Genomic DNA, 57,671 nt, shown 5'->3' on the forward strand with positions numbered 1-57,671 from the left:
AAGAGATACTGAACACCGACCTGGGCGGTAACTTTACCCGCGAACAGGTTAAGCAAAACATGTATGGAAAAAACCACGAGTTGCTGGTGCGCATGTTTGGCGAAGGCCGTTTTACAACCGAGGAGATGGACAAACTTTCCCTCGAAAAAGAAAAGCGCTATCAAAAAGCATTTTTACCTGAATTAAAACTGCTGCCCGGCTTGCAGGTATTTTTAGAAAAGGCGTATGCAAAAGGCGTAGTAATGGCTATAGGTTCGGCGGCTATACCTTTTAACATTGATTTTGTGCTTGATGGTTTAAACATACGTAAGTACATACCGGTGGTTGTTAGCGCTGACGATGTAAGCATCAGCAAACCTCACCCCGAAACATTTTTAAAGGCAGCGCAACTTTTGAACGTTGAACCGAAGGATTGCCTGGTATTTGAAGATGTACCTAAAGGGGCGGAGGCCGCGGCAAATGCAGGCATGAAAACGGTTATACTAACCACTACACATCAAGTTGAAGAATTTAGCTACCTGGATAACATACTGCATTTTGCGCCTGATTTTACCGATCCGTATATTAACGGGTTGATTGAATAATTAATCGTAACAAAAATCTAACGCTCCTGTTAAACATTCAGTAACGTAATCTAAATAAACATTTTAATATGGAATTTACCTATTATGGCCACTCCTGCTTTTCCGTTAACATAGGCGGTAAGCATATTTTATTCGACCCGTTCATTACACCCAATGAATTGGCAAAAGCAATTGATGTGAATACCGTACCGGCTGACTACATTTTTGTATCGCACGGACATTATGATCATATGAATGATACCGAAACAATTGCTAACCGTACCGGTGCAAAGGTTATTGCCAGCTTTGAGGTGCACAGTTGGTTCAATAACAACGGCGTTGCCAACACACATCCGCTAAATCCGGGTGGGCAACTGGCGCTTGATTTTGGCAAGGTTAAATGCTTTACTGCCGTGCATTCAAGCAGTATGCCTGATGGCAGCTATGGTGGTGTGGCCACCGGGTTTGCTATAAAAAGCAACGAAGGCAACTTTTACTACAGCGGCGATACAGCCTTAACACTGGATATGCAACTGGTACCACGCTGGGCGGAGCTAAACTATGCTGTACTACCAATAGGCGACGACCTTACCATGGGTATTGACGACGCTATTGAAGCCGCTAAAATGGTAGGCGTAAAAACCGTTATTGGGGTACATTACAATACATTCGGCTTTATCATGATTGATACCGAAGATGCCAAACAGCGTTTTGAGCAAGCGGGCATTACCCTGCTTTTACCGGCCATTGGCGAAACCATTACGGTTTAAACAGTAACTAATTTTTTCGGATATAAGAGCTGCCTGATAGGGCGGCTCTTTATTTTTAACGCGTGTTTGACCGAACAAAATTTCCAGGTTAACCATTGTTATAAATTAGTTAACATTGTATATGGCCAAATATTCACCTCTTTTGTTGCTGTTGTTTTTTACGATAACTCTTGCTGCCGCACAGCCAGCGGATACAGTTTTAATTAAAAATGATACCATACATAATGATAAGGTTAATAACCAACTCAACAGTGTAAAGCAATTATCTGCAGAAAGGGTGGCGGATTCTTTAAAACGGAATGAGCTTGAATTAAAAGTAGCGCGACTTTCCGGTAATGATGATGAACGCCTTGGATTAGTAAAACAGCTTAATGCCTTAAAGCAAAAAGATTCCTTACGCATAATCAGGCAAAAGCAACAGGTTGATTCGCTCAGAAGGTATGTAAAGGGCTTTGCGGTACAACCATTTCGTGATACCTTATTTTCTATATATTTAAAACAGGGGAGCTTTACCGCTAAAGACCGCGCCGAAGCCGTGCAACACAGGTTGATACTGCTTGCCGACAATTACCGATTTAGTGCTGATTCCTTAAAAATTAGTGAAGCGGAGCAAACTACCGATATTGTTTATGGAGATGAACTGATCATGTCGGTTTCAGACATGGATGCCCTTTGGCAAAATACATCAAGATCAAAACTTGCTCAAAAGCTGCGTGCTACAATCGGCCATGCTGTAGTTATTAATCGTGATGAAACAAGTATTCAAACTCTGGTGAAAGAGGGTTTACTGGCCTTACTGGTTATTGCCGTGCTAAGTTTGCTCATCTATTTTATAAACCGGCTGTTCAGGTGGTTTACAGGTAAACTGGCATTGAATGAGCGGGTATCAAAAAAAGGTGTACACATACGCAACTATCAGTTACTTACACCGGCCAGGCAACTCGGGTTAATTAATACAGCAATCGGCCTTGTACGCTGGGTTGTTATATTGATAACAGTATATTTTGCGCTTACTATATTGTTCAGCATCTTTCCGTTTACCCGCGACATATCAGCAGCCTTGCTTGGTTACATACTTAGTCCGTTACGCAAAATTGGAGAAGCTATATGGAATTACATACCTAACCTGATAACGATTATTATCCTTGTAGTAGTATTCAGATACGTTTTAAGATTTTTCAATTTTATAAAGCTTGAAATAGAGCGCGGTCAATTAACTATTCCGGGTTTTTATGCTGACTGGGCAAATCCAACTTATCAAATCATCCGTGTTTTGGTTTTGGCATTCATGATTGTGGTTATATTTCCATACCTGCCGGGTAACGAGTCGCCTATATTTAAAGGGGTATCGGTATTTGTGGGTGTACTCTTTACTTTCGGATCAGCAGGCGCGTTAGGTAATGTTGTTGCGGGTTTGGTACTTACCTATATGCGTGCCTTTAAAATTGGCGACAGGGTAAAAATAGGAGAGGTAACCGGTGATATTATTGAGAAAAATTTACTGGTAACCCGCATTCGTACTATTCAAAATGAAATAATATCTATTCCTAATTCTACTGTAATGAGCAATCATACAGTAAACTACAGTAGCGACGCTACCCATAAGGGATTGATAGTGCATACTACTGTTACCTGCGGATATGATGTTGCATGGCGGGAGGTACACAAATTATTGATCGAAGCCGCGTCACGAACACCGTTACTCGAAAAGGAGCCCTTGCCGTATGTATTTCAAACCAGCCTTGATGATTTTTATGTAAGCTACAGGATTAATGCCTTCACAAAATCTCCAAATAAACAAGCCTTGATCTATTCTGATCTGCATGCTAACATTCAGGATGTATTTAATGAAGCCGGAATAGAATTAATGTCGCCAAGATATAATGCTGTGCGCGATGGCAATACAACCGCAATTCCTGCCGAATACTTGCCTAAAGATTATCAGCCGGGCGGTATCAGGATTAAAAAAGATGATTTATAATTACATAGTATTATATTTTTACAATACTTATTCTATAAAGTATAATTTTAGCATTTTGCATTTAACGGATAGATGATAAAAAAAAGTCATACCAAAAAATTGCTGATTATCTGTGTATTAACAGCCATGTGCAGCTTATCGTTCGCGCAATCGCCTGTAAAGCTGTCAAACAAAAAAGCATCCCGTGAAGCCAGGGCACTTTACAGTTACCTGCTGGATATCAACGGCAAAAAAACATTGTCCGGCCAGATGGATGTAAAATGGGGCGAGGACGAGCTAAAATATTTGCAGGAGGTTACCGGCAAACAACCGGCCATACGTGGTATGGATTTTATTGATAGTGCCGAAAACGAGAACGAAATAACCCATGCTATTGAATGGTGGCGGGAGGGCGGTATCCCGACTATTATGTGGCATTGGGGTGCTCCAACAACGGGGCAGGGGTATGATAATTCAAAAAAGGAGATTGACATTGAAAAATGCTTTGAGGAAGGTACACCCGAAAATATAGCTATGTGGGCAGAATTGAAAGAAAAGGCCCGCCTGCTAAAAAAACTCAAAAATGCTAAAGTGCCGGTACTGTGGCGACCTTTTCATGAAATGAATGGCACCTGGTTTTGGTGGGGCAAGCAGGGCCCGGAGCAATTTAAAAAGCTGTGGATAACCATGTACAATTATTTTGTTAAGGAAGAAAAACTTAACAATTTAATATGGGTATTAGGATATACCTCAAAACCTGATGCGGCATGGTACCCCGGTGATGAATATGTTGATATTACAGGTGCTGATGATTATGGCGATGATAGCCCGCATAAAACAATGTACGAGCAAACCAAACAGATCAGCAGCCGGAGTATACCAATCGCTTACCATGAATGCGGCATACCGCCCGATCCGGATAAATGCCTGGCTGAGGGTGTTGTTTGGTCGTGGTGGATGGAATGGCACACCGGGCATTTAACAGCACTTGACAAAGAGTATTTGAAACGGGTTTATAATCACGACCTTATTATAACACTTGATGAAGTGCCCAACATCATGAAAAAGTATGGCAAATAACTGCCTTTTAAAGCAAGTGTAACTTATACACAATCAGTAAAACTTAACATTGCCTTTACCTTGCAAATGTACATTTGGACATGCGTACAGGTACCCATGTTTATAGTGAAACAGAGTTATTGCAACTGCTGAAACTTGGCAACACATCCGCCTTTGACCGTATTTATGATCTGTATTGGAAAAGCCTCTATTTATCAGCCCTCAGCAGGATTAATGATGAGGACGCCGCCAAAGATATTGTACAAAATGTTTTTATTGATATATGGCAAAAGCATAATGCCCTTGAAATTAACAGTACGCTAAAGCAATACCTTCACGGCGCTGTAAAAATGAAAGTGCTGCATCACTATCGTACCGAAAATATTAAACAACAGGTACTTGATAACGCTTTAGAGCGCATAACCCAGCTATTACATTCAAACCAGAATCTGTCGGCCTACTTTGATCTTGAACGCATAGTTAGCGAGGAGGTTGAAGGGATGCCGGTAAACATGAAGAATAGCTTTTTACTCCGTAGCGACAGCTACTCAGTGAAAGAAATAGCAAGCAGCCTTAACCTGGCCGAGCAAACGGTATCAAACAATATTACCGAAGCGCTTAAACGTTTAAAGAAACGCATTAGGGTAGAATATCCTGAACGCTACATCGGCTGCGTTAGCCTGATCATGATGCTGTTTACAAAAAGTTAACCTAACCTTCACCTAAAATTGAGGTAGTAAAGCGGTAGTTGTGCAACTTGATAATAAAAGCACAAATACTGAATGACACCAGCCGAATTAAAAGATCTGTTTAACCGATACATCAACGGTGATGTTACCGATGATGAGAAACAACTGGTTGACGACTGGTATGCATCGTACAGTGATAACTACGCCGAATTTAATACTGTCGGCGACGAGCAACTAAAAACTGAGATATACGCCGGCATAAAAGATAGCATACATAAACCTGCTGCTAAAGTGCGTAGTATAAAGTTTATCCGGTATGCGGCCGCTGTTACCATATTATTAGTTTCAGTCACCATATTCACACGTAAAAAAAGTATCCCTCTAAACTTAATAAGCGAAAGCCGTGAAAGCTTTACCTCAATTAAAACCCAAACCGGCGAGGTAAAAAAAATCAGTTTGCCCGATGGATCATCAGTATGGCTTAATGCTAAAAGCGAGATACGTATCAGCGATCATTTCCAGAACAAACAGCAACGTTATGTTTACCTTGACGAGGGGGAAGCCTTTTTTGAAGTTACCAAAAATCCACAGAGGCCATTCCTGGTAAAAACACCGCATGTTACTACGCGTGTACTGGGTACATCATTCAACGTTAGGGCGTACACAAACTTAAAGCAAGCCAGCGTAACGGTACGTACCGGCAAGGTGCAGGTAAACGCTGATAAAAAACTATTGGCTACGCTTACACCAAACATGCAGGTAAAGTATGATCCGGCTAAAGCAGAAGCAACGGTAAGCCTGGCAGATGCCGGCGCTGCAACATCATGGACAGAGGGCAGGCTGGTATTTACCAAAGCAACCTTTAATGAGCTGGCATTTGCTATGGCCAATACATACGGCATAAAATTAATAAGCAAAAATAAGGCTGCAACAAACTATCGCTACAATATCCATATCAATACATCGCGCACGCTTGATGAAACACTGCGCATTATTTGCTCAGTACATCAAAACCATTACAGGAGGAATAACAATGAGGTAATTATTTACTGACAGAACAATATAAAAAGGCCGGAACTGAAGCAGTACCGGCCGGTGCTTGCATAGCTGACAGATTGAGCCCTAACAGCTTTGCCCTTAGATTATTATTTAAAATTCACTAAAGCAATCAAATGTATGAAAAAAAACTTACGACGCTTAAACAAAGCTATGCGTATTACTTTTCTGATTTACACCGCATTGATAACCTGCTCGGGAGTGCTAAGCGCCTCACCGTCAGCCGGACAGATATTTGAAAAGCGTATCAGCGTTTCGTTAAAAAATGAAACCCTTGCCGCGTCATTAAAAAAGGTTGAACAAGCCGGAAAGGTAGATTTTGCCTACGATCCGCAAATGGTCGATCTGAACAATATTAAAATCAAGAACCGTGATTTTAGTAACGAACGGCTTTATAACGTACTTAAAAAGCTATTGAGCAACACGCCTATAGGCTTTAAAGAAGAAGTGCAGGGTACCATTACCCTGTATAAAAAGCAGGAAAAGCCAATGGCCTCACCAGGCAAGATATCCGGCAGGGTGGTTGATGAAAAAGGCGAGCCTTTACCGGGTGCTACCATTACGCTTGTTGAAGCTAATAAAGGTGTACAGGCACAGGTTGACGGTTCTTTTACTATTGATGCTGAAGAAGGTGTTTATACCGTTGTGATAAGCTTTATTTCATACGAGTCAAAACGTATACCGGGCATTCGTATAAAAGGGGGCGAAACCACTACACTTAATACTATTGCGCTTACTGGGCAAACAGGTACTTTGAACGAGGTACTGGTAGTAGGTTATGGCACGCAAAAAAAGGAGAACCTTACCGGCTCGGTAGATCAGGTTACCTCTAAAGTATTGGAGAACCGCTCGCTGCCAAACCTGGCCCAGGGCTTGCAGGGTACTATCCCTAACCTTAACATAGTACCGCTTGATGGTAAACCCATACAATCCCCAACATTTAACATCAGGGGTATTACATCAATTGGTCAGGGTGGTAACGCGCTGGTTTTAGTTGATGGTGTTGAAGGCGACCCAAGCCGCATTAACCCCGCCGATGTTGCCAGTGTATCAGTATTGAAAGATGCATCATCAGCCGCTATATATGGTGCCCGCGGTGCTTTTGGTGTGGTGCTTATCACTACCAAAAACCCATCGAAAGATAAAACCAGCATTACTTACTCGTTCAACCAGTCATTAAAAAGCCCAACCACGGTACCTGAATTTGTTACCGATGGCTACACTTTTGCAAAAATGTTTAATGATGCCTGGAGTGCCTGGAATGATTATTCGCAAACGCCTCAGAACATCAACAAGACGGTGAAATTTTCACAAGCTTATTTAGCTGAGCTTGAAAAACGCAATAACGACCCATCCCTGCCAACTACTATAGTAAACGCTGCCGGCGAATATGAATACTATGGTGATACCGATTGGTACAAGTTGCTTTATAAAGATCATAACAGCGCTCGTGAGCATAATCTTTCTGTTTCAGGCAACAGCGGTAAAGCTGATTTCCTGATCACCGGCCGTTATTTCTCTCAGGATGGCTTGTTCCGTTATAACAGTGATGATTATAACATATACAACCTGCGGGCAAAGGGCTCATTACAGGTGTATCCGTGGTTAACCATCAGCAACAATGCCGATTACTCGAACATGAAATACCACAACCCTCTTAACGTAGGCGAGGGCGGCAGTATATGGCGTAACATAGCCGATGAGGGGCATACCATGGTGCCAATGTTTAATCCTGATGGTACCTTAACATTTTCTGCTGCTTATTCAGTAGGCGATTTGTATTACGGCAAAAATGGTATCGATCTGGATAACCGCGTATTTCGCAACACAACCAGCTTCAATGCGCATTTTTTTGATAATGTATTCCGCGTAAAGGGCGATTTTACTTTCCAGAATACTGATAATAACCAGGATCGTAAACGTGTGCAGGTGCCTTACAGCCGTAAACCGGGGGTTATTGAATATGTGGGCACAGCTTATAACGATCTGCAAAAGCTTGATCAAACAACACAATATATAGCTACCAACGTATACGGTGAGTATGAGCCTAAGTTAAAAGGTGGCCATTACTTTAAAGCCCTGGCCGGTTTTAACTATGAGCAATCAACCTTTGAGCGCCTGGAAGCTGTACGTAACGGTTTAGTGTTTGAAGATGCTACCGATATTAACCTGGCACTCGGCCAATCTATCACTACCGCGGGCGGATGGGAGCGTTGGGCTATCGTAGGTGGTTTTTATAGGTTGAATTACTCGTATAAGGAAAGATACCTGATCGAAGCTAACGGTCGTTATGATGGTTCATCAAAATTCCCGGCAAACCAGCGTTATGCTTTCTTCCCGTCGGTGTCAGGTGGCTGGAGGGTGTCAGAAGAGCCTTTCTTCAACGTATCAAAAAACCTGATCAGCAATTTAAAGCTTCGTGGTTCATATGGTTCATTGGGTAATGGTAGCATTGCCTCATACGCTTTTCAGGAAACTTTTGGCATTTCACGTTCAGGCCGTATCATCAATGGTGTTTTACCACAGCGTACCAGCATACCTGTTGTGTTGCCTGATGGCCTTACCTGGGAAACCTCACGTACTAAAAACCTTGGTTTAGACCTTGGAATGCTGAATGACAGGCTGAACATAAGTGCTGACGCATATATACGCGACACTAAAAATATGTATACCGTTGGCCCAACATTGCCGGCTGTTTTTGGTGCTGATCCGCCAAAAGGTAATTATGCCGATCTGCAAACAAAGGGTTGGGAAATAACCGTTAACTGGCATGATCGTTTTGACCTGGGTAGCAAACCGTTTAACTATGGTGTAAGGCTTACCCTGTCAGACTACCTGGCCAAGGTTACCCAGTACAACAACATTGATAAAAGGCTGAGCGACTACTACACCGGCCAAACCCTTGGTGAAATATGGGGCTATACTACTTTAGGCTATTTTACCTCTGCTGAAGATATTGCGAATTCGCCAAAGCAAATACTTACCAAGGCATCAACCACCGGCCAGCTATTGCCGGGCGACATCAAATTTGCCGACCTTGATGGTAATGGTGTGATTGATTACGGCGCGCAAACAGCCAACAATCCGGGCGACCGCAGGGTGATAGGTAACTCAACCCCACGTTATACTTATGGCATCGGTTTAAATGCCGACTGGAATAACTTTTCGTTCTCAGCTTTCTTGCAAGGTGTAGGTAAACGCGATTGGTACCCCGGTTCAGAAGCCAGCGTTTTCTGGGGGCAATATAACAGGCCTTACAACAAAATTCCGGTATCTATGATAGGTAATATCTGGTCAGAAGATAACCCGGATGCTTACTTCCCTCGCTATCGCGGATACTCGGCGCAAAACGGTTCGGGCGAATTAACCCAGGCTCAAACCAAATATCTGCAAAACGCGGCATATTTGCGCCTCAAAAACATTCAGTTAGGTTACAATTTACCATTGCAGCTTATACAAAAAATTAAGCTGAGCAACCTGCGTGTATTCGTTTCAGGAGAGAACCTGTTAACATGGTCGCCATTGTATAAGGTCACTAAAGATATTGACCCGGAGAGCATCAATGGTTCTGACAGGGTTCTTACCGATGGTGGTAGTGGTAACGGTAACAATTACCCTATACTCAAGAGTGTAACCCTTGGCGTAACAGCAACCTTTTAATTAATAACACAAACAATTTAATCAGCTTAAATATGTTTTCAATAAAATTTAAATATACTAAGTTACTGCTGGCCATAACCATAGCAGGCCTTATAGCTACAGGCTGTAAAAAGCTTGACCAGGAGCCAAAGTCTGCTGCTACAAATGCTGCTGTATTTGGCAGTGTTAACGGCTTGCAGTTATACGCTAACTCTTTTTACGAAAACCTGCCAGATGCCGGCGCTTTGGTACGTGGCGATGCCATGGCTGATTACGCTGCCCGCACATCGGTACCTGATTTTTTGAGGCCCGGTGCTTACAGCGCTCAGCAAAGTACAGGCTGGAGCTGGGGAGCCTTGCGTAACATCAATTATTTTTTAGCTAATAATGTAAGGCCAACTGTAGCCGAAGATCAGCGTAAGCACTTTAACGGCCTTGCCCGATTTTTTAGGGCATGGTTTTATTTTGACAAGCTTAAACGCTTTGGTGATGTGCCATGGATAAACACGCCAATGAGTGTGGATGATCCTAAATTGTACGGCGGCCGCGATTCACGCACGCTTGTGGTTGATTCTATTATAGCCGACCTGGACTATGCCGCGCAAAACATCACTACAACCACTGATGCATCGCGTACGCAAATAACCAAGAATATAGTTTATGCTTTTAAATCGCGCGTATGCCTGTTTGAAGGTACATTCCGTAAATATCATACTGAATATGATCTGGCATCATCAGCCAGCGGTTTATTACAGCAGGCCGCTGATGCCGCCAAAGTGATAATGGATGCTAACGCGTTCAGTATAAACACAGCCGGTGGTACCGATAAGGCTTACCGCCAACTATTTACCAGTACTACCCCCGTTACTAACGAAGTAATGCTGGCCGCTGTTGTTGACCCTGCTTTAGGTGTGTTTAATGATGCCAACTGGTACTGGACAAGCGCAACCTACGGCGACCGCCTGAGCCTAATACGTACCTTTGTTAATACTTATTTGAATGTTGACGGTACGCCGTTCACTAACAAAGCAGGTTACAAAACCATGCCCTTTGTTGAAGAAGTTAAAGGCCGCGACCTCCGCTTACAGCAAACCATACGCATGGGTAATTATACCCGCTTAAATGGCGCCACACAGCAAGCAGCCCCACCGGTATTTTCATACACCTATACAGGTTATCAGCCTATAAAGCTTACACAGGATGATGCCTCAATGGATGGCGGATCACGCAATACCAACTCTATACCATCAATACGTTATGCCGAGGTATTACTGAATTACGCTGAAGCCAAAGCCGAGTTAGGTACACTTACCGATGCCGATTGGAACGTTACCATTGGCGCATTGCGCCGCCGTGCCGGTATTACAGGCAATACAGCAACCAAAGCAACCCTTGTTGATACGTATTTGCAAAGCAACTACTTCCCGGCTATTACTGATGCTTCACTTTTAGAGATCAGGCGCGAACGCGGCATTGAACTGGTGTTTGAGGGCTTCCGTTTTTACGACATCGTTCGCTGGAAACGAGGTCCGCTAATGGATCAAACCTGGAATGGCTTTTACGTGCCCGAGCTTAATACACCGCTTGACCTGAATGGCGATGGTGTACTTGATGTAGCTTTTTACCGTACAATGCCTGCCAACCCGGTAGCCGGTGTAACTTATGTAAGCGTTGCCGAGAACCTTTCAACCGGTTCAGTAAATCCTCAGCGCCTTAATAATGATAATGAACTTACCTGGCTCACAAATGTGCAACGCCAGTGGAATGATAAATACTATCTTTACCCGATACCTGAGTCAGACAGGCTGATCAACCCAAAACTGGGTCAAAACCCTGGCTGGTAATACTAATTATAACACATAGCACTATGAAAATTAAACACTTATTTGTTTCGGCGCTGCTTTTAATGGCAAGCGGTGCAACGCAGGCACAGCACCTTATAGCTGGCTCGTTCAACTTACGCTTTGATAATTCAGGAGATACCGGTAACCTTTGGGTTAACCGTGCACCGGTAGCCGCGGCGCTGATACGCTTTCATGATTTTGACGTATTGGGTACACAGGAGGGCCGCGAAAATCAGCTTCAGGACCTTAGTAAAGCCCTGCCTGAATATGAACGTTATGGCCTTGGCCGTGATGATGGTAAAGAAGGAGGGGAGCATTCAGCCATCTTCTTTAAAAAAGATCGTTTCCAGGTTTTAAAGAAAGGCGATTTCTGGCTGTCAGAAACACCAGACAAGCCGGGTTTAGGCTGGGATGCCACCTGCTGTAACCGTATATGCTCATGGGTTTACCTGCTTGATAAGCAAAGCAAAAAGAAGTTCTACTTCTTTAATGCACACTTTGATCATCAGGGAAAGGTTGCCCGCGAGGAGAGCAGCAAGCTGATCCTGAAAAAGATAAAAGAGATTGCAGGCAACGAGAAAGCCATTTTTACCGGCGACTTAAACGGCGACCATGAAAGCACCTGGTACCAGCGCCTGGCTACCTCGGGTTACTTAAAGGATACGTATTCACTGGCCAAACATCCATATATCTTTAATGCCTCTTTCAACAACTTCGGCAAAGCGCTTGACAAGGATGGTATCATCGACCATATTTTTACTACAGGCACCGCTGACGTTAAACGCTGGGGTATATTAACTGATAGCTACCGCGGCAAATTCCCGTCAGACCATTTCCCGGTACTGGCCGAGTTTACATTTTAATTGTTTCGTTTCTGATTTTTTTTCAAGGCCTCCTCAAAAGGGAGGCTTTGTTGTTAAGCCGTAATTTTATTTTCAACACATAGGTGAGCTAATAAATTAATTATATTTTTGCTGCATAACATACAGGTCGCGTTAGTAGGCGATCTTTTTTAAAAACATATTTTATAAACTGGCCGTATCAATTTATGAAAAGGCCGAATCATAGTTGTAGATGATTAATATTACACTCCCTGATGGTTCCGTTCGTCAGTACGACAAAGGGATCACTTCCATGCAGATCGCGCAGTCGATCTCCGAAGGTTTAGCACGAAACGTATTAGCGGCCGAAGTAAATGGCCAGGTTTGGGATGCCAGTCGGCCTATTGAGGAAGATAGCAGCATTAAATTATTAACCTGGAATGATGCCAACGGTAAATCAACCTTCTGGCATTCATCAGCCCACTTAATGGCCGAGGCACTTGAAGCGTTATATCCGGGTACAAAATTCGGTATCGGCCCGGCTATTGAAACCGGCTTTTACTATGATGTTGACTTTGGCGACCGCGAATTTTCATCCGAAGAATTTAAAAAGATAGAAGACAAGATAATCGAGCTGGCCAAGGCAAAGTCGGAATACATACGCAAGCCTGTTAGCAAAGCCGATGCTATTGAATATTTTACCGAGAAAGGGGATGAGTACAAGCTCGACCTGATCAAGGATCTGCCTGATGGCGCTATCACTTTTTATACCCAAGGTAACTTTACTGACCTTTGCCGTGGGCCGCATATACCGAATACCGGTTTTGTAAAAGCGGTTAAACTGATGAGTGTTGCCGGTGCCTACTGGCGTGGCGATGAAAGCCGAAAGCAGCTTACACGCATCTACGGTGTAACTTTTACCAAGCAAAGCGAGCTTACTGAATATTTACACATGCTTGAGGAAGCCAAAAAGCGCGATCACCGTAAGCTGGGTAAAGAACTGGAGCTGTTTACATTCTCCGAAAAAGTGGGCATGGGTTTACCATTATGGTTACCTAAAGGTACCGCCCTGCGCGAACGCCTGACCAATTTTTTGCAAAAAGCGCAAACCAAAGCCGGTTACGAGCAGGTTATTACCCCTCACATAGGCCATAAAAACCTGTATGTAACATCAGGTCACTATGAAAAGTATGGTGCTGATTCATTCCAGCCGATAAAAACGCCGCAGGAAGGAGAGGAGTTCTTGCTAAAACCAATGAACTGCCCGCATCATTGCGAGATATATAAATCAAAACCACGTTCGTATAAGGATCTTCCGGTACGCTACGCGGAGTTTGGTACCGTTTACCGTTATGAGCAAAGCGGTGAGCTGCATGGCTTAACCCGCGTACGTGGCTTTACTCAGGATGATGCTCACCTGTTTTGCCGCCCGGACCAGGTTAAGGAAGAATTCAAGAAAGTAATTGACCTGGTACTATACGTATTCGGCGCGCTTGGATTTGAGGACTACACAGCACAAGTATCACTACGCGATCCGGAAAATAAAACCAAATACATTGGTACCGATGAAAATTGGGCGCTTGCCGAATCTGCCATTAAAGAAGCGGCTGAAGAGAAAGGCCTGAAAACCGTTGTTGAGCTTGGCGAAGCGGCATTTTATGGCCCTAAGCTCGACTTTATGGTGAAAGATGCGCTTGGCCGTAAATGGCAATTGGGCACTATTCAGGTTGATTATAACCTGCCTGAACGTTTTGAGCTGGAATATACCGGCAGCGATAACCAAAAGCATCGCCCAGTGATGATCCACCGTGCACCATTTGGTTCAATGGAACGCTTTGTGGCTGTGCTGATTGAACATTGTGCGGGTAACTTCCCGTTGTGGCTTTCACCGGAGCAATATATAATTCTTCCTATATCTGAAAAATATGAAGAATATGCAAAAAAACTTTCGGATGTGTTAAAAGATTCCGATATTTGCGGGCTAATTGACTTCAGAGATGAAAAGATCGGTAGAAAAATACGCGATGCTGAAGTTAAAAAGATCCCCTATATGCTGATAGTTGGCGAAAAAGAAGCTGCTGAGAATGTAGTTTCCATTCGTAAACATGGTCAAGGTGACCTGGGAAGTATGAGCGTAGAGGAGTTTATAAAACAGATAACTAAAGAAATAACAGTATAACTTGGCTTTAAACAGACCGTTCAACAGAGGACCAAGGCCCCCTTTCAAGAAAAAAGAGGCCGAACATAACATCAATCAATTCATCAAGGCACCAGAGGTTCGTCTTGTTGGTGATAATGTGGAAACAGGCGTGTATTCACTACGTGACGCACTTGCCATTGCCAACGAGCAGGAGCTCGACCTTGTTGAAATATCGCCTAACGCTAATCCGCCTGTTTGTAAGGTAACAGACTATAATAAGTTTATCTACGAGCAGAAGAAAAAGCTGAAGGAGATAAAAAGCAACGCCAAACAAACCGTTATCAAGGAGATCCGTTTCGGCCCTAATACTGATGACCATGACTTTGAGTTTAAATTGAAGCATGCTATCAAGTTCCTGGAATCGAACGAGAAGGTACGCGCTTATGTGCACTTTAAAGGCCGTTCAATTGTTTACAAAGAGCAGGGTGAAATACTTTTGCTGAAATTTGCACAGGCGCTTGAAGAGGTAGGTAAGGTAGAGCAATTACCTAAGCTTGAAGGTAAACGTATGTTTTTGACCGTTGCTCCAAAAGGCGCTAAAAAATAGTGATTTTTTAAGGTGCAGATGCGTTGATATGCAGATGTGCAAATAATGAAAAATAAATTCGGAATTGAATATTCGATATTCGAAAATAAAAATAAAACGTTGCGAAAACGTCTAAACACAAACAAATAAGAGTTATGCCAAAAATGAAAACCAATTCCAGTGCCAAAAAGCGTTTTAAGCTTACTGGAACAGGTAAAATTGCAAGAAAAAACGCATACAAAAGCCACATCTTAACCAAGATGTCAACAAAACGTAAGCGTAACTTAGGTCACACCAGCTTAGTGTCTGATGCTGACATGGGTAACGTAAAACGTATGCTTTGTATCGGTAAGTAATTAATTAAATTTTAACCAGGTATTAGAGTATTAAAGTTCGCGCTTATGCGGCACTCACTACCAAAAACAACAACACATGCCACGTTCAGTAAACGCAGTAGCTTCGAGAAGAAGGCGTAAAAAAATCATGAACCTCGCCAAAGGTTATTGGGGTTCACGCAGCAAGGTTTACACCATTGCTAAAAACACAGTAGAAAAAGGTTTACAGTATGCTTACCGCGACCGTAAAACCAAAAAAAGAGAGTTCAGGGCTTTATGGATACAGCGTATTAACGCAGGTGCCCGTGAGCACGGAATTTCATATTCGCAATTAATGGGCAAATTAGCCGCTAAAGAGATCGGTTTAAACCGTAAGGTATTAGCTGATTTGGCTATGAACAACCCTGATGCATTCAAAGCAATTATTGACGCAGTAAAATAGTTCTGTTTAGCAACGTTTGTAAATAAAAACGCCCGGTAGTAAAATACCGGGCGTTTTTATTTACAAACTTTTTTACATTTAAAATTTAATTTACATATTCAGGAAAATTTAATTACCCCTGATTAAATGGAGCTAACCAAGCCTATCACTGATAAGATCAATGATTTTGCACCCTATGCGGAAATGATGCCGGGTGTAACCATTATACACCACATTACCGATTTTTCTGTAATATACATGTGCTCCAAAGGGCAAAAACTGCTGGGCGTTACCGTACAGCAACTGCGTGAAATGGGCACAGAATACTATCCGCGTTATTTCAATATGGAGTATATGCAGGGCCTGCTGCCTAAAATGGAGGCTTTGTTGCGTGATAATAAGAAAAATGAAAGCTTTAGCTACTTTCAGCAGGTAAAGTTTGCCGAGAAGAATGAATGGACCTGGCATATAACCTCAACCGGTATATTTATGTGGGATGATGAAGGCAAGCCTTTGTTAACCATAACCGTAGCGCTGCCTATTGAAAACATGAAAGAAGTTGAGCCAAAAGCCGAACGCTTGCTTCATGAAAATATCTTCCTGAAAAATAATGCCGAACGCTTTTCATCATTAAGTAAACGTGAGGTTGGTATATTAAAAATGGTAGCCAAGGGTAAAAGCTCACCCGATATAGCCGAAGAATTGTTTATCTCGGCAGAAACTGTGCAAACACATCGCCGGAATATTAAACAAAAGCTTGGAATATCCAGCAGCTTTGAGTTTACGGAGTATGCCCGTGCTTTTAATCTTATATAAAAACGGGGCAAATTGCTTTTAGCAATTGCCCCGTTTTAGTTATTTATTAAAGTTAAGAAGCAGCTATCGGCGTATCATTAGCTGATAGTTCACGGGTATCGTTATCAATATCCATATACTGCTTAAAGTTTTGCACGTCGGCATTAACCATACTTTTAAAAACAGGGTTAAGTACATGCGCTATGCTTGCGCCAAAACCACCTGCCGGTGGGTGGTAAGTGATCACTACATCTATCAAAGTCCCCCCGTTCTCGGCATCCCTGAAACGTACTTTACCGGCGTTGTCAATTATTGAACCCGGTAACGAACTCCAGCCGATCATGTAACCCGGCTCGTCCTTCACTATCTCGGCGTCCCAGCTTACTTTGGCTACATTGGCCGGTAACTTTAATTCCCAGTGCGAGCGGTTATTATCCAATATCTGCACGCTTTCCAGGTGTTTCATAAACAGGGGGAGATTATCCAGTTGCCTCCAAAATTCATAAACCTGATGGCGCGGCTTATCAACCACAAAAGATGAACGTATATTAACATTAACCTCATCATCAGTAGTGGTTTTACCCATGCGGCTGTATAATTCACAATGGCCGGTAAAACCGCGTGATAGCAGGTAACCACCCGCGCCAAGTTTAATAATGCTTGAAAACGGACTTTTAAAAAGGTTTTTAAATCCGGAGATACCCAGTTTAACACCTGATGCGATGGATATATAACGCTCGGGCCAGGTTAAATTTATTGACTCAGCCTCCGGGGCGGTGCCTTGATAGCGATTAGCTAACTGTAATACTGCGTTTGACATAATTATTTATGTTTTTAAGTAGATACTTTAATAACACCTTACACGAAAATGAGTTTTGTTTTAATTAAAAAATCACCAACAAAAAGCAATTTGAATAAGCCCCAAAACATGCGGCTAATTATTGTACATTTGTGGGCTTTTGGTTTCGTGTTGGTATGCTCATTTAACCTCACGAATTAAAAGGGAATGCGGTGTAAGTCCGCAACTGTCCCGCAGCTGTAAGCTCCATAACCAAAGCCCCATCTAAACACCACTACAGTAATTAACTGTGGGAAGGCAGGGGCGAGGGGAGTAAGTCAGAAGACCTGCCACAAGCCATAATTATTCAAAGCTTTCGGGGATTGAAGCTTGAATGGCGTACAGCCTATGGCGTATATCATCCAAAATTTTCCCTGTAAATAATAATTTATTGCAATAATGCTGATAACTATATCCTATGTTTTATCATCCGCCCGTTTTATAAAAAGGGCCGGTATGCTTTGCATATTCAGTTTATCAGCAGGCACTGCATTTAGCCAAACCGATACTACAAAAACCATTAAACAGGTTAATATACAAGGCATAACAATGCCCGCATTGCAAACAACTTTACCTGTTCAGTCGGTAACATCAGCAAACTTTGCGCAATACAGTGCCTTTAACGTGGCAGATGCTGTGCGGAATTTTTCGGGTGTAAACGTACGCGATTATGGTGGCATCGGCGGTTTAAAAACCGTATCAGTACGTAGTATGGGGGCTAACTATACCAATGTGTTATACGATGGCATTTTGCTTAACGACGCGCAAACAGGGCAGATTGACCTTGGCCGGTTTAATTTACTTAACCTGAAGGAGATCATTCTTTACATTGCCCAGCCGGTAAACATTTGCCTTCCGGCACGCTCATACAGCAATTCGGCAGTATTATCACTGGTTACCGCACAGCCCGAACTGACCATTGAAAAACCTTATCAGGTAATAGCAGGTATGCGTACCGGTAGTTTTGGCCTGATAAATCCGTACTTGCAATGGCAGCAACGTTTAAATAATAAATGGTCATTCGTTTTAAACGGCTATACGCAAAATGCTAATGGTAATTATCGTTTTAAAGATAATTTTGGCGGACGAGATACAATAGGTAAGCGTGTTAACAGCGAGGTATCTGCCCAACAAATAGATGGGGGAGTTTATTACAGTAAAAATGACAGCAGTAAATTCAGGCTCCAGTTTAATTATAACAATGCCAACCGTGGTCTGCCGGGCCCTGTAATATTAAATGCTGTTTATCAGGATCAGCACCTTACCAATCAGGATGCTTTTATACAGGCCGCTTATGAGCGCATATGGAAAAACAGTTTGCACTTGCTGCTGAGCACCAAAGCTTCGCACAACTACCAGCATTATACCGATGCATCGTTCTTAAACAATAACGGCGGCGCTAACGAGCATTATACTCAACGTGAAATATATCAATCGGCAGCGTTAGCCTATAAGCCTGTAAAAAACTGGGAGATCTCTTATGCCGCGGATATTTCGTTAGCTGATATTGATATTGATGTGTTCAGGTATGCATATCCAACCCGGCTATCATTATACAATATGCTGGCAAGTAATTTAAGCCTGGGCAGCTTTTTTTTACAGGGGAGCTTGCTGAACACTTATATTAATGATAATACTCAAACACCCGTAGCAGCACGTTCACGATCGGCTTTTACACCTACTTTTATACTGAACTACAAGGTTATTAACAATAACGAATTAACGTTACGGGCATTTTATAAAAACCTTTACCGTTATCCAAATCTTTCAGAGCAGTATTACTACGCAATTCAGCCGCGTGCGCTTAAACCTGAGCAGGCACGCCAATACAATGTGGGCGCGGTGTATAATAAAAACTTCAACAGTGCTATCCAATATCTTACATTAAGTACTGATGCCTATTATTACAATGTAGATAATAAAATATTTACTTTTCCCGGCCGGTCGGCCGAGATCATAAGTGTACGCAATTTAGGTAAGGTAGATATCCGCGGTTTAGATGCGAACATCAAAACCGGATTTACACCACTATTTGGTTGGCAAGGTTCATTTTCGGCGGCTTATACTTATCAAAGAGCCATTGACATCAGCAGCCCCGGCGATTCATTTTATAAAGACCAGATTCCATACACCCCAAAGCATACGTTGGCATTGAACGTGGGATTAAAGCATAGGGCGGCAGGCATTTATTTTAACCATATCCTGTCATCATCACGTTACTATTCCAGCAATAACAGCCCTCAATATTATGTACCGGGGTATAATGTTAGCGATGCCTCTGTAACATACGATTTCAAATTGTATGGGCAAAAGATCCATACTTCGGCCGAAGTGAATAATCTTTTTAATAAAAACTACGCGATTGTGGATAGTTACCCTATGCCACCAAGATCATTACGTTTAACACTTCAATTAACAATTTAATATAACAACATGAGATCATTTAAACACAGCTACTTATTAATTCTATCAGCACTGTCGTTATTTGCGGCATCGTGCAGTAAGGATGATGAAAATCCTACTTCAACCAGTATAGGCAATGGCGTATTTATCGTAAATCAAGGTTCGTTTAACGCAAGCAATGCCTCGTTAACATTTTATAATACCGATACAAAAAAGGTAATAGCCGATATATTCTCAGCAGTAAATGGCTCTGGTTTGGGTTCAGTAGCTAATGATGCCGCTATTTACGGCTCAAAGATGTACATCACGGTTAATGTTTCGAGCACACTGGAGATCATCAATCCAAAAGATGGAAAGCTGATTAAACATATTGATATGAAAAATGGCAGCGTGAACCGCCAACCCAGGTATGTGGCATTCTATAAAAACAAAGCCTATATCACATCATATGATAATACAGTAGCAGTACTTGACACAGCAAGCCTTGAGATAGAAAAATTCATTACCGTGGGCCGCAACCCGGAGCAAATGGCTATCGCCAATGGCAAACTATACGTAGCTAATTCAGGCGGACTTGATTTTGATAATCCTGATAAAACAGTTTCTGTGATCGATCTGAACACAAATACTGAAATAAAAAAGATTGAAGTACCAGCCAACCCGGTAAGTCTTGCTGCTGATGCGGGTGGCGATATATATGTTATTTCAAATGGTAATTATATAGATATAATGCCTGCGCTTACCATAATTAACAGCGCTACTGACGTGGTTAAATCAAGCGCCACGGCAGATGTAGGTTATGGTAGCCCGATAGCTATATCAGGCAATTTAGCGTATATTATTTCAGGTGCGGGTAAAATAAATGTTTATAATACCCAAACTGACGCGGTAATCGAGGATAACTTTATAACTGGTAACTTCAAAATAGCTACGCCTTATGCTATAGCCGTTAAAGCAAGCACCAACGAAGTTTTTATAACTGATGCCAAAGAATACAAAGGTGACGGTAAGTTATACATATTTGGCAGCAACGGCGCGGTTAAAGATAGTGCCGCCGTAGGCTTGTTTCCGGGTAAAATAGTATTTACAAACAACTAATAACGGTAGTTTACAAATTGCTATATTATCGCTAATTTCGCCTAATAATTTATAAGTGATGCCGGCATACAATATGAACACCCGTAATACAGTACTCATACTAATGATAATTGGCGCTATAGCCATGCGTTTTGTTACTTTCAACTTTCAGGAGTTAAGCAACTTTACACCTGTGGGCGCGGTTGCTTTGTTTGCAGGCACCTATTTTACTGATAAGTGGAAATCTTTTTTGGTTCCGCTATTGGTTCTATTTATAAGCAACATCGGCATCAATTACCTGTATACCGGTCACATCACGCTGTTTTCATGGTTTGATATAGTAACATATTCATGCTTTGCATTAACAGTATTCATTGGTACTTTTATTAAAAAAGTAAATATTGTAAATGTGTTGATAGGTTCGGTAGCATCAGCCGTATTATTCTGGTTAATTACTGATCTTCCATTTTTATACGGTAATTTTTATACCCATGATATTAGCGGGTACATTACATCGCTTACCAATGCGTTGCCATTTTTGCGTAATATGATCATGAGCGACGCCATCTTCGGTTTGTTACTTTACGGTGGTTTTGAATTAGCTAAAAACAAATACACCATTTTACGCAACAAGCACGAGCTTGCCATGTAATTGGTTATAAAACATTAAAAGCAAAAGCGGCCCGAAATTCGGGCCGCTTTTTTTGTTTACCTATATTTGATCAATGGAACATATTGTAGTACTTACAGGAGCCGGTATCAGTGCCGAAAGCGGGCTTAAAACATTCAGAGATAGCGATGGGCTATGGGAAGGATACAACATTGAAGAAGTGGCTACACCGCAAGCCTGGCGCCGCAACCCTGAACTGGTACAGGAATTTTATAACATGCGCCGTAAATCGGTACTGGAGGCGCAACCCAACCAGGCACACTTTGCCCTTGCAGCGCTTGAAAGCCAATACAAGGTTACCATCATTACCCAGAATATTGACGATTTGCATGAGCGTGCAGGCTCAACCAATGTAATGCACCTACACGGTATTATTACCAGATCGCAAAGCAGTGTTAACCCTAAACTTACTTATCCTATAAATGGCTGGGAGTTAAAAATGGGTGAGAAGTGCGAGTTGGGCTCGCAATTGCGCGCACATGTAGTATGGTTTGGTGAGGCTGTACCAATGATAGAACCAGCCGCCCGCATATGTGCACAAGCCGACATTTTTATTTTAATAGGAACCTCATTAGCGGTATACCCGGCTGCCGGATTGATAGACTACGTACCCGATGAAGTTACCAAATATGTTATTGATCCTAAAATACCAGAAGTATACATTAAAAACGTAGTCCCGATACAAGCAAAGGCCTCAACAGGGGTAGTTAAATTGACTGAACGACTGTTAAAATCGCGCCAAATATAATTCTGTTTTAAAAATAATGATATGATAAATACCTTTTGATCAATAACTAATAAAGATTATTTACAGTTATACTGCTAATAATTATATCTGAAATAAGCATCCTTAAAATCCTTACGCATCTCTATAAACCGGGCGGCAACGGTCTTTAAAAAATCTTCATCAAGCACTTCAAAAACACTGTTTACTCCATCGGTTAAATCCATTTCGGGTATTTTATAACTTTGCTCAAGGCTGCCTTGCTCCATCTTTACAATAAATTTATTGTTCATGTTAAGTATGGATATTTTAAAATCAGGGTGTGGTAATTCAGCAATAATTCTCATTTCTTTAATAAATTTTCCAAAGGGTTTATGCCGTTGATGGTACCATAACTGTCAACAGGTTTAAAACGGGCAAACAGTTCTTCGCTATACCAGTTTTCCTGCCTGGTTTTTTTGATTACCTCGGCGTGTTCGCGGCTTTTATAGGCAAAGGCTTTCATTTGCTGCTCACTTTTCCATAACGAAAATGTGGCTTGACGGTATACCGGTGCTTCACCTACACCAACAGATGTAATATATCCGGGCGCGTCTTTCATCAGCCTGGCTACATCATCTACATTAGCCCAAAAATTTTTAAGCTTTTTTAAACGTATGGTTGCCCTTGTTAGCACCGCAATAGGCCCGTTATACTCTTCGTTAATAACAATCGGTTTAAAGGGCTCTTTGCCATCCCATTTGCCATGGCTTTGCAGGGGTTCACATAGCAAGGTCCAGCTTTCTGTACAAAACATTTGCCACCACTTTGTTATAAAGGAGTTTTTTTGAAAGCGATCAAAATCTTCGCGTGTATTCCAAACAGCTAATAATCCCCATTGCCGCCAATCGGGCGTAAGATCGAATGTGCCATTGCGGCCGGTGCCTAACAGTTTCCAGAAGGAGCAACCGTGTTGAAGCATTAACGGCAGCCGATGTATGGCCATGGCAAATAATGCCAGCGGCATAAACACCTTTTTATAACGCACAATTGTTAAGCTCACCGTCATCGTGCTAAATTAAAACTTTAAATTATGATAATAGGTTTATTTACTTTACTGTAAAGCTTATTTACATTTGCGTTATGGCAGAAGATCTTAAAATTGTAGCGCAGGGTACCAAGCAGGAACAATACGAAACATTGATCCCTCAGATTGAAGCATTGCTTTATGGTGAAACGGACCTTGTGGCAAATTTAGCGAACGTGGCCGCCGCGCTAAAGGAACAATTCAGGTGGTTTTGGGTGGGCTTTTACCTGGTAAAGGATGATCAATTAGTGCTTGGGCCATTTCAGGGGCCGGTTGCTTGTACACGAATTGCCAAAGGCAAAGGCGTTTGCGGCTCGTCATGGGCGCGGCAGGAAACACTCATAGTACCTGATGTTGAAGCATTCCCCGGTCATATTGCCTGCAGTTCGTTATCCCGTTCAGAAATTGTTATACCAATATTTGTGAACAACGAGGTGGTTGGCGTATTAGATGTTGACAGCTCGGAACTTAATGAATTTGACGAAACAGACGCCTTGTATCTGGAGCAGATCATTAAACTGGTAAACTTTTAATGAGTCGGATATATCTGATACCGGGCTTGGGTGCCGATTGCCGTATCTATAAAAACATTGACCTGTCGGGCCACGACGTTACCTTTGTAAACTGGATAGAACCGGATGTAACTGATACTTTAACAAGCTATGCACAAAAGCTTGTAAACAAATACAATATATATCCTAATTCAATATTAATAGGCAACTCAATGGGAGGGATGGTTGCAATAGAAATAGCAAACATCATCCCTACGAGCAAAACTATCCTTATTTCCAGCATCAAATCCTGCAATGAGGCATCAGCATACTTTTCCTTTTTTAGGCTGGTGCCTTTGTACAAGCTCATTCCGGCAAAACTGTTTACCTCTATGGGCGGTTTGGTGCGAATTGTTTTCGGAAAAATGCAGCCAGATGATCAGTCATTATTTCAGGATATGCTTAAAAACACATCGCCAACATTTGTTAAATGGGCAATAGGCGCAATATTAAACTGGAAAAACACTACAATACCTGCCAACGTTTACCACATAGCCGGCAGCAGCGATATGCTTTTTGACTGTCGTAAAGCAACAGGTTCGCAAATAATTGAAAAGGGAACGCACATTATGATATTTGACCGTGCCGAAGAAATAAACCGGATACTTAAAAAGATACTCACTTAATGAAGTTACCGCATTCATTTTATCTTACTCAGGATGTTGTTGACATTAGTCGGAACTTATTAGGTAAATATCTGTTCACAAATATTGATGGCTTGCTGACGGGCGGCTACATTGTAGAAACGGAAGCTTACAATGGCATAATAGATAAAGCTTCGCACGCTTTTGGCAACAGGCGCACAGCCCGCACCGAAACCATGTTTCAGGAAGGCGGCCGCGCCTATGTTTATTTATGCTACGGGATCCATGAAATGTTCAATGTAGTAACCGCTATTGATGGTGTACCACATGCGGTACTTATACGTGCTATTGTACCTGTTGAGGGTATTGACATTATGCAGTTAAGGCGGAGCATGCCCGTACTAAAACCCAACATTACTGCCGGACCAGGATCTGTAGCTAAAGCATTAGGTATTTCACGTAAAATAAATGCTGTCAGTTTATTGGGTGATACTATCTGGATAGAAGACCGGGGCTTATCATTCAACGATGAAGATGTAAAAGCGGCACCGAGAATAGGGATTGCTTATGCCGGCGAGGATGCTTTATTGCCTTACCGGTTTTACCTTAAAGGTAATCCGCATGTTAGTAAGCCGAATAAATAAGCTGTTATTAAGGTAGATTTTATTATAATTGACCAACATGAACTACCAAACCACCGCCGAATTTGCCCGGCAACTTGACACTGCCGATAAGCTGGCAACTTACCGGGATAAATTCCTTATACCACAACATAACGGGCATGATGCCATTTACCTTTGCGGCAATTCATTAGGGTTACAGCCCAGGTCAGCAAAAGAATATATTGACGAACAGTTAACGGCCTGGCAAAGTAAAGCTGTTGAGAGTTGGTTTGATGGCGACAAGCCATGGTTGAGCTACCATAAAGAAGTAGCCGCACTTGCCGCGCCTGTTGTTGGTGCCCATACAGATGAGGTTACGGCAATGAATTCACTTACAGTAAATTTACATTTACTGCTTGTAAGCTTCTATAAACCAAATAATAAACGTTTTAAAATATTGATGGAAGCCGGTGCTTTTCCATCAGATCAATATGCTGTTGAAAGCCAGGTAAGGTTTTATGATCTTGACCCAAGTGATGCCATTATTGAACTTAAACCCAGGAGCGGCGAGTATACTTTGCGCACAGATGATATACTGAAAGCGATAGATCAAAACAAGAATGAACTGGCGTTAGTACTTTTTGGAGGAATAAACTATTACACCGGCCAGGTGTTCGATATGCAGGCCATAGCCAAAGCCGCACACAATGCGGGTGCATATGCAGGGTTTGACCTTGCACACGCGGCGGGTAATGTGCCTATAAAACTCCATGATTGGGATATTGATTTTGCCTGCTGGTGTTCATATAAGTATATGAATTCAGGCCCGGGAGGCATAAGCGGCATTTTTGTGCATAAAAAGCATCACCACGATCAGTCGCTTAAGCGCTTTGCAGGTTGGTGGGGCTACCGTGAAGATAAACGATTTTTAATGCAACCCGGCTTTGAAGCGGCAATTGGCGCCGAAGGGTGGCAGGTTAGTACCAGCCCTATATTGCTGTTAGCGCTACACAAAGCCTCGTTAGACATATTTGAACAGGCGGGCGGTATTGCTGTGCTAAGAGAAAAAAGCATACTGCTTACCGGCTATTTTGAATACCTGATAAACACCATAAACAAAACGCAAGGGCGTGAAATTTACAGGATAATAACACCAACGGATATAGAATCAAGGGGTTGCCAGTTATCAGTGATCTGTAATTATAAAGCAAAAGCAACATTCAATTACCTGGTAAGTAAAGGTATTATAGGGGATTGGCGCGAACCCGATGTGATCAGGCTAAGCCCGGTGCCATTATACAATACATTTAGCGAGGTATACAATGTATATATTGCATTAAATGAAGTCATTAAAAATATTGATATATAATAAGTTATATGATAAACTACAATCCAAAGGAGTGGTTTCGTTTTATATTTACGTTTCATCGTGCTGATACATTGCGGGAGTTATTTCCGCTGATTATTGCTGTAGCGGCGTATGCCGCGGCCATTGAGTTTTTACTCACCAATTTACTTAAAATTGCACCGGATAATACCCTTACCAAAATAACCTATGTGCATCAAACCATCGGATTTCTGTTCTCTTTACTGCTGGCATTCCGCATCAATTCAGCTTATGACAGGTGGTGGGAAGGGCGTAAACTTTGGGGCAGCCTTACAAACAACAGCCGCAACCTGGCTATTAAATTACGGCATTTGATTGACAGGCCTGCGGATGTGGCATTTTTTAACTTTGCGATACCATTATATGCACGCTCGTTGATGCACCATCTGCGTGATAAATACCATCCGGAACAGCAGGATATGATCAACATTAATCCTAATAAACATGTGCCTAATCAAATAGCTTCAGCCATTATTGAACGGGTTTACAAGCTTAATAAAGAAGGCATTATTAACCAGGAGCAACTATTGAGCTTAAATCCGGAACTGACTTCATTTACAGACATTTGCGGCGCTTGCGAGCGTATTAAAAAAACACCTATTCCGTTCTCGTACAGTGTATTTATCAAAAAATTCATCTTCACTTATATCATGACGTTGCCTTTTGCCTGGGCATACACACTGGGATATTATACGGTACCATTTGTAGCCTTTATTTTATTTGTATTTGCAAGCATTGAATTGATTGCTGAAGAAATAGAGAATCCGTTTGGGCTTGATGCAAATGATCTGCCATTACAAAACATCAGTGACAATATCAGCCAACACGTAGGCGAAATATTTTATTAAATGCTGAAGATCGCTTTCGACCCGGTATACATCCATCCGTTGCCTGATGGGCATCGTTTCCCGATGCTTAAGTACGAACTTATACCCGGCCAGTTATTGCATGAAGGTGTTATTACTGCAGAAAACCTGTTTTCACCAGCCGAATGTCCCGAAGATATAATTCTGCTAACCCACGATGCCAATTACTGGGCTGATCTGCGCGATCTGACGTTATCTCCAAAAGAGGTCAGGCGTACGGGCTTTCCACTTTCTGCCAGATTAGTTGAGCGGGAAATACGCATTGCTCAGGGAACTATTGATGGTTGCCATTTTGCATTTGATTATGGTATAGCATTTAATATTGCCGGAGGCACCCATCACGCAGGCAGCAATTGGGGAGAGGGTTTTTGCTTACTGAATGACCAGGCAATTGCAGCTAACTACCTGTTAAATAAAAATTTAGTAGCATCAGTTTTAATTATTGATTTAGATGTTCACCAGGGCAATGGTACGGCTCAAATATTTGAGCATGATCCTCGTGTATACACTTTATCCATGCACGGGGCTAATAATTTTCCATACAGAAAAGAGCGATCTGATAAAGACATTGACCTGGCCGACGGAACCTGTGATGATGAATATCTGTCCATTCTAAAACAAACACTTCCGCAAATCATTGATCAGCATAAACCTGATTTTATATTTTACCTGTCGGGCGTTGACGTATTGGCTACTGATAAGCTGGGCAGGCTAAGCTTAACCCGGGAAGGCTGCATGGAGCGTGACCGATTTGTGCTGGAGCAATGCTATAGCAGTAGTATACCTGTACAAGTAAGCATGGGAGGGGGGTACTCTCCAAATATACTTGACATCGTTGAAGCGCATTGCAATACTTACCGAATAGCTAACAATATCTACTTCTGAATTAATTAGTTAGCACCAGTTTCTTACTTAATTTATTGAACCTGAAGTACAGCATTATCGCGGCGGCACCTAAACCACAAACCAGGCCGCACCAAACACCGCTTGCACCATAACCCATACGAATGCCTATCAAATACCCAATAGGTAAACCGATGATCCAGTAAGCGATAAAAGTAATAATGGTTGGAATATTCACATCGCCCATACCACGTAATATACCCAGACCTACAACTTGAGCTCCATCAAATACCTGAAAAACCGCGGCAAGGAGCAACAACTGGGATGCTATGGCTATCACACTTACATCATTGGTTACAATCCATGGTAACCATGGGTTAACCACTACAAACAAAAGTGCTGTGAAGGCCATAAATATCAAAACAATATGATAGCTTGACAAGGCCGAAAGCCTTAGCTGGTTATAGTTTTTTGCACCGGTATTATTCCCCGACCTTATGGCCGCGGCAGATGATAAACCTGTAGCCACCATAAAAGTAACCGCGGCCATGTTAATGGCTACCTGGTGGGCGGCCTGCTCAATAGCCCCGATAGTACCTATCAATATATTAGCGCCACCAAATGCACTTACCTCAAAGGTGCTTTGCAGTGATACCGGTATACCTATCTTTAATATCTTTATACTTCTTGCCCTATCAATATGGGTAATTACAAATGTTTTCAGGTACTTTTTAAACCTTGGTGCCCGCAAAACGTATATGGCCATTACTACAGCCATTAAGCTCCGGTCTATCAGTGTGCTGTAGCCAACACCACGTATGCCCATAGGTTCAATGCCAAATAAACCTTTTACAAAGGTTAAACCAAGTATTATGTTTATCACATTACCCCATATAGATATTTGCATGGCTTGTTTTGTAAAGCCAAGCCCTTCGGCAAACTGCTTAAAGGTGCTGAATATCAGTAGCGGGATAATTGAAAATCCTAAAATGATAAAAAATGGTTTTGCTTCAGCAACAACTTCGGGCGACTGGTTAAGATGATCAAGCACATAAACAGAGCCGAAATACATAGATGTAAAAAGTATTACACCGGTTATTATATTGATAATAAAGCTGTTTGAGAGCAACCTGCCACACTCTTCATAATTACCACGCCCGTTCTCCTGTGATATAAGCGGTGTAATACCATACGATATGCCGATACCGATCAGCATCGGGATGATAAATATACTGCCCACAAGTGACACCGCGGCTAAAGCCACTGTGCCTACAAAATGCCCAACTACAATACTATCTGCCAGGTGTGTTGCCACGTGGCCCACCTGCGATATAACTATGGGTATAGCCAGCTTTAACGTATCCTGATAATGTGGCTTGAATTTTAAGTATATCTGTTTCATAACGATGGGCTATAACGGGCGGCAAAAATAGTAAATACGCCGGTAATTAGCTATTCGCTACGCTGCGGTGTAAAATTCTTCCTTTTCGGTAGTATGTACCAGTATCACACCCGAAAGCACCAGGTCAACCAATATGCGCTGTGCCCTTCGGCGGCCTATATTGAGTAAGGTGCAGAATTGTTTTACGGTGATACGCCCCATTTCATCCAGGTACTCAAGCAATGCCTTCTCTTTTGATGAATACTCGATCAGTATGCCCTGGTCTTCATTTGACCGTTTTAAAACATCCACAACAATCTTGCTTGCCAATACACTCTTATCCTTCACCCTTATGTATACCCACCATTTACCATCCTCAGCAAGTGCGTAATGTGGTTTATTATCACCGGGAGGGATCTCGGCAACCAGTACTATCTTATGGTCTATGTATATTTCTTCAAAAATTGGCTCCAAAGCCGGGCGACAATAAAAATGAGCGGCTTTGGTAAGCATGTACTTTTCTTCCTCTTCTGATTTAACCCCCAAAATGGTACCGTTATCAGCCACGCCAACTAAAAGTTTACCGCCTTTATTATTGGCAAATGACACCATGGTTTTGGCGATCTTTTCGTACCGGGTAATTGTTTTCTTAAAATCAAGTGAAACGCCTTCACCTTCAAGGATCATTCTTTTAATGTTCATTTCACTTCCTTTTTATATAGCGTTTGTTGTATAAGGTTTATAAATTCCCATCCATCTTTCAGGATTATTGATCACCTCGAAACCAAATTGTTTGTACAGGCCATGCGCGTCAGCAGTAGCTAACAACCATCGGCGCAAACCCTGTAGCTCAGGATGGCTCAGTATAGTTTGAACCAGCCATTTTGATAAACCCATACCACGATGCTGCTTCAATACAAAAACATCGCACAAATAAGCGAATGTAGCTTTATCTGTTACCACGCGTGCAAAACCGGCCTGATCACCACTATTATAAATACTAAAACACATTGAGTTATCAATAGCTACTCTTAATTTCTCAAAAGGCATTCCCTTTGCCCAGTACGATTCATTGCTGAGGTAATTAAATACAACATCAACATTTATACGGCTTTTATCAGTAGATATTTCGTAACCTTTATTTATAAAATATGCATCATTCATAATAACAGTCATTTCGCGGCCTCCTTTTCAAAAACAAAATTCAGGTCGCGCAGATATATTTCATTAGTAATTGATACACACAGCTCGTTATTGGTATCGTACATATCTATATAATAATGCTTTACATGTTTACCATAATGCTTCAGGTTATGCTCAACAAGTTCAATATCACCTTTTAACAGCCTTACACTAAAGGTAAGATCGGTACGCGCGGGTTTTAAATACTGAATAGCTGATGATTTAAGCCAGGCTATAACCTTGTAACCTTTATGACTGAATAGCTGATGGAAAAGCACAGGATAAAACGGGTCGGCAGCGGCGAAGATAGTACCACCAAAAATAGAGTTGTTATAGTTTTTATTGAGCCAGCTTTTATTTATGCGCACACTCAGGCCGGTAAAACCGGGTTCAACTCTTTGTAGCCAGATACGCTGAAAAAGGAGAGGAGGGTAAAAACGCATTGCCCATTTTAGGGTATTTTCGCTCACAACCATAATATGTTAAATATAGCATTAACAGACTAAACAAGCTCTAAAATTTTATCAATATTGCGATAAAACAACCAATAATTATTTAGGATTATGGTAATAACCTGATAATAAAATCTTCGATTATTAATTTAATGTTTAAACAATATGATTGCCACGGCGTTGTGCAAATAATTGTTTAACACGTAAAATTATTAGTAAATACCTATGAAAAAGCGATTTTTTAATTTTGCTGTAGCCGCTGCAATAGTTAGTGCTATAGCTACCGGTTGTTATTCGCAAGGCGAAGCTACCGGATCTGACACATCAGCGGCCGACTCAACTACAGCCGTTACAGATACGTCAGCAGCAACCCCGGTTACTGATACAGCATCAGCACCGGTACCTGCTGATACATCAAAAAAGGATACTACAAAAATGTGATAAGGATCCCGGTATATTAACCGGGATTTTTTTATGCCTTATTTACCCATTTCAGTTTCAAATACCGCCGTACAGGTATATCCAAAAACCTCATTACAATGTAAGCCAATGCTATTAACAATATGGTACCGGCTGTAATTACTGGTATCATTTCACTTATAGTTGGTTTTGTAGTTTCAACATAACTCATAAATAACCATATAAACGGGTAATGAACCATATAAAGCGGGTAGGAGATCTCGCCCGAAAACTTGCATAGTTTGCCTGATGTATTGCCTGAGCGTGTACCTGCGCCCAAAGCTACTAACAACGGAAAATAGAATATTACCACTAAGGGATCGATAAACCAATTCAGTTTTTCGTTAAAAGGGATTATAAATGATGCTAATAATAAAATTCCTGTGGTGATAAAACCGATATTTGAACGGATGATCCATTGAGAGCGATAGGCAAGTACGCCAACTAAAAACGAAAATGCGACCCTGATAGCACCGCCAATAATATTATCGCCGCCCCAGCCAACACCTAAAAATCCTGATCTGTGCGACTCATAAGCTAAGGCAATTGCGGCAACAACGGTAATTATCCATAATGGGATCCTTTTTAAGCGGATAATTATCAGTGCATAAATAATGTTCGCCACATACTCCCAAAACAACGACCACGTAGGCGGATTAAGATGAAACAAATTAAAATAACGCTCATGCACCAGCGGATACGGGATCATAAAGCATGAAGCCAAAAACATCAATAATATATTTCCGGAATAAACATGATACAGATTACTCATCGGATCAAATGCAAAAGCGATCAAACCTATAATTGAGCCGATGATTACCAGCGGATGCAAACGTATAAGCCTGAGCTTAAAAAAATTCCCTACACCGATCTGCATGAGTTTTTCATCATAAGCATAGGCGATCACAAAGCCCGAAAGGCAAAAAAAGAAATCAACAGCCAGATAAGCATGCGCGATAAAGCTTTTAGTATAGTCAGGCACGGCGATTTCCATAAAATGAAATATCACCACGGCTATGGCGGCAATGCCTCTAAGCCCGTCAAGTACTTTAAAATGCTGTTTAGTTTTTAAGAGTCTGGTTTTATTATCGCTCATCCTGATCATTTATGCAGATCAGCAAATATGCTTTATTAAGTGTGCTCATCAATGGCAATATGTTTCAATCTTTAGCTAATTCATCTCAATTAATTATTCATATAATTAATATTATGTTAAGTAATATATATTTTAAGAAGGCCGATCATTGATCGGCCTTCTTCTATTAATTAAGCGCTTCTATTTGCTTTTGAATTTTATTTGCATTAGCTGTATCCTTTTTACCTAAGTAATAAGTTTTAAGGTTAGTTAATGCTTCCGGAGATTTCGGATTCAATTCAACTGCTTTATCCAAGTATGGTTTTGCAGCATCAAACAATTTGTTGGCTTTTGCTACAGCAGCATCATATTCCTTTTGTTTACTAACCGGTAAAGCGTTGGCTGCGTTGTAAGCATCAATTGCCGGGTTAACCATAACAAAACCAAGGTTCAGGGCAGCATCTGCATAGTTAGGATCAAGCTCCAATGCTTTTTTATACATTGTTGCTGACTTTGCATAAGCCTCCTCCTTTTTAGCAGCAAACGGAGCTTTAGCAGCCGCTGTTTTTGCTTTCTTTTCATCCTTAGCAGCCATATCAGCAACTTTGGCATAAGTAATGCCGCCATAGTAATATAAAGCTTTGTCTTTAGGGCTGTTAGCTATCGCTGCTTCAATTTTTGATACAGCTTCAGTTTCTTTACCTTGTACCAGGCTTATTTCAATTTCGCGAGAGCGCAGGTTAGCGTTTGTAGGAAATTTTTGCACACCTTCTGATACTGTTTTCAGTGCACCGGCAGTGTCTTTACTCATCAAATAACTGCTCGCAAGGTCATTATAAATATCCTCTTTCTTTGTATAGTTTGTGGTTAGCAGTTTTTGATAACCGCTGATGGCCATAGGCAAATACTTTACATCAGTTCTGCCGGCATTGGCTGCTGATAGTGCCGTGTAGTAAATAGCACTGGTATCTTCAGGCAAAATCTGACGGTATTTATCAAATGCCGTGTAAGCCAGATCATATTTACCGCTTTGATAAAATTTTACACCCTGGTTTAATGAGTATTGTGCCAGGTAACGGTTACCATTATTAATAATTTCCGTTAACTCTTTATCATCTCCCTTTGTGTCAAGCTCCTTAGCTTTTTTCAAAGCTTCTGCTGCGGTTGTTTGTAATGGGGCCGCGGTTGTTTCAACGCTATCGCGAGATGCCAGTGCGGCATATATAACACCCTTAACGGCAAAAGTTAACGGTAAATTAGCTGTTTTTTCGTTGGTGGCCGCTTTGTCAATAGATGTTTTAGCATCATTTAAGCTTTTTAAAGCTACCGCTACAAGACCCTCTTTAGTACTTTCGTATTTTTGGTACTCTTCTTTAGCTTTATTAAGCTCACCCTTTTGCGCAAAGGTTGTGGTTGTAGCAAGGGCCAGTAAACCAGCCGTTAAAAGTTTAATTTTCATAAGATACTTTATCAGTTAACTGTTTAAGTTTATTGTTCACTTTGTTTAGTTGCCTTGTGTTGCCGGTTCGCTGATAGATCTGTTGCAGCAATTGAAAACTTTTTACATCTGTTGGCAATATCTCAGCAGCTTTTTGCAACCATTTTGAAGCGTAATATATGTCTTTCAACATTTCATCTTCCTTTTTTTCGGCAGCACTTTTTTTGTAGTATAACACCCCCAAATTAAAAACAGGGTCAAAAGCAACGCTATTAAGTTCAATGGCTTGTAAGTAAAGCTCTTCGGCCCTATCATATTTTGCCAGTTGATCGTAACAATTGGCAGCTACAAATATCACATCAGGGTTACTTTTGTACTCTGCAATAAGTTTTGGTAATAATGGTTCTAACGCTTTGTAGTCCTTTTTGTTGTTATAGATGTTTGCCTCATCCATTAAAAGGTATTTGTCATCAGGTAACAAAGTTTTACCACGCTTTATTATAGCGAGCGCCCGTGCAGTATCCCCCACCGCCATATTAATGTTGGCGGCGGTTTGTATGTATTCCGGCTTTATATTATCACCGTCTATCAGTGAATTATAAAAATTAGCGGCTTGTTGCAGGTTGCCTAATTTTGTATTTGAATAAGCCAGGTAGGCATTCAATGGCTTATAGGATGGATCGTAGAAATGTGCTCGGCTAAAATATAGCTCAGCATTGGTAAAATCCGATTTGTTCATGTAACTAAAACCGATACGTATGGCCGCGTTAGCCAAACATTGCCTGATAAATTTAAGCTCATCAGGGTAACGTTTTATTTTGGGATGTTTAGATAGCTTGTTATCTACAAAATCAGATGTGGAATTAAAAAAATCACCCGGCAGATTGAGTTTGTTAGTGGTATCAACCTGTAAGATGGTAGCGTAAACAAGGCCTCTATAGGTTATCTTTTCGATATTATTAGAGTCCCTGCGGCTGGTTATCAAACTATCAATTGATTTTTTTGCCCTGCCAAGCCAGTTGATATCCTTTGTTTGCTGAAAAAAACCAAGGCTGTTTGCCACTGTCTTTAGCGCTTCAGACTGGCTGAAGGCTAACGGTGCGGCAAACAGCGTTATCAAAATGGTTAGTATTACTTTACGGCAATGCATCCAAATTATTATTCGTTATCAGTTTCCGGTTGTTCTTCATTATCCGCCCCGGTTTGCGGCTCTGTACCTTCTGTATTTTCTTCGGTACCGGCAATTTCAGTTCCTTCAACCTCTGCTGTTTCTTCTTCCGGATCATGTTCTACTTTCGCTACCGAAGCAATTTCGTCATTACCTTTAAGTGTGATCAGCCTCACTCCTTGCGTTGCACGGCCCATAACCCTCAGCTCGTTAATAGCAATACGTATCACTACGCCCGAGCGGTTAATGATCATCAGATCCTCAGCATCAGTAACACCTTTTATGGCTACAAGGTTTCCGGTTTTTTCAGTAATATTTAGTGTTTTTACACCTTTACCGCCACGGTTGGTAACACGGTAATCATCAATATCAGTACGTTTACCGTAACCTTTTTCTGATACAACAAGCACTGTAGTTTCAGGATTATCGATACTGATCATGCCGATAACCTCGTCATTATCATTATCAAGCGATATACCGCGAACACCGGTAGCGGTACGGCCCATTGGTCTAACGGTCGATTCATTAAAGCGGATAGCCCGGCCGGATTTAAGCGCCATTACTATCTCACTGGTACCGCTGGTAAGGTTTGCCTCAAGCAATGTATCTCCCTCGTTAACATTTATGGCGTTTATACCATTGGCGCGCGGACGAGAATATGCCTCTAAAGAGGTTTTTTTGATGGTACCTTTGCGGGTACACATAATGATATAATTATTCTCAAGATATTCCTGGTCTTTAAGACTGGTCAATTTAATGTAAGCCTTGATCTTTTCTTCTTTAGGAATGTTGATGATATTTTGAAGCGCACGGCCCTTTGAAGTACGCGTACCTTCAGGTATTTCAAATACACGCAACCAGAAACAACGCCCTGCCTCGGTAAAGAACAGCATATAGTTGTGGTTTGAAGCCACCAACAAATGCTCAATAAAGTCCTGATCGCGGCTATTGCTGCCTATTGAGCCTTTACCGCCCCTGCCCTGCGTACGATACTCGGTAAGCGGTGTACGTTTAATATAACCTTCGTGTGATATGGTTATTACAACATCATCATCGGCAATAAAGTCTTCAGTTTGCATTTCGGCTGATGAGTGAACCATTTCGGTTTTGCGCTCATCGCCAAATTTCTCTTTAACCTCAAGTAACTCATCCTTAATGATCTGCATACGCAGGCCTTCATCGGCAAGTACTGATTTTAAGTAGTTGATCTGCTCCATCAATGCAGCATATTCATCTTTGATCTTGTCACGCTCCAGGCCGGTTAAGCGGCGCAGGGTCATGTCTAATATCGCGCGGGCCTGGATATCGCTCAGTCCGAATTTCTCTATCAAGCCTTCACGGGCTTCGTCAGGTGTTGACGATGCACGGATCAAGCGGATAACTTCATCGAGGTGATCAAGCGCGATCAGTAAACCTTCCAATATATGCGCGCGCTTTTCAGCCTCGGCAAGTTCGTATTTTGTACGGCGGATAACTACCTCGTGCCTGTGCTCAACAAAATGATGGATCATATCCTTCAGGTTGAGCAGCATTGGCCTGCCCTGTACCAGCGCGATGTTATTTACGCTGAACGAGGTTTGCAGTGATGTATATTTATACAGATTGTTTAAAACAATAGCTGCGTTAGCATCACGTTTTATCTCGTAAACCACGCGTATACCTTCACGATTTGATTCATCGCGTATGGCCGAAATACCTTCGAGCTTTTTCTCGTTAACCAACTCGGCGGTACGCTCAATCATTACCGCTTTATTTACCTGGTAAGGTATCTCGCTAACTATTATGCGTTCACGGTCGTTATTATAAGTTTCTATCTCGGCGCGGGCACGAATAACAATACGGCCACGGCCGGTTTCAAATGCCTGTTTGGCACCTTCGTAACCGTAAATTATACCACCTGTCGGAAAATCAGGGCCTTTGATGTATTGCATCAGCTCCGGAACCTCTATCTGGCGGTTATCAATAAGCGCCACAGTAGCATTAACTATCTCGGTAAGGTTGTGCGGCGGCATATTGGTTGCCATACCTACAGCAATACCCGATGCGCCATTAACCAGCAGGTTAGGTATTTTTGATGGAAGAACGGTTGGCTCTTCCAGCGAGTCGTCAAAGTTTAACTGGTAATCAATAGTATCCTTATTGATGTCAGCCAGCATCTCCTCAGCAATTTTTTGCAACCTTGCCTCGGTATAACGCATTGCCGCGGGTTGGTCACCATCTATTGAGCCGTAGTTACCCTGACCTTCAACAAAAGGGTAGCGAAGGCTCCAGTCCTGCGCCATACGTACCATGGCATCATAAACCGACGTATCGCCGTGCGGGTGATACTTACCTAATACCTCACCAACAATACGCGCCGACTTTTTATACGGCTTATTACTGGCCAGGCCCAGATCAAGCATACCATAAAGTACACGCCTGTGAACGGGTTTTAAACCATCGCGCACATCAGGCAGGGCTCTTGATACGATAACCGACATTGAATAGTCAATGTAGGCAGATCGCATCTGTTCATCAATGTTAATCGAAATTATACGGTCTTCGCTTTGTGGATTGTCGTTTCCTGTTTCGTCAGCCATTTTATATTATAAAGTAGAACTCTTCTCTAATTCGCGTATTGGTGATAGCACCTTAAGCGACCTGCGAAGTTAAGAATTAATATGATTTTTGGTACCTATGTTAGTAAAAACAGCCAATGTGCACAATATGCTGTAAGGCATAAGGTTAGGGTTACTTAACCTTTTTCCAATACTCCTCAACTGCTGCCCCGTTTGGCAGCGTACCTTTAAATTTAAGGGTATCATTACTTATGGTATAGGTATAGGTAATGGTTTTATTAAGCGTTTGTGAGGGCTGGCTGCAATAGGTTTGTGTTTCGAAGCAAGTATCGGCTATTAACTGGTAATTACCCACTTCGTATTTAACGGCTTTTTGGCCGGGCTCAAGTACAAAGGCTTCAAAATTATTGTTTTTGTATTTACGCTGCAGCGTATATTCTGTTGGCGCTGCTGATAACTTTCCTTTAAACATGCCACCACAGTATTGCCACACGCCTTTTAGCGATGCCGCGTTGAATGAACTGCATAAAGCTATCAATACTATGCACGGTATAAGTCGCTTAATCATTATTCAGCCCAGTTTATTCCTTTTTTTAATAACGATAAAGTTCGCTCTTCATTGCTGCCAGCTTCGGGCGTATGATTATAAACCCATTTTGCCGTTGGTGGCAGGCTCATTAATATTGATTCGATACGCCCGTTAGTTTCAAGGCCGAATTTTGTACCGGCATCATAAACCAAATTAAACTCGGCATAACGGCTGCGGCGCAGGTATTGCCAAAGCTGATGCTGCTCGGTAAATGGCGTGTTGCGGTTACGCTCAACCAACTCGGTATATATGGGTATAAACGAGCGACCCAGCGCTTTTGAAAACTCAAAAATATCATCCCAGCTAACCTCATCATTAGCGGTAAGCCTGTCATAAAATATACCGCCTATGCCGCGGGTTTCATCACGGTGTTTGATATAGAAGTAATCATCAGCCCATTGTTTAAAGCGATGATAAAATTCGGCGTGGCACGAATCACAAACCGATTTAAGATAAGCATGAAAATATCTCGCGTCAGCATCAATTACATAATGCGGTGTAAGATCAATACCCCCGCCAAACCAGCGCAGCGGTTTCTTATCCGGATCATCCGTAGGCATTTCAAAGTACCTGATGTTCATGTGGATAATGGGCACCCAGGGATGATTAGGATGGATAACGATAGACACACCGGTTGCAAAGAAATCGTCATTCTCAACCTTTAACGCTCTTTTCATGGTATCAGGCAATTGCCCGTACACAGCCGAAAAGTTAACGCCGCCTTTTTCAAAGATGTTGCCATTTTGTATAACGCGGGTAATACCGCCGCCGCCACCGTCGCGCTGCCACTGCTCCTCCTCAAAGCGGCTTTTGCCATCAACAGCCTCCAGTGCAAGGCATATCTCATTTTGTATGATACGGTAGTCTGCCGCTACTTGTTCTTTGCTTATCATTGAGGCAAAAGTAAGTATTTTGGTTGTTGGATGAGTATTTTTTAGCTATACCCTGATCAGCTTTCCATATAGTCGAGATCTTTATTAAAGCTCTCCTTTAAACGGCTCAGGGCCAAAAGCGCCAAACCGATCAGGATGAACAGCATGATGTAAGCGCTGGTTATGCGTCCGTATTGTTTTACCAGGGCATCAAACGCGAAATTGATAGGTATAAGCGCGCCGCGAACAAAATTGGGCACCGTTGTAGCCACTGTTGAGCGTATGTTGGTACCAAATTGCTCGGCCGCGATGGTGTTGAAGGTTGCCCAGTAACCAATGCAAAAGCCTATAATAAAGCTCAACCACATAAATTTATCGGGCGTAATGCCTTTAGCATTCAAATAAAATATAACACTTATGGTTGATGCTACCTGGAATATAAGCATGGTTAGCTTACGCGATTTTGTGATCTGCGATAGTACGCCGGCAAAAATATCGCCTATTGAAAGGCCAATGTAGGTAAACATTACTCCTGTACCGGCGCTTAATGGTTCGGTTGCGCCAAGCTCTTTACCAAACTCCGGAGCCTGGGTTATAAGCACCCCTACCACGTACCACAATGGCGCACCAATCAATATACAGCAAATGTATTTAAAGAAACGTTTGCGGTTATTGAACAGCATAAAGAAGTTTCCCTTTGAAATACTGCTTTGTTCGGCGCGCTTATACATGCCCGATTCAAAGGTACCCATACGCAATAGTAACAACACAAAGCCGAGCCCTCCGCCGGTAAAGTATGCCGTACGCCAATCCTCCTTACCTACAAGCGATGCCACCACCGCGCCAAATAAGCCAATAGCGGCCACAATGGTAGTGCCGTACCCGCGTTTCTCTTTACTTAATGTTTCGGTAACTAATGTAATGCCTGCACCCAGCTCACCGGCCAGGCCAATGCCTGCTATAAAACGGATAATGGCGTAGGTATTTACATCGTGTACAAAACCATTGGCAATATTGGCCAGCGAGTATAAAAGTATTGAACCGAACAGCACCTTTATCCGGCCAAATTTATCGCCGATTATACCCCATACAATGCCGCCAAGCAACAAGCCAAACATTTGCATATTGATGATAAATACACCCTCATGCTGTATGTCGGCTTCGGGCACGCCGATATCTTTCAGGCTTTGTATACGTACAATAGAAAAGATAATAAGATCATACAGATCAACAAAATAGCCCAGTGCGGCCACAAGTACCAGGAATACAACATTGCGCGATTGTTTGCGCGAAACTTCATCAGCCATTAAATTCTAAATTGGTGTGTTTTGAGCGGTAAACTTAAAATTTTTTCCATAAAAAAACCTCTGTACCCATAGTACAGAGGTTTTATAATTTGAAGCGTATAATTATACTTTTTTTACATTAACGGCCTGAGGTCCTTTTTTGCCATCTTCAATATCATACTCAACGGTATCATTATCTTTAATAGCGTTAACACCACCCTGAACATCTTTAAAGTGCACAAAAAGGTCTTTACCATCATCAGTAATTATAAAGCCGTAACCTTTTTGTGTATTGAACCATTTTACTTTTCCAGTTTTCATATAAAATTTCGTATTAAGTTATAGTTGATAAGAATTATTTATTAAAACCAAACTGAATATAAAACGGATTGATAATCAGAGCGGAATAGACAAATCTATCTCTTCAAATATAAAAAATAATTAATCCAAATAAAATTATTTATTTGGCTGCGGAGTTAAACGTAAATATGGTTTTACTTCAGTATATCCTTTAGGAAATTTCGCCGGGATATCCTCTGTTTTAATAGCCGGTACAACCACTACATCCTCCCCTTCTTTCCAGTCGGCAGGTGTAGCCACGCTGTAGTTAGCGGTTAGTTGCAGTGAATCTATCACGCGTAATATTTCCTGAAAGTTTCTGCCGGTAGATGCAGGGTAAGTAATGATCAGTTTAATGCTTTTGTCGGGTGCTATAATGAACAATGAACGTACTGTTGCGGTTAGCGAAGCATTCGGATGGATCATGTCATAAGATTCAGCGATCTCACGATTTTCGTCCGCGATGATGGGGAAGTTAACTTCAACGTTCTGCGTTTCATTAATATCGTTTATCCAGCCTTTGTGCGATTCAACACCGTCAACACTCAGGGCTATAACCTTAACATTGCGCTTGTCAAACTCTTGTTTTAATGATGCCGTACGGCCTAACTCGGTAGTACAAACAGGTGTATAATCTGCCGGGTGCGAAAACAGCACACCCCAGCTATCACCTAAATATTCATAAAAATCTATTTCGCCTTCTGATGTTTGCGCTTTAAAGTTTGGCGCTTTATCTCCTAATCGTAAGCTCATGATAAATGTATTTTATATGGTTTATACCTGCTAAGGTATATGGATTAAAATAAAATATCTACAAAATTGATAGATTTTTTTTGACGATGATTATTATAATGATATTAGCATGACTCGCCTGCTGGCAGGTAAAAAAAGAAGGCCGCCCTAACGGGCGACCCTCCACATCAAACCAACTCTATTATGAAAAACAAAAACTTAATTATTTTACAGCGATCTCTCTTGATTGTACTTTAGCTTCTTCCTTTTTAGCGATGCTAAGTTTCAGAATGCCATCAGTGTAATCAGCTTCGATACGTGCCTGGTCGGCAGACTCAGGTAAGGTGAATGAGCGCACAAATGAGTTGTAGCTGTATTCACGTTTACTGTATTTTTTACTTTCGTCAACGTTCTCAACCTTCTTTTCGGCGGCAATGCTTAAAACATTTTTGTCGAGGTTGATTTTAAAATCTTCTTTTTTCAAGCCCGGAACGGCCAGTTCAATATGAAACTCAGCTTCGGTTTCGGCAATATTTACAGCCGGAACGCGTGATGCCAAACGATCGCTTACAAAAGCATCGTTTAAAAATGAATCGAACACATCGCTAAAGAACGGACTTACTGAACGGGTTTTGTTGTTACCAAATTTTACTAAAGTCATTTTTATATCCTCCTAAGTATTTTTTAATTTTTATTAAATGTTAACTTCGTTGCAGCATGTTCAACTGTTGTACCAATGCAACAAACCATGTAAAATAGCCGACATTTTGTCGGTTACAACACAAAACAACTGACTTTTTGACAAAAATGACTGAAAATCTATCATATTACAGGTTTAAAACAGACATCCCTATTCGGTTTTCGGATCTTGACGCGTACGGACATGTAAACAACGCCGTATACCTTACCTATTTTGAAATAGCCCGTTCAAGTTATTGGAAAGAAGCTATCAGTTGGGATCAGAACAATGCAGGAATAATTTTAGGACGCTCAGAGATCAACTATCTAAAGCCTTTAAAACTTGATGATAAAATATCATGTTACGTACGTACCACCCGCATTGGTAACAGCAGTTTTGATATGATGCACGTACTTGTAAAACAAACACCACATGGTGAAGAGGTATGCACTACGGGTAAAACTGTTTGTATCAGTTATGATTACAGCACTAACAAATCAGTACCCATTCCGCTGCACGAACGCCAGCGAATGATAGAGTATGACGAACCGCCGCTAATATTAAATACTAATTAGTAGCGGCTTTATTATAAGTAATATTTACTGCCGAGTAATTTACAGGCCCCGGCATTGGCGGGTTCATCTTTTTTAAGCTAACATCAATACGCTCAATAAAAGGGTAATGCTTTTTTATTTCATCAATAATTGAGTTGGCCACGGTTTCAATCAGTTTACGGGGCTTTTTCATCTCCTTACAACATATATTATATAATACCTCATAATTAACGGTATAATTGAGCTCATCAGCAGCCAACTCGCCTGCAGGTTCAAATACTACCTCAACATTAATTTGATATTGCCCGCCAATAAGTTGCTCTTCAGGGTAAAAGCCATGAAATGCAAAAAACTCAACACCATTTAAGCTAACAGTTATCATGCTTCAAAAGTAGCACAATTAAACTGGCAAGGCTATTATTTTAAACGTTAAATGTGTTAGCCAAATTAGAGAGCTAACAATGGTAAACAGCCTGATAAATACTTTTTTAACTGCCGGCTAATTTTTTAAGTGTTAATATCATTAACTAATATTAAATACATATATTTGATACAAACTATTGCTTACATCCCCTTGATTGTTTGTTCAAACCATTTAAACCTTAAAGCTAAGGGCTTTTATTGGATGGCCTGTATCATTATGCTTTGTCTGCTGACTTCGTGCAGTAAAAAACAAGGCACTAAGGATAGGTTCACGCCTGAATTTGATACCATTTTTAATCGCGGTAACAAATTTTTACAAGTTGGCAAAAATGAGGAAGGCCTGCGTTATATTGATTCAGGATTTAAAACTATCATCAATCCAACCATAGGCGATTATGTGCGCAAATATGGCATACATTACATGGTATTGCGTCGCGGTCAGGGCGAAATTGAAAAAAGCCTGCCTTATGCTGATACAATGGTTTATTACGCTAATCGTAATAAAAAAGACAAGTATTATGCCGAGAACCTTGCTGAAGCTACCTTCTCAAAAGGCGATGCGCTGTTTGACCTGAAACGCTATGCAGAATCATACCATCAATATTATGAAGCTTACCTTGCCGGCCAAAACACACTTAACAAGCTAACATTAAGCGAGTTTACCTACCGGATGGGTTTGATCATGTTCAGGCAGGGTAATTACAGACTATCTGAAAAATATTTCCAGGACAGCTATAGCCAAAGTTATGAAAATGGCGAATTCCTAATGTTTTACCGCAGACAGGAAGTGATTGACAACATAGGCTTATGTTATAAAAAGCTTTATAAAAATGATACGGCATTATATTATTTTAATAAAGCCCTGAATTATATCAATAAAGGAGAGCCGGTTTACCGCACGAAAGTAATAGGTGACCATTTTGACATTGCCAGGGGTGTAGTTTACGGCAATATAGCCGAGATATACCAACGCCAGGGCAAGTTTACTGAGGCCGCCGCCTTGTTAAAAAAGAGTATAGCCATTAACCTGCGTAAGGGCAATGATAATAATGATGCGCAACTTACCGAGATAAAATTGGCTAAGCTTTACCTTCAGCTAAACCAGGTAGATTCGCTCGAAGCGGTACTGAACACTATACACTCGCAATTTGATACATTAAAAAACGAAGAAGCTGTTGCTGACTGGAACCATTTGATGGCGCTGTATAGCTTAAAACAAAGAAAATTCGAAAGCGCTGCGGGCTATTTACAGGTATATGATACCAAGAAAGACTCTATAAATAAAAAGTTAAGCGCACTGATAGCGAGTGACGTTACCAAACAAGTGTTGAATTATGAAAATCAACGTAAAATAACCGCGCTTAGCAATAATAATAATCTGCAACGTATATACCTGATAGCCGCACTTGTTGCAGGTTTATTACTGTTGATGATAATTTTTTTGGTTTACCGAAACTGGAAACGTTCACGTAACGAGTATCAGATAGTTAATAAACTCAATCAACAAATTAATGAGCAAAACAATGTTCTTGCTCAGGCCCTTACTGAACTTAACATCAGCAGCCGCGAAAAAGACAGGATATTACGCACAGTAGCGCATGATCTGCGCAACCCGTTGGGTGGTATAGCATCACTTACCACAGCTATGATAGATGACGGCGAACTGAATACCGATCAGCAGGATCTGGTGAAACTTATAAAAGAAACTTCTTATAATTCGCTCGAGCTGATAAACGAAATAATGGAAATTGCCAACAACAGCAGCACGCCACTAAAAATGGAACAGGTGGAGATCAACTCCCTGGTTAGTAACAGTGTTGAGTTACTGCGTTTTAAGGCTGCCGAAAAAAAGCAGGAAATTACGATGGAATTGCTTGCTAACGAAAAGGAACTCTGTATAAGCCGCGAAAAAATATGGCGTGTTATCAGTAACCTTATAAGCAATGCAATAAAATTCAGTCAGTTTGGCGCAATTATCAATGTCAAGATCATTGAGGATAATGATGGTGTAAAGATCGCTGTGAATGATCAGGGCATCGGCATACCTGATAAACTCAAAAACCAGATATTCAATATGTTTACAGATGCTAAACGCCCGGGTACAGGTGGTGAAAAATCATTTGGCCTGGGGTTATCCATCTGCAAACAAATTGTTGAAAAACACAACGGCAGTATCTGGTTTGAGAGTAATGAGCAAAATGGCACCACTTTTTACATTAAACTGTTAAATTCTTTCACTGCAGCCTAAAATTTATCAATAAACTATACGTTTTATTAATGTTATGTTAAACCTTAGTTATTGTTTTAACGTATACGCAATCGATAGTATCTGTTTATAAAAAGCAATTTGAACCCTGTAGCTCTATGGAAGCTAACTTCATAAATCAATTTCGGGCGTTTAACAGGCCTGAAAACAAACTTGAGCACAATACAGGCGAAAACAGTATCAGGTTTTCGCAGCCATCATCATTTAGTGAAGCTGCTCCGGTAAAAGCAGAACGCACTATGGCTACAAATGATCAACCTGATGGCACTGAACGTAGCAAAACACTCTACGCTTTGGCCCACGACCTCAAAAATCCACTTTCTACCATAATTTCACTTACAGAGCTGGTTTTAAGAAGAGGCGAACTTACTGATGAGATAAAGGAGTACATTAATCATATACGTCGTATTTCAGCCAGTTCTCTGGAGTTTACGCAGGATGTGATCTATTCGGCCAACATTAATGCAGAAGAGAGTGTGGCTAAACCTCATGATATAAATGAGATAGTTATCGAAGCATTAAATACCCTGAAATACCAGGCACTTGAAAAAGAGCAGCAGTTATTTTTTGAACCCGATGAGGCCACGGCACAGGCAAGTGTAAATAAAGCGCAGATAATAAGGGTGGTTAGCAATATTATTAACAATGCCATTAAGTTTACCGGGCACAATAAAAATATAAAAATAACAGTGAGTAACCTGGCCGCTCATGTTTTAATAAGCGTACAGGACGAAGGCATAGGTATACCAGCCCAAATGCGTTATTATATTTTTGATCAATTCACCAATGCCAAAAGGCAGGGCACCTCAGGCGAAAGTTCATCAGGGCTCGGCCTGTCTATTTGCAAACAGATCATTGAAAAGCATAATGGCGAAATATGGTTTGAAGATGCTAAACCCCTGGGTACAATATTTTTTGTAAGATTGCCGAAGAACATTTAATTCTCGCCCTTCAAAAAACCAGCATACCATTTGCCCGATGATTTGATGATGCGCTGCTGTGTGTCAAAATCAATATAGATCAAGCCAAAACGAGGGTGATACCCTTCGGCCCATTCAAAATTATCAGTAAGCGTCCACACAAAGTAGCCATCAACTTTACAACCTTCGTTTTTAGCTTTTAAAACCTGCTGTAAATGGTTTTGCAAATATTCAACCCGCTTAGGGTCGTGCACCTCATGATGCTCAACCTTATCCGGAAAAGCGGCACCATTTTCAGTAATGATCAATTTTTTGATCCCCTTATATGCGTCAAATTTTTTAATAACCTCATATATAGCCGGTGGATACACCTCCCATCGCATGTCAGTAAGCGGCACTCCCCTGTTCTCTGCCTTAACTAATTTGGCACTTAAATAGGGTGTAAAAAATGAATACTTAACAATTTCGCGGGTGTAGTTTTGAATGCCGATAAAATCAAAATCAAAACTTATACGATCTTCATCACCAGGGTGAAAATACTTGTGCAGTTTTTTTAATACAGGCAGATCATCCATCGGGTAACCAAGACCAAGTATTGGCTCAATAAATAAACGGTTTATCAGCGCGTCGGCACGTTTGGCAGCGCTTACATTACGCGGATGCGCGGAGTAAGGCTCAATATGCGAGCACGAAAAGGTAGTGCCGAGATTAGCGTCCGGACATAGTTTACGCAATATTTTTGCGCCGGCCACAATGCTTAATACAGCATGATGAATGGCCGGCAAAAAGCTGCTTAGCCCTGTGCGCCCCGGGGCATGTATACCTAAAAAATAACCCGCGCCGGTAAAAACGGCAGGCTCATTCATCACCATCCAGTTTTTTACGCGATCGCCAAAACTATTGGCGCAAATGGTTACATAGTCGCTAAACCAGGTCACAACATCGCGGTTTGTCCAGCCGCCTTTATTTTCAAGTGCCTGCGGCAGATCCCAGTGATAAAGAGTTACCCAGGGCTCCACACCAACTTGCAGGCAATAATCTATCACACGGTTATAATGATCAATGCCATGCTGATTGATTTGGCCGGTACCCTGGGGCAATATCCGCGTCCAGGCTATGGAGAAACGGAATATCGGGATGTTAAGTTGTTTTATCAGGTCAATATCCTGCCGGTATGAATTATAAAAATCGCAGGCTGTTTGAGCGTGATCGCCGTTAAGTATCTTTCCTTTACGGGTGGTAAAATTATCCCATATTGATTCACCCTTTCCATCATGCGAGCAGGAGCCCTCAGTTTGAAAAGCCGCTGTTGACACCCCCCATACAAAATCATCACCAAATGATTGACGGAGCAGTTCAGAATTTTGGGTAGACACTTTCATTAATTTGAGCTATAAAGCAGCTCAAAATGTGTATTTAAATTGTATTTACAAAGCAATTTGTAACACATTAATGAATAAACGATGAACGCATACTTTTTAAAACCATCCATTCGCGCAAATGGCCGAACAGGTAGGTTATGAATTTTAACGTTTTCATAGCGGTTAGCTTTTGATTTATATAAAGCTACCACCCTATTGTCAAATTACTGTACAATTCCTGTTATCAGATTGTTAATAAGCAAAATACTGACAATATTAAGGCTATTGTAATACTACCACTGAACTACATTTGCCTATGCTGAATTTAAAAAAGTATTTTATTACCTTATTTGATTACGATTACCATTGCAACACCATATTCAATACCATGCTTATGCAGCCCAATGCCTCAACTCAGGCTGTTAAAACCATGGCGCACCTGCTGGTTACACAGCATACCTGGCTAAACCGCTGCAAAGGACTTGAAAATCCGCCTGATGTGCAGATATGGCCGGCATGGAAGCCGGTAACATTCAGCCCGGTTCTTAACCAGAATCATGACGACTGGACTGTATTTTTATCAAACCTGAAGGATGACCAGTGGACGGAGATCATTGATTATAAAACCACGCAGGGTGTACCTTATGCTGATAACCTTTTCAATATAATAACACATGTAATTAATCATGGTACCCATCACCGTGCGCAGATAGGCCAGTTATTGAAAAATACCAATAACGTGCAATTACCTACTACCGATTACATTGCTTTTATCAGAGAATAACTTGCCTATATTTGCCTGAGAATATATTATGGAAAGAACTGTTTTTTTGCTCCTGCTTGCCCTGTTCGCTGCCGGTTGCGGCAATGCGCCCGATAATAAGGAACAGGAAAAAAAGTTATTTAACGAGGTAATGGAGATACACAACGAGGTGATGAACTACGAGAGCATTATTATGGAGAACAAAACCAAGTTAGATAGTTTTGCCAGGGTAAGTACTGTACCTACTGTTAAGGATTCGGCCGCGCTACTGAGCAAGGGCCTTGAAAATGCTGACGTGGCCATGGGCGAATGGATGCACAAATTTGAGCCCGATTACTCAAAAAAGGCACATGATGAGGCGATGAAATACCTGGCCGGTCAAAAAGTTAAGATAACGGAAGTTGATTCGATAACCAAAAAAGCCATTAAGGCATCATGGCAATTTTTATCAAACCATAAATAATGATCAAATATTTTTTTATACCCTTAATTGCGATAGTTGTACTTAGCTCGTGCAAATTTAACAGTACCGAAAATAAAAAACTGCCAATATTTGGCGAGCGCGAAGCGGTAACCAAAACGGTTAATGGTCAGCAGCAAACAGATACTGTTTATCATACCATACCGGCATTTAGCTTTGTTAACCAGTATGGCGATAGTATTACTGATAAAAGTCTTGACGGTAAAATATACGTAGCTGATTTTTTCTTTACCACCTGCCCTTCTATATGCCCTATCATGCACCGCAACATGCTTAACGTATATAACAAATTTAAGGATGCAGGTGATGTAAGCATACTTTCATTCACTATTGACCCTAAATATGATAGCGTGCCCGTGCTTAAAAAATATGCCGACGCGCTCAATATCACCGGCAATAGCTGGTGGCTGGTCCAGGGTAAAAAAGAGGCTACTTACAACCTTGCAAAAAGCTACCTTGTTACCACTCCTCGAGAGGACGCTAAAGAAAAGTTTATCCACGATGGTTATTTTATCCTGATCGATAAACAAAAACGTATCAGGGGGTCATACATCGGTACCGATGAAAAAGAAGTTGCCCGGCTGATTGAAGATATACAAACCCTGCGTACAGAACCTGAACAGCAAGGTAAATGAACAAAGCGGTAATTATACTTACGGGCCTGGTAGCTATTGTTATGATAGCCGCATCATGCCAGAATGAAGGGCAAATGGAATACGCCCGATACTACACCGGCGGCAAATTGCTTTACCAGCAAAAGTGCCAAAATTGCCATGGCAGTAAAGGCGAAGGCCTTTCGGCATTAATACCGCCGCTTACAGATACGGCATATATCAGCAAAAACAGAAATAAACTGGCCTGCATTATACAAAACGGCATGGGCGGTTTCATCAGCGTATCCGGCAAAATGTATGAAAATCAAATGCCACCCTCCGGCCTTTCGCCTATTGAAATAGCTGAGGTTGCTACCTACCTGGGCAACTCCTTCGGTAACAAAACCGGTATTATTAGTATTGAGCAGGTTGAGAAAAATTTGAATGAGTGTCAGTAATTTGGGGTTGATGATCATAGTTGATTGTTCATAGTAAAAAATGGCACTAAGATCCATGATCTATCTGCTATTAACCACTATCTAAACTAAAACCCTATCTTTACACCTGCAAAACGTTCTATCGCTCTGTATTTTTTACGGGGAGGAAAGTCCGGGCAACGCAGAGCATCCTGCTTCCTAACGGGAAGGCGCCGGCAGCCGGCGACAGCAAGTGCCACAGAGAATATACCGCCCGCAAGGGTAAGGGTGAAAACGTGAGGTAAGAGCTCACGGCTTTTCCGGGCGACCGGAATCGCGGTAAACCTCAGGAGTTGAAAGACCAAATAGGTCCTGATCAGTGAAGTTGCTCGCTTCCGTACCGGCCTTAGGGCCGGGCATCAGGATGGGTAGGTTGCTTACGAGCCTGTTAGCAATAGCAGGCCCAGATAAATGATAGAAGCCATAAGCAATTATGGAACAGAACCCGGCTTATAATTTTGCTGCTGATAATGACCCTGTTGTGTTTTACACAGCAGGGTTTTTTATTTTCAAAAAACCAAAAGTGTTTATTTTTGTATACATATATTAGTATACAAATTCTATTGTATCTGCATTCAAAAAATACCGAACAAGTTATCGAACTACTATACACATGGCTAAAATTTTAATTATTGACGATGAGCGGGCGATCCGCAGCACTTTGCGCGAAATTCTGGAATATGAAGATTACCAGGTTGAGGATGTAGATAATGGTGTTGATGGCCTGGAGATGATCCAGAACAATGATTACGACCTTGTACTGTGCGATATTAAAATGAACCGCATGGATGGCATGGAAGTACTGCAAGAGGGCTTAACCATTAAACCCGACCTGCCTTTCATCATGATATCAGGCCATGGCACGGTTGAAACCGCGGTTGAAGCCAGCAAAAAAGGCGCATTTGATTTTATATCAAAACCACCTGACCTTAACCGCCTGCTTATTACTGTACGTAACGCGCTTGACAGGGGCAGCCTGGTAGTTGAAACAAAAACACTTAAACGCAAGGTTTCAAAAGTAAGGCCTATACTTGGCGAGTCGCAGGGTATAGCCAAGATCAAAGAAACCATTGAGCGTGTAGGCCCTACAGATGCACGTGTGCTGGTTACCGGTGCAAATGGTAGCGGCAAGGAGTTGGTTGCACGCTGGCTGCACGAAAAATCAAACCGCGTTAATGCCCCGCTCATTGAGGTAAACTGCGCGGCCATTCCGTCTGAATTAATTGAAAGTGAACTTTTTGGCCACGAAAAGGGCTCATTTACTTCGGCCATAAAACAGCGTATAGGTAAATTTGAGTCGGCCAGCGGCGGCACATTATTTTTGGACGAGATTGGTGATATGAGCCACTCGGCACAAGCTAAGGTATTACGTGCCTTGCAGGAAAGTAAGATAACCCGTGTGGGCGGCGAAAAGGAAATTGATGTTGATGTGCGTGTTATAGCGGCTACCAATAAGGATCTGTTAAAAGAGATAGAAGCAGGTAACTTCCGTATGGACTTGTACCACCGCCTGAGTGTAATTTTGATACATGTACCTCCTTTAGTTGATCGCAAGGATGATATACCGCTGTTAACCCAAAGCTTTTTGGATGAGATTTGCGGAGAGTACGGTATGCCTACAAAACGCATATCAGACGGTGCGCTTGAAGCTCTTAAATCATTACCATGGACAGGTAATATACGTGAGCTGCGTAACATGGTTGAGCGCCTCATCATCATGAGCGACAAAATGATCACCGAAAATGATGTGCGTTCATTTGCCAACCCTTCTGCACCGGCTACACCGGTAAACGGTTCGCAACCGGCTGCACCACAAACGGACTTTAACCAGTTCAAAAATTTCCAGGAATATAAGGATTTCGCTGAACGCGAATTCATTAAATTCAAACTGGAAAAGAACAACTGGAACGTATCAAAAACTGCTGATGATATTGATATTCAGCGCAGTCACTTGTACAGTAAAATTGAAAAATACGGGTTAAAGCGTGGCGAATGATCGCCGGGCAAGGCCAACAAAAAAAGCGATGGGTTAATTACCTATCGCTTTTTTTGTTGCTCAACGTACGCCTTTATTTGCAGAAGTATAGGCGTTACACCATTGGTTTTTATTTCAAACACTGTTGATAGCAGCATACCCAGCTTACCCGGCGGAAAGCCTTTATTGTGCAACCATTCAAGGTAATAAACCGGCAGATCGCATAATAAGGTGCCTTTATATTTTCCAAAAGGCATTTTCATGGTTACGGCATCAATCAGTACTTGTTTATCGGGTACAATATTTTCCACCCGGTAAATATACTATCTTTTAGCTACCGCTTTGGTTATAATAAAGGCAAACGCCGCTGCTCCGAGCGCAAACGCGGCGGCTTTTAATTTAAGGTTTGCCGTTTCGGTGTATGATGGTACATATTTAACACCCGTTTCATCGGCCATTGCAGCGCGCTTAACATAGCGACCATGCTTAGGCACTGCCAGTTCCCTAAAGTTATTGGCCAGGTAATTCAATGAGGTTTGCAGCTCTTTACCACGCATAACAAAACCATGGCCGGTGGCTACAATACGTGGCTGTAAAGCGGCAAGCTTACGTACTGATTTTTCGGCCGCATGCCAATCGGTTGTCATGTATTTTGGCGGGCCTGATAGTTTTTTATTAAAGTTAAGTGCGTGCACTAATGATTCGGCTTGTGTGGTAGTAAAGGCATCGCCCGCAATAAGTGTAGTATTTAATGGTAAAAATAAGGATATATGGCCTGGTGTATGCCCTGGTGTATGTATCACTTTCCATTCCGGTAGTTCAGGTATGCCTTCATATTTATCAATAGGAATAACTTTATTACCCAGATTTAAAGGTTTGTTAGGGTATGACCATGAGATAAGGCTCATTAACCCGCCACCTACCCCCGGGTCAGCAGGCGGATATGATGACTGGCCGGTTAAATATGGCAGCTCCATTGGGTGTGCATATACCGGCACGTTCCAAACTTTTAATAATTCCTCCAGCGCGCCAACATGATCAAAGTGAGCATGGGTTAGTACTATTGCCGCAGGTTTAGTACCGGGGCCAAAAATACTCTCGGCCATGGCTATAATACGTTTAGCTGTACCGCGTAACCCGGCATCAACCAAAACCCAACCCTTGCCTGCCCCTCTCCTGTTGGCTATCATATAAACATTAACAAAGGTTACCTTCATCCCCCACACATTCTGGGCAACCTGGAAATAATTAGTCTTTTTTCTCATAATTCACATAGATGTATTAAATACAAACAATGCTTTTTATTTAATGGTTTTAACAAAAGCATATAGTTTAATATTACCAGGCAGGAAATGTTAAATAAATGTCACAACATATATTTAAATAAACAGGCAGCGCCGTAAGTGCGTTACTTTAAACAACTACTATGATGAACGAACAAACAGAAGCGGTACTGACAGGATCAGACGGGCCAATTGACGGAATTGTTAGCGTGATAGCCCAGGAAGGCTATGGCGAAGGATACATATTCCGTTCAATTGACGGCACTTTGGAATTGATAATTGCCCGGAATGAGCGCGGTTATTGGGAACGTGTGGCAGGCAGCGAGCCTTACTTTTCGGGTTGGGTTGATGAGCTTGCCGAGCAAATAAACAACAACAAACAAACATTACAATGGATAACAGAGAAATAGGAACATCAGGCTTACAGGTAAAACCATTTGCTTTTGGCGGCAATGTTTTTGGCTGGACAGCCGATGAAAAAACATCTTTTGAATTACTTGATGCTTTTGTTGACAAGGGCTTTAACCTGGTTGATACGGCTGATGTATATTCATACTGGGTACCGGGCCATAAAGGTGGCGAGTCAGAGATTATTATTGGTAACTGGCTGAAAAAAACAGGCAAGCGTGATAAAATTGTGCTGGCTACCAAAGTTGGTAAACCAATGGGCGAAGGTTTGAAAGGCTTATCAAAAGCTTATATCAACAGCGCGGTTGAGGCTTCCCTTAAACGCCTGCAAACTGACTATATCGACCTTTATCAATCGCACGATGATGATAAGGATACCCCGCTTGCTGAAACCATGCAAGCCTTTGACCAGTTGATAAAAGAAGGAAAGGTACGTGCCATAGGTGCATCCAATTTTACTGCCGACCGCCTTGCCGAAGCTATTAAAGTTAGCGAAGACAATGGCTTTGCCGCCTACCAATCCTTACAACCTGAGTATAATTTGTATGACCGTGCAGGTTTTGAGGCTGACCTTAAAGCATTATGCCTCGAAAAAAATGTAGGTGTAATTACCTATTATTCATTGGCCAGTGGATTTTTATCCGGCAAATATCGCTCAGAAGCTGATCTGAATAAAAGTCAGCGAGGCGGCGGTATCAAAAAATATCTGAATGACCGGGGTTACCGTATATTGGAAGCTTTGGATGAAGTTGCGGCCAATCATAACGTACCCGCAGCAACAGTATCCATTGCATGGCTTATTGCTCAATCCGGCATTACCGCTCCTATTGCCAGCGCTACCAGCGTAAAACAATTAGGCGATATTGCAAAGGCCGCTGAGCTAAAACTATCACGCGAGGAAGTTGAGCTGCTAACCAGGGCAAGCAATTATTAACACTTTATAAATAATTCAAAAGCCGCTTAATTGATAGTTAAGCGGCTTTTTTGTGATGGATTTAAGTACTAATATTTATTTATCAGGTTGTTTTTGATTCATACTCCATTCAGCCATTTGGAAATCGCGGCTACCAAAATTCGACTTAATATTTATACGATAGAATTTGAAAGCCACATTGTTATTAAAGTGCCAGAATTTCCTTTGCCTGCGCGCAGTAAATTTGTACTTATAACCTGAACTATTAGGATCATCAGATGCTGTAGCCGATGCTAATGTAATCCATTTTATGCCATCTTCTGACCCTTGTACAGTCCAAACTTTAGGATCACGGTCATCAGCATCATTGGCAGATGTTAATGAGTATGCTCCTGCTATTACGGCACTGTCTAACTCAAATTTGATTACTAAATCCCCTGCAAAGCCCGATTGCAGAAATTTGGTATCAGAATTTTCATCAATCAGCTTTAATGATCCCTCACCACTTTCTGGCCCGCCCTGGTTATCACGAGAAACGGTAAGCTTACCGCCAACAGTTTTAAAGTAATTTGGTCCGATTTTTCGAGGATCGAAATTTGGATCATTAACTTTAAGTATAACTTCACGACTTGCCGTATAGCCTTGTGAATTACGCACTGTAAGGTTTACACGATAGTCGCCATCAAAAACATATTTATGATATGGAGATTCCTCAGTTGAAGTACTATCATCACCAAATTGCCACAAAATCTCTTTATAATTTGTTGATAAACTTTTAAATTGAAAGCCTTTGTATTCTATTGTATCCGGTACTTCTACTGTAAAGCCTGCAGTTGGTTTCGGTTCATCAACTTCTACAACCGCTACTTCCTTTTCCTTTTTGCAGCCAACAGACAGCATAGCTACCAGTACAATGGCTGATGAAATTTTAAAAAATGTTTTCATGTTCATTATCTGATATATTAGTTTAATGGTGCCGGAAATAATTGGCTCATTGGTACTACACGCTTGCTGATAATAATATCTTTCGGCTCGGTGGCATTCTTCACTTCGTAAGATAATATAGCACGCTGGCCGCCTACATTTTCACGGTGATGTACCTCTATTTTGTAACGCTTTCCACGTTCAAGCACTATAGTGCCGTTACGTTCCGGGATATCCCATCTATCAGTAAAATCGTTAACTATTGTTTTGCCGTCAACAAACAGGCGGGCTCCGTCATCCCATTCGGTTTGAAAAAATCTGTACTCGCCACGTACAGGTGCCAAAAACTCACCTGTCCAGCGGGTTGAGAAATTATCGCGGCTTATCCCCGGCGTAGCTGACTGCCATGGGCCATCACCGGTCCAGTTTATATTTTCCTCTATCCTAACAAGCGTTGGTTTGCGGCCATCCTGATCGAGGAATTGATAGTCAGAAAAATACTCGGCTTTAAGGCCGGTTCCGTTGCCTGTTATATAGGAATTATTATCAAGGTTAACTGTAGGTTGTACCAACACCACTAAATTGTTTTTTACCGGGTCGATCACATGTTTGGTATTATCGGTGATCTTGAGTACAAAACCAAAGCGTTTATTGGCAATAATGTTAGCATCAAACACAGGCCAGCCTATAGTTAAACGGGCTACCGCTCCGCTCGAGCCTGTAATGATACGAATATTGGTATCAAGCGTAAACTCTTCGGGCTTTAAAGCAATAGTGTTTGCAGGCAATACTTTATTAGCTATTAAAGTAGCTAATGAGTCATTGTCGAGCTCAACCTTAACATTAAACGCGCCAGCCGGTTTACCCGCTAAATTTATAAAGATAGGTATGGTTATACCACCCGGCCATGATTTGTTGTAGTTCTTGTTAAAATCAACATCAAGTATTCCGTTGCCATTTTGTATAGAGATGTAATGAATATCACTTTCCTTGATAAGGGCATCACTATCCATTATCACCATTATGTTTGAATTTTTGGCGCTTATTTGGTTACCCTTGCCCGGCTCAGTAAGTTTAAAGGCAAAAGCTACATCCTTACCATAATTTTTCTCGAGCACATTTAAACGCACAACAGCTTCGCCAACAGCGCTTGTAGCACCATACGGCACATTGATTACATTAGGATAATCAACTGATCCGCTTGGTAAAACAACTGTATTTTTTAATGTACCATTATCAATTAACTGCACTATGGTGTCAGTATTTAAAACGATGCCTACCTGGAATGCTTTTTTAGCCGGCGCGTTAAGTGTTATTTTAAATGGTACCCTTACTGATTCATTACTGGCAACTACTCCGCTGGCAATAATGCCTTCGCCCGAAACGCTGCGCTGTTCATTGTCAAGCGGGTCAACATTGTCAAGTTTATTTTTATTGCACGATGCAATAATTACCCCGGCACAGCACAATACTGTAAGGGCGTATATAACTTTTCTCATAATGGTTATATTTTAGCTATATCTCTTCTATTCGGTTTATTGATCTATCCACACACGGCCGTCCAGATCCCAGCTTTGCCTGCTTGCTATCCTGAACCAGTTTAATATCTGCGAGGGGATATCAGTGGTTTGTGGTACATATTGTGCAAGGGTTGCAGCATTTGGCGGGCAAATCAGGTCGTTAAAATCTTCCCATTTGTAATCGCCTATTAATTCAAAGTCGCGTGCTTGCGGACCAAAATCCCTTATCAGATTACCCTGTCCATCAGTACCCGGCCAATAACCGGCCAAAAAGGTATAATACGGATGGCCTTCGTCAATGGTTGTCTGGCA

The 57,671-nt window shown here is 41.6% G+C and carries 59 protein-coding genes, 1 other RNA gene and 1 riboswitch (2 of these 61 only partly in view); of the genes, 36 read left to right on the forward strand and 24 right to left on the reverse strand.

The window, feature by feature from the left end:
• The 14 genes from LJ707_RS03755 to LJ707_RS03820 form a co-directional block, all read left to right on the forward strand.
• Positions 1–584 carry the 3' portion of an HAD family phosphatase gene (locus LJ707_RS03755; protein ID WP_228949406.1) on the forward strand. The gene continues 70 nt to the left of window position 1, outside the view, so the window shows 584 of its 654 coding nt (coding positions 71–654); its start codon lies off the left edge, out of view; it ends in the stop codon at positions 582–584.
• A gap of 68 nt (positions 585–652) precedes the next feature.
• Positions 653–1,333 (forward strand): metal-dependent hydrolase, encoded by a 681-nt coding sequence (locus LJ707_RS03760; protein ID WP_228949408.1) that lies wholly within the window; start codon positions 653–655, stop codon positions 1,331–1,333.
• Between the two features lie 121 nt (positions 1,334–1,454).
• On the forward strand, positions 1,455–3,314 hold the full coding sequence (locus LJ707_RS03765; protein WP_228949409.1) for a mechanosensitive ion channel family protein: 1,860 nt from the start codon (positions 1,455–1,457) through the stop codon (positions 3,312–3,314).
• A gap of 72 nt (positions 3,315–3,386) precedes the next feature.
• Positions 3,387–4,373 carry a glycosyl hydrolase gene (locus LJ707_RS03770; RefSeq protein ID WP_228949411.1) on the forward strand — a complete coding sequence of 329 codons (987 nt, stop codon included), beginning with the start codon at positions 3,387–3,389 and terminating at the stop codon, positions 4,371–4,373.
• An 80-nt stretch (positions 4,374–4,453) separates the two neighbouring features.
• A complete protein-coding gene (locus LJ707_RS03775) occupies positions 4,454–5,062 on the forward strand; it encodes an RNA polymerase sigma factor (RefSeq protein WP_228949413.1) in 609 nt (202 codons plus the stop codon).
• A gap of 72 nt (positions 5,063–5,134) precedes the next feature.
• Positions 5,135–6,094: a FecR family protein gene (locus LJ707_RS03780; protein WP_228949414.1), complete on the forward strand. Its 960-nt coding sequence runs from the start codon at positions 5,135–5,137 to the stop codon at positions 6,092–6,094.
• A 123-nt stretch (positions 6,095–6,217) separates the two neighbouring features.
• Positions 6,218–9,757: a TonB-dependent receptor gene (locus tag LJ707_RS03785; protein WP_228949415.1), complete on the forward strand. Its 3,540-nt coding sequence runs from the start codon at positions 6,218–6,220 to the stop codon at positions 9,755–9,757.
• 32 nt (positions 9,758–9,789) lie between these two features.
• Complete coding sequence (locus LJ707_RS03790; RefSeq protein WP_228949416.1) at positions 9,790–11,580, forward strand: RagB/SusD family nutrient uptake outer membrane protein; 1,791 nt, start codon at positions 9,790–9,792, stop codon at positions 11,578–11,580.
• Positions 11,581–11,603: 23 nt separating this feature from the next.
• On the forward strand, positions 11,604–12,443 hold the full coding sequence (locus LJ707_RS03795) for an endonuclease/exonuclease/phosphatase family protein (RefSeq protein WP_228949420.1): 840 nt from the start codon (positions 11,604–11,606) through the stop codon (positions 12,441–12,443).
• Between the two features lie 211 nt (positions 12,444–12,654).
• On the forward strand, positions 12,655–14,580 hold the full coding sequence (gene thrS, locus LJ707_RS03800; protein ID WP_228949422.1) for a threonine--tRNA ligase: 1,926 nt from the start codon (positions 12,655–12,657) through the stop codon (positions 14,578–14,580).
• 1 nt (position 14,581) lies between these two features.
• The gene (gene infC / locus LJ707_RS03805; protein ID WP_194100573.1) at positions 14,582–15,148 is read left to right on the forward strand and encodes a translation initiation factor IF-3; all 567 of its coding nucleotides are present in this window, start codon (positions 14,582–14,584) and stop codon (positions 15,146–15,148) included.
• Positions 15,149–15,282: 134 nt separating this feature from the next.
• Positions 15,283–15,483 (forward strand): 50S ribosomal protein L35, encoded by a 201-nt coding sequence (rpmI, locus tag LJ707_RS03810; protein ID WP_173413919.1) that lies wholly within the window; start codon positions 15,283–15,285, stop codon positions 15,481–15,483.
• A 76-nt stretch (positions 15,484–15,559) separates the two neighbouring features.
• A complete protein-coding gene (gene rplT, locus LJ707_RS03815) occupies positions 15,560–15,904 on the forward strand; it encodes a 50S ribosomal protein L20 (protein WP_228949426.1) in 345 nt (114 codons plus the stop codon).
• A gap of 126 nt (positions 15,905–16,030) precedes the next feature.
• A complete protein-coding gene (locus LJ707_RS03820) occupies positions 16,031–16,699 on the forward strand; it encodes a helix-turn-helix transcriptional regulator (RefSeq protein ID WP_228949427.1) in 669 nt (222 codons plus the stop codon).
• Positions 16,700–16,751: 52 nt separating this feature from the next.
• Here the strand turns inward: LJ707_RS03820 and LJ707_RS03825 are convergent, their stop codons facing one another.
• Positions 16,752–17,498 (reverse strand): SRPBCC family protein, encoded by a 747-nt coding sequence (locus LJ707_RS03825; RefSeq protein WP_228949429.1) that lies wholly within the window; start codon positions 17,496–17,498, stop codon positions 16,752–16,754.
• Between the two features lie 123 nt (positions 17,499–17,621).
• A riboswitch (cobalamin riboswitch) is annotated at positions 17,622–17,826 on the forward strand.
• Between the two features lie 89 nt (positions 17,827–17,915).
• Between LJ707_RS03825 and LJ707_RS03830 the strand changes: the two genes are divergently transcribed.
• The 4 genes from LJ707_RS03830 (at position 17,916) to LJ707_RS03845 (ending at position 22,414) form a co-directional block, all read left to right on the forward strand.
• Positions 17,916–19,940 (forward strand): TonB-dependent siderophore receptor, encoded by a 2,025-nt coding sequence (locus tag LJ707_RS03830; RefSeq protein WP_228949431.1) that lies wholly within the window; start codon positions 17,916–17,918, stop codon positions 19,938–19,940.
• Positions 19,941–19,949: 9 nt separating this feature from the next.
• A complete protein-coding gene (locus tag LJ707_RS03835; RefSeq protein WP_228949433.1) occupies positions 19,950–21,017 on the forward strand; it encodes a DUF5074 domain-containing protein in 1,068 nt (355 codons plus the stop codon).
• 58 nt (positions 21,018–21,075) lie between these two features.
• Positions 21,076–21,648: a DUF6580 family putative transport protein gene (locus tag LJ707_RS03840; protein WP_228949435.1), complete on the forward strand. Its 573-nt coding sequence runs from the start codon at positions 21,076–21,078 to the stop codon at positions 21,646–21,648.
• A gap of 73 nt (positions 21,649–21,721) precedes the next feature.
• Complete coding sequence (locus LJ707_RS03845; RefSeq protein ID WP_228949437.1) at positions 21,722–22,414, forward strand: Sir2 family NAD-dependent protein deacetylase; 693 nt, start codon at positions 21,722–21,724, stop codon at positions 22,412–22,414.
• Positions 22,415–22,488: 74 nt separating this feature from the next.
• Here LJ707_RS03845 and LJ707_RS03850 read toward each other — a convergent pair whose 3' ends face one another.
• Positions 22,489–22,737, reverse strand: coding sequence for a hypothetical protein (locus LJ707_RS03850; protein ID WP_228949439.1), 249 nt, complete (start codon positions 22,735–22,737; stop codon positions 22,489–22,491).
• Positions 22,734–23,438 (reverse strand): DUF3291 domain-containing protein, encoded by a 705-nt coding sequence (locus tag LJ707_RS03855; RefSeq protein ID WP_228949441.1) that lies wholly within the window; start codon positions 23,436–23,438, stop codon positions 22,734–22,736. Before LJ707_RS03855 ends, LJ707_RS03850 begins: the two co-directional genes overlap by 4 nt.
• Before the next feature lie 74 nt (positions 23,439–23,512).
• On the opposite strand from LJ707_RS03855, the gene LJ707_RS03860 reads away from it, so the two are divergent.
• From LJ707_RS03860 to LJ707_RS03885, 6 genes are read left to right on the forward strand one after another with little or no spacing between them, the layout of a single operon-like run.
• Positions 23,513–23,989 (forward strand): GAF domain-containing protein, encoded by a 477-nt coding sequence (locus tag LJ707_RS03860; RefSeq protein ID WP_228949442.1) that lies wholly within the window; start codon positions 23,513–23,515, stop codon positions 23,987–23,989.
• A complete protein-coding gene (locus LJ707_RS03865) occupies positions 23,989–24,633 on the forward strand; it encodes an alpha/beta hydrolase (RefSeq protein WP_228949444.1) in 645 nt (214 codons plus the stop codon). Before LJ707_RS03860 ends, LJ707_RS03865 begins: the two co-directional genes overlap by 1 nt.
• Complete coding sequence (locus LJ707_RS03870; protein WP_228949445.1) at positions 24,633–25,235, forward strand: DNA-3-methyladenine glycosylase; 603 nt, start codon at positions 24,633–24,635, stop codon at positions 25,233–25,235. Before LJ707_RS03865 ends, LJ707_RS03870 begins: the two co-directional genes overlap by 1 nt.
• 37 nt (positions 25,236–25,272) lie before the next feature.
• Positions 25,273–26,562, forward strand: a complete 1,290-nt coding sequence (gene kynU, locus LJ707_RS03875; RefSeq protein WP_228949447.1) for a kynureninase — start codon at positions 25,273–25,275, stop codon at positions 26,560–26,562.
• Positions 26,563–26,570: 8 nt separating this feature from the next.
• Positions 26,571–27,428 carry a bestrophin family protein gene (locus LJ707_RS03880; protein WP_228949449.1) on the forward strand — a complete coding sequence of 286 codons (858 nt, stop codon included), beginning with the start codon at positions 26,571–26,573 and terminating at the stop codon, positions 27,426–27,428.
• Positions 27,429–28,331 carry a histone deacetylase gene (locus tag LJ707_RS03885; protein WP_228949450.1) on the forward strand — a complete coding sequence of 301 codons (903 nt, stop codon included), beginning with the start codon at positions 27,429–27,431 and terminating at the stop codon, positions 28,329–28,331. It begins immediately after the preceding gene.
• Between the two features lies 1 nt (position 28,332).
• On the opposite strand, the gene LJ707_RS03890 is transcribed toward LJ707_RS03885, so the two are convergent.
• From LJ707_RS03890 to LJ707_RS03905, 4 genes are read right to left on the reverse strand one after another with little or no spacing between them, the layout of a single operon-like run.
• Complete coding sequence (locus LJ707_RS03890) at positions 28,333–29,691, reverse strand: MATE family efflux transporter (RefSeq protein ID WP_228949451.1); 1,359 nt, start codon at positions 29,689–29,691, stop codon at positions 28,333–28,335.
• 57 nt (positions 29,692–29,748) lie between these two features.
• A complete protein-coding gene (locus tag LJ707_RS03895; RefSeq protein WP_228949452.1) occupies positions 29,749–30,372 on the reverse strand; it encodes a helix-turn-helix domain-containing protein in 624 nt (207 codons plus the stop codon).
• Between the two features lie 12 nt (positions 30,373–30,384).
• A complete protein-coding gene (locus LJ707_RS03900; protein WP_228949453.1) occupies positions 30,385–30,834 on the reverse strand; it encodes a GNAT family N-acetyltransferase in 450 nt (149 codons plus the stop codon).
• Between the two features lie 8 nt (positions 30,835–30,842).
• Positions 30,843–31,328, reverse strand: a complete 486-nt coding sequence (locus LJ707_RS03905; RefSeq protein WP_228949455.1) for a DUF4442 domain-containing protein — start codon at positions 31,326–31,328, stop codon at positions 30,843–30,845.
• Positions 31,329–31,529: 201 nt separating this feature from the next.
• Here LJ707_RS03905 and LJ707_RS03910 point away from each other — a divergent pair, with 201 nt between their 5' ends.
• A complete protein-coding gene (locus tag LJ707_RS03910; RefSeq protein ID WP_228949458.1) occupies positions 31,530–31,745 on the forward strand; it encodes a hypothetical protein in 216 nt (71 codons plus the stop codon).
• A gap of 31 nt (positions 31,746–31,776) precedes the next feature.
• Here the strand turns inward: LJ707_RS03910 and LJ707_RS03915 are convergent, their stop codons facing one another.
• From LJ707_RS03915 to LJ707_RS03960, 10 genes are all read right to left on the reverse strand, one after another.
• A complete protein-coding gene (locus LJ707_RS03915; protein ID WP_228949460.1) occupies positions 31,777–32,859 on the reverse strand; it encodes an acyltransferase in 1,083 nt (360 codons plus the stop codon).
• Positions 32,860–33,025: 166 nt separating this feature from the next.
• Entirely contained in the window at positions 33,026–34,297 is a 1,272-nt protein-coding gene (locus LJ707_RS03920) for a lipopolysaccharide assembly protein LapB (protein ID WP_228949464.1), read from the reverse strand.
• Positions 34,287–35,396 carry a lipopolysaccharide assembly protein LapB gene (locus LJ707_RS03925; RefSeq protein ID WP_228949465.1) on the reverse strand — a complete coding sequence of 370 codons (1,110 nt, stop codon included), beginning with the start codon at positions 35,394–35,396 and terminating at the stop codon, positions 34,287–34,289. The genes LJ707_RS03920 and LJ707_RS03925 overlap by 11 nt, the downstream gene beginning before the upstream one ends.
• Before the next feature lie 38 nt (positions 35,397–35,434).
• A complete protein-coding gene (gene gyrA, locus LJ707_RS03930; protein ID WP_228949467.1) occupies positions 35,435–38,023 on the reverse strand; it encodes a DNA gyrase subunit A in 2,589 nt (862 codons plus the stop codon).
• 151 nt (positions 38,024–38,174) lie between these two features.
• Entirely contained in the window at positions 38,175–38,570 is a 396-nt protein-coding gene (locus LJ707_RS03935) for a hypothetical protein (protein WP_228949469.1), read from the reverse strand.
• Positions 38,570–39,484 carry an oxygen-dependent coproporphyrinogen oxidase gene (gene hemF / locus LJ707_RS03940; protein ID WP_228949470.1) on the reverse strand — a complete coding sequence of 305 codons (915 nt, stop codon included), beginning with the start codon at positions 39,482–39,484 and terminating at the stop codon, positions 38,570–38,572. Before hemF ends, LJ707_RS03935 begins: the two co-directional genes overlap by 1 nt.
• Positions 39,485–39,540: 56 nt before the next feature.
• On the reverse strand, positions 39,541–40,770 hold the full coding sequence (locus LJ707_RS03945) for an MFS transporter (RefSeq protein ID WP_228949471.1): 1,230 nt from the start codon (positions 40,768–40,770) through the stop codon (positions 39,541–39,543).
• Between the two features lie 102 nt (positions 40,771–40,872).
• Complete coding sequence (locus LJ707_RS03950) at positions 40,873–41,070, reverse strand: cold-shock protein (protein ID WP_228949473.1); 198 nt, start codon at positions 41,068–41,070, stop codon at positions 40,873–40,875.
• A 135-nt stretch (positions 41,071–41,205) separates the two neighbouring features.
• On the reverse strand, positions 41,206–41,841 hold the full coding sequence (locus tag LJ707_RS03955) for a peroxiredoxin (protein ID WP_228949475.1): 636 nt from the start codon (positions 41,839–41,841) through the stop codon (positions 41,206–41,208).
• A gap of 202 nt (positions 41,842–42,043) precedes the next feature.
• Complete coding sequence (locus tag LJ707_RS03960) at positions 42,044–42,481, reverse strand: Hsp20/alpha crystallin family protein (RefSeq protein WP_228949476.1); 438 nt, start codon at positions 42,479–42,481, stop codon at positions 42,044–42,046.
• A gap of 146 nt (positions 42,482–42,627) precedes the next feature.
• Here LJ707_RS03960 and LJ707_RS03965 point away from each other — a divergent pair, with 146 nt between their 5' ends.
• Entirely contained in the window at positions 42,628–43,074 is a 447-nt protein-coding gene (locus tag LJ707_RS03965) for a thioesterase family protein (RefSeq protein ID WP_228949477.1), read from the forward strand.
• Here LJ707_RS03965 and folB read toward each other — a convergent pair.
• Positions 43,067–43,435: a dihydroneopterin aldolase gene (gene folB, locus LJ707_RS03970; RefSeq protein WP_228949478.1), complete on the reverse strand. Its 369-nt coding sequence runs from the start codon at positions 43,433–43,435 to the stop codon at positions 43,067–43,069. The genes LJ707_RS03965 and folB overlap by 8 nt on opposite strands.
• 243 nt (positions 43,436–43,678) lie before the next feature.
• On the opposite strand from folB, the gene LJ707_RS03975 reads away from it, so the two are divergent.
• On the forward strand, positions 43,679–45,724 hold the full coding sequence (locus tag LJ707_RS03975) for an ATP-binding protein (RefSeq protein ID WP_228949479.1): 2,046 nt from the start codon (positions 43,679–43,681) through the stop codon (positions 45,722–45,724).
• 116 nt (positions 45,725–45,840) lie between these two features.
• Complete coding sequence (locus LJ707_RS03980; RefSeq protein ID WP_228949480.1) at positions 45,841–46,683, forward strand: sensor histidine kinase KdpD; 843 nt, start codon at positions 45,841–45,843, stop codon at positions 46,681–46,683.
• Here LJ707_RS03980 and LJ707_RS03985 read toward each other — a convergent pair.
• The gene (locus tag LJ707_RS03985; RefSeq protein ID WP_228949481.1) at positions 46,680–48,044 is read right to left on the reverse strand and encodes a GH1 family beta-glucosidase; all 1,365 of its coding nucleotides are present in this window, start codon (positions 48,042–48,044) and stop codon (positions 46,680–46,682) included. The genes LJ707_RS03980 and LJ707_RS03985 overlap by 4 nt on opposite strands.
• A 295-nt stretch (positions 48,045–48,339) precedes the next feature.
• Here LJ707_RS03985 and LJ707_RS03990 point away from each other — a divergent pair, with 295 nt between their 5' ends.
• The 6 genes from LJ707_RS03990 (at position 48,340) to LJ707_RS04015 (ending at position 52,332) form a co-directional block, all read left to right on the forward strand.
• A complete protein-coding gene (locus LJ707_RS03990) occupies positions 48,340–48,807 on the forward strand; it encodes a DinB family protein (protein WP_228949483.1) in 468 nt (155 codons plus the stop codon).
• Positions 48,808–48,835: 28 nt separating this feature from the next.
• Complete coding sequence (locus LJ707_RS03995; RefSeq protein ID WP_228949484.1) at positions 48,836–49,249, forward strand: hypothetical protein; 414 nt, start codon at positions 48,836–48,838, stop codon at positions 49,247–49,249.
• Positions 49,249–49,902, forward strand: a complete 654-nt coding sequence (locus LJ707_RS04000; protein ID WP_228949485.1) for an SCO family protein — start codon at positions 49,249–49,251, stop codon at positions 49,900–49,902. The genes LJ707_RS03995 and LJ707_RS04000 overlap by 1 nt, the downstream gene beginning before the upstream one ends.
• Positions 49,899–50,318 (forward strand): cytochrome c, encoded by a 420-nt coding sequence (locus tag LJ707_RS04005; protein WP_228949487.1) that lies wholly within the window; start codon positions 49,899–49,901, stop codon positions 50,316–50,318. The genes LJ707_RS04000 and LJ707_RS04005 overlap by 4 nt, the downstream gene beginning before the upstream one ends.
• A gap of 105 nt (positions 50,319–50,423) precedes the next feature.
• Positions 50,424–50,805, forward strand: an RNA gene (gene rnpB, locus LJ707_RS04010) — RNase P RNA component class A.
• Between the two features lie 144 nt (positions 50,806–50,949).
• The gene (locus LJ707_RS04015; RefSeq protein ID WP_228949489.1) at positions 50,950–52,332 is read left to right on the forward strand and encodes a sigma-54 dependent transcriptional regulator; all 1,383 of its coding nucleotides are present in this window, start codon (positions 50,950–50,952) and stop codon (positions 52,330–52,332) included.
• A 41-nt stretch (positions 52,333–52,373) separates the two neighbouring features.
• Here the strand turns inward: LJ707_RS04015 and LJ707_RS04020 are convergent, their stop codons facing one another.
• Entirely contained in the window at positions 52,374–52,622 is a 249-nt protein-coding gene (locus LJ707_RS04020) for a DUF3820 family protein (RefSeq protein ID WP_228949491.1), read from the reverse strand.
• A gap of 12 nt (positions 52,623–52,634) precedes the next feature.
• Complete coding sequence (locus LJ707_RS04025; RefSeq protein ID WP_228949492.1) at positions 52,635–53,576, reverse strand: MBL fold metallo-hydrolase; 942 nt, start codon at positions 53,574–53,576, stop codon at positions 52,635–52,637.
• Positions 53,577–53,737: 161 nt separating this feature from the next.
• On the opposite strand from LJ707_RS04025, the gene LJ707_RS04030 reads away from it, so the two are divergent.
• Positions 53,738–54,004 (forward strand): hypothetical protein, encoded by a 267-nt coding sequence (locus LJ707_RS04030; protein WP_228949494.1) that lies wholly within the window; start codon positions 53,738–53,740, stop codon positions 54,002–54,004.
• The gene (locus LJ707_RS04035; protein WP_228949496.1) at positions 53,986–54,936 is read left to right on the forward strand and encodes an aldo/keto reductase; all 951 of its coding nucleotides are present in this window, start codon (positions 53,986–53,988) and stop codon (positions 54,934–54,936) included. Before LJ707_RS04030 ends, LJ707_RS04035 begins: the two co-directional genes overlap by 19 nt.
• A gap of 75 nt (positions 54,937–55,011) precedes the next feature.
• Here LJ707_RS04035 and LJ707_RS04040 read toward each other — a convergent pair whose 3' ends face one another.
• The 3 genes in view from LJ707_RS04040 to LJ707_RS04050 are tightly spaced (at most 36 nt apart) and all read right to left on the reverse strand, a layout consistent with a single transcriptional unit that may run on beyond the window.
• Positions 55,012–55,866, reverse strand: a complete 855-nt coding sequence (locus LJ707_RS04040; RefSeq protein WP_228949498.1) for a PKD domain-containing protein — start codon at positions 55,864–55,866, stop codon at positions 55,012–55,014.
• Between the two features lie 11 nt (positions 55,867–55,877).
• Positions 55,878–57,338: a PA14 domain-containing protein gene (locus tag LJ707_RS04045; RefSeq protein ID WP_228949499.1), complete on the reverse strand. Its 1,461-nt coding sequence runs from the start codon at positions 57,336–57,338 to the stop codon at positions 55,878–55,880.
• A 36-nt stretch (positions 57,339–57,374) separates the two neighbouring features.
• Positions 57,375–57,671: the 3' end of an alkaline phosphatase family protein gene (locus LJ707_RS04050; RefSeq protein WP_228949500.1), read on the reverse strand. It continues 1,416 nt past the right edge of the window; 297 of the gene's 1,713 nt are visible here — the last part of the coding sequence; its start codon lies beyond the right edge, outside the window; the stop codon is at positions 57,375–57,377.

The sequence above is a fragment of the Mucilaginibacter sp. UR6-1 genome (assembly GCF_020880975.1).
Taxonomy (GTDB): Bacteria; Bacteroidota; Bacteroidia; order Sphingobacteriales; family Sphingobacteriaceae; genus Mucilaginibacter.

Excerpts from the sequence above, each read along its gene's own strand:
- LJ707_RS03760 (WP_228949408.1), top strand. The coding sequence starts at position 653 with ATGGAATTTACCTATTATGGCCACTCCTGCTTTTCCGTTAACATAGGC.
- LJ707_RS03765 (WP_228949409.1), top strand. The coding sequence starts at position 1,455 with ATGGCCAAATATTCACCTCTTTTGTTGCTGTTGTTTTTTACGATAACT.
- LJ707_RS03770 (WP_228949411.1), top strand. The coding sequence starts at position 3,387 with ATGATAAAAAAAAGTCATACCAAAAAATTGCTGATTATCTGTGTATTA.
- LJ707_RS03775 (WP_228949413.1), top strand. The coding sequence starts at position 4,454 with ATGCGTACAGGTACCCATGTTTATAGTGAAACAGAGTTATTGCAACTG.
- LJ707_RS03780 (WP_228949414.1), top strand. The coding sequence starts at position 5,135 with ATGACACCAGCCGAATTAAAAGATCTGTTTAACCGATACATCAACGGT.
- LJ707_RS03785 (WP_228949415.1), top strand. The coding sequence starts at position 6,218 with ATGAAAAAAAACTTACGACGCTTAAACAAAGCTATGCGTATTACTTTT.
- LJ707_RS03790 (WP_228949416.1), top strand. The coding sequence starts at position 9,790 with ATGTTTTCAATAAAATTTAAATATACTAAGTTACTGCTGGCCATAACC.
- LJ707_RS03795 (WP_228949420.1), top strand. The coding sequence starts at position 11,604 with ATGAAAATTAAACACTTATTTGTTTCGGCGCTGCTTTTAATGGCAAGC.
- thrS (WP_228949422.1), top strand. The coding sequence starts at position 12,655 with ATGATTAATATTACACTCCCTGATGGTTCCGTTCGTCAGTACGACAAA.
- rpmI (WP_173413919.1), top strand. The coding sequence starts at position 15,283 with ATGCCAAAAATGAAAACCAATTCCAGTGCCAAAAAGCGTTTTAAGCTT.
- rplT (WP_228949426.1), top strand. The coding sequence starts at position 15,560 with ATGCCACGTTCAGTAAACGCAGTAGCTTCGAGAAGAAGGCGTAAAAAA.
- LJ707_RS03820 (WP_228949427.1), top strand. The coding sequence starts at position 16,031 with ATGGAGCTAACCAAGCCTATCACTGATAAGATCAATGATTTTGCACCC.
- LJ707_RS03825 (WP_228949429.1), bottom strand. The coding sequence starts at position 17,498 with ATGTCAAACGCAGTATTACAGTTAGCTAATCGCTATCAAGGCACCGCC.
- LJ707_RS03830 (WP_228949431.1), top strand. The coding sequence starts at position 17,916 with ATGCTGATAACTATATCCTATGTTTTATCATCCGCCCGTTTTATAAAA.
- LJ707_RS03835 (WP_228949433.1), top strand. The coding sequence starts at position 19,950 with ATGAGATCATTTAAACACAGCTACTTATTAATTCTATCAGCACTGTCG.
- LJ707_RS03840 (WP_228949435.1), top strand. The coding sequence starts at position 21,076 with ATGCCGGCATACAATATGAACACCCGTAATACAGTACTCATACTAATG.
- LJ707_RS03845 (WP_228949437.1), top strand. The coding sequence starts at position 21,722 with ATGGAACATATTGTAGTACTTACAGGAGCCGGTATCAGTGCCGAAAGC.
- LJ707_RS03850 (WP_228949439.1), bottom strand. The coding sequence starts at position 22,737 with ATGAGAATTATTGCTGAATTACCACACCCTGATTTTAAAATATCCATA.
- LJ707_RS03855 (WP_228949441.1), bottom strand. The coding sequence starts at position 23,438 with ATGACGGTGAGCTTAACAATTGTGCGTTATAAAAAGGTGTTTATGCCG.
- LJ707_RS03860 (WP_228949442.1), top strand. The coding sequence starts at position 23,513 with ATGGCAGAAGATCTTAAAATTGTAGCGCAGGGTACCAAGCAGGAACAA.
- LJ707_RS03865 (WP_228949444.1), top strand. The coding sequence starts at position 23,989 with ATGAGTCGGATATATCTGATACCGGGCTTGGGTGCCGATTGCCGTATC.
- LJ707_RS03870 (WP_228949445.1), top strand. The coding sequence starts at position 24,633 with ATGAAGTTACCGCATTCATTTTATCTTACTCAGGATGTTGTTGACATT.
- kynU (WP_228949447.1), top strand. The coding sequence starts at position 25,273 with ATGAACTACCAAACCACCGCCGAATTTGCCCGGCAACTTGACACTGCC.
- LJ707_RS03880 (WP_228949449.1), top strand. The coding sequence starts at position 26,571 with ATGATAAACTACAATCCAAAGGAGTGGTTTCGTTTTATATTTACGTTT.
- LJ707_RS03885 (WP_228949450.1), top strand. The coding sequence starts at position 27,429 with ATGCTGAAGATCGCTTTCGACCCGGTATACATCCATCCGTTGCCTGAT.
- LJ707_RS03890 (WP_228949451.1), bottom strand. The coding sequence starts at position 29,691 with ATGAAACAGATATACTTAAAATTCAAGCCACATTATCAGGATACGTTA.
- LJ707_RS03895 (WP_228949452.1), bottom strand. The coding sequence starts at position 30,372 with ATGAACATTAAAAGAATGATCCTTGAAGGTGAAGGCGTTTCACTTGAT.
- LJ707_RS03900 (WP_228949453.1), bottom strand. The coding sequence starts at position 30,834 with ATGAATGATGCATATTTTATAAATAAAGGTTACGAAATATCTACTGAT.
- LJ707_RS03905 (WP_228949455.1), bottom strand. The coding sequence starts at position 31,328 with ATGGTTGTGAGCGAAAATACCCTAAAATGGGCAATGCGTTTTTACCCT.
- LJ707_RS03910 (WP_228949458.1), top strand. The coding sequence starts at position 31,530 with ATGAAAAAGCGATTTTTTAATTTTGCTGTAGCCGCTGCAATAGTTAGT.
- LJ707_RS03915 (WP_228949460.1), bottom strand. The coding sequence starts at position 32,859 with ATGAGCGATAATAAAACCAGACTCTTAAAAACTAAACAGCATTTTAAA.
- LJ707_RS03920 (WP_228949464.1), bottom strand. The coding sequence starts at position 34,297 with ATGAAAATTAAACTTTTAACGGCTGGTTTACTGGCCCTTGCTACAACC.
- gyrA (WP_228949467.1), bottom strand. The coding sequence starts at position 38,023 with ATGGCTGACGAAACAGGAAACGACAATCCACAAAGCGAAGACCGTATA.
- LJ707_RS03935 (WP_228949469.1), bottom strand. The coding sequence starts at position 38,570 with ATGATTAAGCGACTTATACCGTGCATAGTATTGATAGCTTTATGCAGT.
- hemF (WP_228949470.1), bottom strand. The coding sequence starts at position 39,484 with ATGATAAGCAAAGAACAAGTAGCGGCAGACTACCGTATCATACAAAAT.
- LJ707_RS03945 (WP_228949471.1), bottom strand. The coding sequence starts at position 40,770 with ATGGCTGATGAAGTTTCGCGCAAACAATCGCGCAATGTTGTATTCCTG.
- LJ707_RS03950 (WP_228949473.1), bottom strand. The coding sequence starts at position 41,070 with ATGAAAACTGGAAAAGTAAAATGGTTCAATACACAAAAAGGTTACGGC.
- LJ707_RS03955 (WP_228949475.1), bottom strand. The coding sequence starts at position 41,841 with ATGAGCTTACGATTAGGAGATAAAGCGCCAAACTTTAAAGCGCAAACA.
- LJ707_RS03960 (WP_228949476.1), bottom strand. The coding sequence starts at position 42,481 with ATGACTTTAGTAAAATTTGGTAACAACAAAACCCGTTCAGTAAGTCCG.
- LJ707_RS03965 (WP_228949477.1), top strand. The coding sequence starts at position 42,628 with ATGACTGAAAATCTATCATATTACAGGTTTAAAACAGACATCCCTATT.
- folB (WP_228949478.1), bottom strand. The coding sequence starts at position 43,435 with ATGATAACTGTTAGCTTAAATGGTGTTGAGTTTTTTGCATTTCATGGC.
- LJ707_RS03975 (WP_228949479.1), top strand. The coding sequence starts at position 43,679 with ATGGCCTGTATCATTATGCTTTGTCTGCTGACTTCGTGCAGTAAAAAA.
- LJ707_RS03980 (WP_228949480.1), top strand. The coding sequence starts at position 45,841 with ATGGAAGCTAACTTCATAAATCAATTTCGGGCGTTTAACAGGCCTGAA.
- LJ707_RS03985 (WP_228949481.1), bottom strand. The coding sequence starts at position 48,044 with ATGAAAGTGTCTACCCAAAATTCTGAACTGCTCCGTCAATCATTTGGT.
- LJ707_RS03990 (WP_228949483.1), top strand. The coding sequence starts at position 48,340 with ATGCTGAATTTAAAAAAGTATTTTATTACCTTATTTGATTACGATTAC.
- LJ707_RS03995 (WP_228949484.1), top strand. The coding sequence starts at position 48,836 with ATGGAAAGAACTGTTTTTTTGCTCCTGCTTGCCCTGTTCGCTGCCGGT.
- LJ707_RS04000 (WP_228949485.1), top strand. The coding sequence starts at position 49,249 with ATGATCAAATATTTTTTTATACCCTTAATTGCGATAGTTGTACTTAGC.
- LJ707_RS04005 (WP_228949487.1), top strand. The coding sequence starts at position 49,899 with ATGAACAAAGCGGTAATTATACTTACGGGCCTGGTAGCTATTGTTATG.
- LJ707_RS04015 (WP_228949489.1), top strand. The coding sequence starts at position 50,950 with ATGGCTAAAATTTTAATTATTGACGATGAGCGGGCGATCCGCAGCACT.
- LJ707_RS04025 (WP_228949492.1), bottom strand. The coding sequence starts at position 53,576 with ATGAGAAAAAAGACTAATTATTTCCAGGTTGCCCAGAATGTGTGGGGG.
- LJ707_RS04030 (WP_228949494.1), top strand. The coding sequence starts at position 53,738 with ATGATGAACGAACAAACAGAAGCGGTACTGACAGGATCAGACGGGCCA.
- LJ707_RS04035 (WP_228949496.1), top strand. The coding sequence starts at position 53,986 with ATGGATAACAGAGAAATAGGAACATCAGGCTTACAGGTAAAACCATTT.
- LJ707_RS04040 (WP_228949498.1), bottom strand. The coding sequence starts at position 55,866 with ATGAACATGAAAACATTTTTTAAAATTTCATCAGCCATTGTACTGGTA.
- LJ707_RS04045 (WP_228949499.1), bottom strand. The coding sequence starts at position 57,338 with ATGAGAAAAGTTATATACGCCCTTACAGTATTGTGCTGTGCCGGGGTA.